This window comes from Mycobacterium sp. P2_H7, from assembly GCF_056403275.1.
The window spans coordinates 55,010-111,235 of record NZ_JBFUFU010000004.1 but is presented as its reverse complement, the minus strand read 5'-3'; the positions used below and the strand labels follow the sequence as shown (position 1 = coordinate 111,235).

The window sequence follows — 56,226 nt, the reverse complement described above, 5'->3', positions numbered from 1 at the left end:
CCAGAGTGGCAGTGGACCGCGAGGTGGTCTCGGCGCCGGCCGGCAACAGGTTCCGCATGAAACCGTAGATCTGCTCGTCGGACATCCTGATGCCGTTGACCTCCGCCGAGGCGAGGATCGAGACCATATCGTCCTGCGGGGACCTGCGCTTCTCAGTGAGGATGCCGACGAAGTACTCCTTCATCTCCGCAGAAGCTGCCAACGCCGTGTCCATGTCGGCCCGAAAGCCGAGCATGTCGATCGCGAGCCGGTGGAACCAGAGCACGTCGGAGTCGGGGAGCCCGAGAAGGGCGGCGATCACCCGTACCGGAATCGGCATGAACACAGCGTCGACGATGTCGGCATGCTTGGAGTCCTTGAACCTGGCGATCGTGCTGTCAACCAGCGGACCGACGAGTTCGGAATCCCAGCGCTTCATCGACGACCGTGCGAACGCGAACTCGTGCAGTTTGCGGTAGACCGCGTGCTCGGGCTCCTGCATCTCCAGGATCGTCGGGCCCTGGAGCGGTCGCACGACATCCTCGTAGCACCGCGTGCTGAAGGTGGTGTTGTCGGTGAATACCGCCTTCACGGCGTCGAACGAGTAGGCCGTGAATGTCTGTGGACCACCACCCACATTGCCGATCATGCCCATCTCGGGCCAGCCGACATGCACCGCCGATTTCGCGCGCAATTCCTTGAGCAACGGATATGGCGTGGCGTCACCGTTTCCTCCCATACCCACGTTGAACCTGTCCTGAGCATCACGAATGCTCTGTTCCAGTTCCTCCACAGTTGCGTGTTGGGCCACCTGACCACTCCTTCACTACCGCAGCGACGGTTTCAACATCCAGACTGTCGGTTGTCAACGTACATGATGTAGGTTGATCCGCACCAGGCACCGACGACCGTCGAAAGCACAACCAGGAGTGTTCGATTGGCAACACGAGTAGTTCAGTGGGCGACCGGAGCTGTCGGACGTGCGGCACTGCGGGAGATCGTCGAGAACCCAGGTTTCCAACTCACCGGCGTTCTGGTCTACGACCCGGCCAAGGACGGAGTGGACGCGGGCACGCTCTGCGGTCTGCCGGCGACCACCGGTATCTCCGCGACCAGCGACAAAGAGCGGATCACAGCACTGAGACCCGATGTGGTGGTGCACACCGCCAGCAAGGCTCACGCGGTCGAGACCAATGCCGAGGACATCTGCGGCTTGCTCGCAGCGGGCATCAACGTCATCTCGACGACGTCGTACAACCATCTGCCTACCTGCGGTGCGGACGTTGAGGCCGCATTCGCCGCGGCGTGCCGCAGCGGAGACTCCCGTTTCCACGCGGCAGGTGAGAATCCCGGATTCATGTTCGAACGTCTTGTTGCAACAGTCACCGGCTTGAGCAAGACCATCGATAGGATCGATCTCTACGAAGCCACCGACGTGTCGTCCGTCGACAGCCTGCCGATGCTGGTCGACTTGATGGGTATGGGCCGGCCACCTGAAGATGTCAGCATCGACTCGCCGATCATCAAGAAACTGGACATGGCGTACCGGCAAGCGCTCAACGGCACGGCAGACGTGTTGGGCCTCGAACTGGAGCGGATCGACGTGTCGGTGGACGCGACGACGCTACCGCACGACATCGAAGTCGCAGCCGGCACCATTAAGGGGGGAACCGTTGTCGGTCAACGATTCTCATGGATCGGTCATTGGTCTGGCCGGCCGCTGCTGGCAATCCACGAGGAGTGGATACTGACACGGAACTTGCCCCAATGGGGATTGCGCCCTCTAGAGCCCGGCCAGAAGGCTCCGTTGATCCGCGCGGTGATCGACGGTAATCCGAGTTTCGAGCTGCAACTCGACGTGGGAGGAGAAAATGCCACCCCGGGCGGGATACCGACCATGCCGGGTCATCTGATGATCGCGATGAGCGCGGTCCGTGCCATCCCGTATGTACTGGCCCGACCCCCCGGGATAGTGACCGCGCCGGTGTTCGGCGCCATCCAGTTAGCCTGACGCCACTCCGACAGCGCGGGCGATGTTCTCACTGGGAGCAGCATGAAAGACGTGCGCGGTGCCGTCGGGAACCACCCGGCGGGCCACCAGATAGTCAGACCCCAGCCAACCCTGCCGGATGTAACGGCCGAAGCGCAGAAACGTACCCGGCGCCCCGCTTGCCGACGGAATCAACTTGACCTGCTCGATCCCGTTCTTGACACCTTCGCCGGTCAGCGGGCGGGCCGCCTCCAGTCCACGAACGATCACCGTTGCCGCATCATGCGCCAGCCCTGGCATTGAATGACCGGGGCGCCGAGCATATTTGGCGTGAAACCTGTCCAGAAACCGTTGACCGACTGCGTTGCGTTCGTCATAGCTATCCAAACCTATCCAGCCGCGCAGGTGGCGCATCCATTCATCACTGACATGCGCCATCTCGAAGGCCGTGGTGGTGTAGCGTGGCGGATCCCAGCCGGCGGCCAACAAAGCGTCGGAGAACCCCCACAGGCCATGCCCGAAGCCGACATGCACCAGCGCATCGGGATCGGTGACACGCAACTGTTCCACCGCGGCCGCCTTGTCTGCCTCCACCTGCGGTATCGCCACAGTCGCGACGACAGTGAGGCCGGCTGCGGCGTAGGCCTTTTGGGAGAACGCCAGGTATTCCTTTCCGATCAGCGAGTTTTCGTAGGCGATGGCGATCCGCGAGCGACCGTCGCCGATCAGCACCGCGGCCAGCATGACCGGCTCCTCTGCCATCGAGCCGTTGTTCAGCGCAAAACACCACTCACCGAGTGCGCCCTCGGAGCCCGACAGCGTGATGATCGGAGTACGCGCCGTGGCATCGACATGAGGGCGAAGCGGTACCACGTTGTCCGACACCCATGGCCCGAAGATCGCCAAGCAACCTTCGGCAACCAGTTCGTCAAAAGCGTTCTCAACGGCGTGGTAGGTACCGTTGGGCAGGCCCACGACATTTCGTTGGACGATCTCGACCGGCCGATCAATGAGCCCCTCCGCCAGCGCCTCCTCCATCACCAGAGTCAACGCGGCGAGAGTGTCGTTATCGGTATCCCCCGATGTCGGATAATCGTTGAGCAGACCCACTTTGATCGGCGCGACCAAACCATATGCGCGAACATCCTCGTCAGCCATACGGTCAACATACATCACGAATGTTGATAGGATCGCCGGCATGGCACAGCGTGGAGGCACCGACGATGAACGCCGAGAACGGGGCGACCAGACCCGGCGCAACCTCATTGACGCTGGCCGCGTGCTGTTTGTCGAGAATGGCTATTTCAACACCAGCATCGGTGATCTCGTCACGCTGTCGGGTGTGGGTACCCGCGGGGCGTTCTATCACCATTTCAAGGACAAATCGGAGCTGTTCCGGGCAGTGTTCGTGGAAGTGGAACGGGACCTGACGCTTCGCTCCTTGGCATCACCGCCGCCGGGCGCCGATCCCTGGGAGCGACTGAGCGCAGGACTGCATGGCTTCCTGGCCGCAGCGGTCGAACCCGAGGTGCAGCGCGTCATGCTCATTGATGGCCCGGTGGTTCTGGGGTGGCAGTTACTTCGTGAGATCCAGGAAGAGAACAGCATCGCCCTCATAGACGAGACGGTTCGCGCGGCCATCACCGAGGGCAATATCGACGACCAACCCGTCACCGAGCTGACACACATGCTTGTCTCCGCCGTCGAGGAGGCCGCACTGCTTGTCGCGCACGCACGATTTCCGAACGAGGCACGTGACCGCGCCGCCAAGGTGCTAGACCGCCTACTCCAGACCTTCATGAATAAGGAACGAAAGACGTTGCATAACTGACACTTACAAGATGTACAGTGCGCTTTGATGACTGTGTGTAAATACGCATTTCCATAATCGCATATAGTTGCTTCCACTTGATGATAGTTTCGCTCTCTGAAGCTGAGGAGACCCATGTCGTCCGACCACCACGCCACCCGCATCACGCGGAGCATCGGGGCGAAGCCGCATGCCTGATATTTCCGGACCGCGCGTTGCGGTCGTCGGCGCATCGGCCGGCCTCGGACGTTGCATCGGCATCGGGCTCGCCGCCAAGGGCGCCCGTGTCGCCTTCCTCGCCCGGCGACACGACCGGCTCGTCAACGCCGCGAAAGAAGCGGGCAACGGCGCGGCCGCAGTCATGTGCGATGTCACCGACTCCACTTCCTGCGAGTCCGCCATGACAGAGGTGGCCGAAACCTTCGGCGGCTTGGATGCGATCGTCTATACCACCGGGATGGGTATTCTCGCCCCGCTCAAGGACATTCGGGCCGATCAGTGGGCGCAGCTGTTCGCGACCAACGTCACCGGCGCGTCTCTGACCACCGCCGCAGCGGCACCGTACCTGGCCGAATCAAACGGATCCGCTGTGTACTTGTCCTCGCTCAGCGCGTCATACACCAGCCCCTGGCCGTTATTGGGAGCCTACGCGGTGACCAAAGCAGCCCTCGACAAGCTCGTGGAATCCTGGCGTATCGAGCACCCCAACATCGGATTCACCCGACTGGCAGTGGGCGACAGCTTCGGCGGTGAGGGCGACTCGCAAACCGAGTTCAATAAGAACTGGGACCCCGAAGCCCTCGAGAAGGCGATCCGACTCTGGATGGAACGCGGTGAGATGCAAGGGGGCCTCGTCGACGCCGGCCACCTGGCTGACGTCGTTCACTCGGTACTCATCTGCGGCAACAGCAGTTTCATCCCGTACCTGACGCTGGCGCCCCGCCCGTCCGCGGCGGTCAACGAACTCCGACATTGGTAAGGACAAGACACGATGGCCCACGAATCTCGGCTACTCATCGACGGGAAACTCGTCGACTCAGAAACAGGACGCCAATTCGACAACATCAATCCGGCCACTGAACAAGTACTTGGCTCGACTGCGGACGGCACCCGCGCCGACATGGAGCGCGCCGTCGCAGCGGCCCGTCATGCTTTCGACCACACCGACTGGTCACGCAACCCGGAACTCCGGGCGGCAGGCCTGCGTCAGCTGCAGGCTGCTCTGGAATCCGAACGCGAGGAACTGCGCGGTGAACTCGTCGCCGAGGTCGGTTGTCCCGTGCTGAGCACCTACGGCCCGCAACTCGACGTGCCGCTGGGCGAGGCGCTCACCTGGCCCGCCGACATGATCGGCCAATACCCCTGGCAGCGAACCCTTCCCGACAAAGACGCGTTCGGCATGGGAATGGCCACCCGTGAGGTGTGGAAAGAGCCCGTCGGTGTTGTCGGTGTCATCACCCCGTGGAACTTCCCGCTGGAGATCATCCTCAACAAGATCGGCCCCATCCTGGCGATGGGCAACACCATGGTGCTCAAGCCCGCCCCGGACACCCCGTGGAACGCCACCCGCATCGGACGGCTGGTCGCCGAGCACACGGACATCCCAGCAGGCGTTCTCAACGTCGTGCCGTCATCAGACCATCTTGTCGGTGAAGTGCTGTCGACGTCCCCGCTGGTGGACATGGTGGCCTTCACCGGTTCGACGGCCACTGGTCGGCGCATCATGGCTGCGGCATCCGAGACCGTCAAGCAGACTTTTCTCGAACTCGGCGGCAAGTCCGTGTACCTGGTGCTCGATGACGAGAGCATCGAAAAAGCTGTCGGAGGGGCTGCTTTCATCAGCATGCACGCTGGGCAAGGATGCGCGTTCCCGACACGGCTGCTGGTGCCGCGAACCAGTTACGACAAGGCCGTCGAAATCGTCAAGACCGCGATCGAGAAGCACAAGTACGGCGATCCGACCGACAGCTCGGTACTGCAGGGGCCCCTGGTCTCCAAGCGACAGCACGAGCGAGTACTGGGGTATATCGAAAAAGGCAAGCAGGAGGGGGCCCGAGTCGTCACCGGCGGCAGGGTGCCCAAACACCTGACCACGGGTTACTTCGTGGAGCCGACGATATTCGCCGACGTCGACAACTCGATGACCATTGCACAGGAAGAGATCTTCGGGCCTGTGCTGTCAGTCATCGCATTCGACGGTGACGACGAAGCCGTGCAGGTCGCCAATGACTCCATCTACGGCCTGTCCGGTGTCGTCCACGCCGCGGACCTGGAGCGGGCCAAAGCCGTATCCGCACGTATCCGAACCGGAACACTCGGCATCAACGGCGGCGTCTGGTACGGCGCAGACGCGCCATTCGGCGGCTACAAACAGTCCGGTACCGGAAGGCAATGCGGCACCGAGGGTTTGGATATGTTCACGGAGACCAAGACGGTGGGATGGCCCGCATCATGAAATCCAAAGCAGCGGTACTGCGTGGCGTCGGGATCGACTGGGAAGTCACCGAGGTCGAACTCGACCCGCCCCGCGCGGGCGAGGTACTCGTCAAGATGGCTTATGCGGGTGTATGTCACAGCGACGAACATTTCTACAGCGGCGACAGCGTACCCAGCGCAGACATGGAAGAAATGATGCGAGCCGCCGGGGTGGCCGTGCCCGAGTGGTTCCCCATGCTCGGCGGCCACGAAGGTTCGGGCATCGTCGAAGAGGTCGGACCGGGCGTCACAGCGCTCAAACCCGGTGACCACGTGGCCGTCTCGTTCTTTCCGGCATGCGGCAGCTGTCGATTCTGCGTCACCGGACACACGTACCTTTGCGACGTGGGCGCCGATATCTACAGCAAGGATATGACCACCGACCACACCCGGCGTCGCCATCTCGGCGACGAGGACCTGATGGCCATGATGCAGGTCGGTACGTTTTCCGAGTACGTGGTTGCCTCCGAGCGGTCGCTGGTCAAGATCCACGACTGGATCTCGCTGGAGGCCGCGTCACTAGTGTCTTGCGGTGTCACAACGGGGTTCGGGTCAGGATCGGTTGCGGCAGGCACCGAGGTAGGCGACACGGTCGTCGTCATCGGAGTCGGTGGAATAGGCATGAACGCCGTCCAGGGCGCCAAGGCTGCCGGCGCCAAGTACGTCGTCGCTGTCGATCCGAATGAGTTCAAACGCGATGTGGCACCGACATTCGGTGCCACCCACACCGCAATCGACGCCGGAGCGGCGCTGGACCTGGTGAAAGAACTCACCTGGGGCGTCATGGCTGACCGGGTAGTTCTGACCCCCGGCGTGGTACCCACGGATCTGATCATGGTGGCGATGATGTTGCTGCGTAAGGGCGGTACCTGTGTGTTGACCGGGATGGCGAAAGTGACAGACATGATGGTGCCGCTCATCTTGCCTGACATGGTCAGCTCGTGTAAGACCCTCAAGGGTGTGTTGTATGGGGAGATGAACCCCCGGGAAGCGATGCCGAGATTGCTGTCAATGTACGAGGCGGGCACGCTGAAACTCGATGAACTCGTCACGCAAAAATACAAGCTCGACGACATCAACGAGGCGATGCGGGACCTGCGCGCGGGCAGAAACATCCGCGGTGTCATCCAGTTCGAATGAGTTATCTGTCAACGTTGTGCCCCTTCCGATTCTAGTAGCGCCAGTTCCTGGTGATTTAGCCACTCGAATGGTGGCCGATCCGATACGGCCCGTCAAATGCCCGCTCGCGCACCGAAGACAAACGCAGACAGGTTAAACGAGGTCGGCATCTTTGACCGAAGCCAACGGCGACACTCCCGGACTGTGAACTTCTCTCTTCGGCAATAGTCGAGGGTCAGGCCGTGAAAAAAGTCCACGCGCACGTTGCCAAGATCCGCGGGCACCTCACGCAGCATCCCGACGCGCTCCTCGACGCCGAAACGGCAATCCTTGCTGGGATTGACCACCACACTGGCCACCAGATAATCGAACATGTACACGGCCCGCTCGATGATGTCGAGATGGACATTGGTCACCGGGTCGAACGAACCCGGGTAAACCGCAGTTCTCATGCAGGTGAAGGCTATCGGAGTACCGCACGGGGCTACTCGCGGCGATCTGGTCAGCAACGTCAACGCTCGGGACTGCCCCCGCTTTAGTTGACTCGCTGATGCGCCCTGGGCTCGGTGGTGTCGCCATACTTGGTTTCAGGCCACGGGTTGGGCGGATTGGTGTAGCAGTTCGAACTCTATCGGAGTGCGCATGCCGAGAGCAGAATGGCGGCGTTGGCGGTTGTGGAAGATCTCCAGGTAGTCGAAGATGGCGTTGGCAAGCTCGATTCTCGTCTTCCAGCGTTTGCGGTTGAGTAGCTCGGTTTGCATTCTGCCCCAGAATGATTCGATCATCGCGTTGTCGTAGCAGTCACCGATCGAACCCATCGACGGCACCAGTCCTGAGCGCTTGGCGCGGTCGGTGAAGGCCCAGGAGGTGAATTGACTAGGTTCAACCGGTCGAAGCAACACCCTGAGATTTGGGGGTGTTCGATGGTTCGTCGGCAGCAAGCAGCAGATCGCGCTTTTCGTCGTGCGATGAAGTCTCCAGGGGCACCGCCGCATCAGCGCGAGACCGAGCGGCTGTTTTGGATCGAGATCGCCAAGGGGTCGTTGCCGGCGGTCGCTGCCCTCGCTGTCGGCGCGTCGCAGCCGGTCGGGCAGCGGTGGTTCCATAACGCTGGCGGTATGCCACCGTTCGATCTGACGCCATTGTCGGGGCGCTACCTGTCGTTTCGTGAGCGCGAGGAGATCGCGCTGCTGCGGGTCCAAGGCGCTGGGGTGCGCCAGATCGCTCGAGCGATTGGTCGAGATCCCTCCACGGTCTCGCGTGAGCTGCGCCGCAACGCTGCCACTCGCGGATACACATCCGAGTACCGCGCGTCGGTTGCGCAGTGGAAGGCCGAGCTGACGGCCAAGCGCCCGAAACCGGCAAAACTGGTCACCAATCCGAGGCTGCATGCCTATGTCCAACAACGGTTGTCGGGTCAGATCAGCAGACCCGACGGTTCGATCGTGGCCGGGCCGCAACCGCCTCGGTGGACCGGCATTAACAAGCCACACCGCAAGGACCGAGCGTGGGTGCAAGCATGGGGTTCGGAACAGATTGCCAACCGGATCAGACTCGACTTCCCCGATGATGAGTCCATGCGTATCAGCCACGAGGCGATCTATCAGTCGCTCTACATTGAAGGCCGCGGCGCGCTCAAGCGCGAGCTGGTCTGGTGCCTGCGCACCGGGCGCGCGCTGCGCGCGCCACGGGAGCGTTCCCGCCGCAAGGCCTGGGCGCACGTCATACCGGAGACGCTGATCAGCGAACGCCCCGCAGAAGTGGCTGACCGCGCGGTTCCTGGGCACTGGGAAGGCGATCTCCTGATCGGACTGGAGCGCTCAGCCATCGGCACCGTTGTCGAACGCACCACGCGATTCACCATGCTCGTCCACCTGCCCCGCGAGCAAGGTTGCCGGCACAAGCACACGATTAAGAACGGCCCAGCCCTGGCTGGCTACGGCGCGATCACCATGAAAAACACACTCGCCGAGACGATGTCGACTCTGCCTGATCAACTGACTCGCTCGCTGACCTGGGACCGCGGCAAGGAGATGTCCGCGCACGCCCAGTTCAAAGTCGAGACCGGCATCCCTGTCTTCTTCGCCGACCCGCAATCACCCTCGCAACGCGGCACCAACGAGAACACCAATGGTCTTTTACGGCAGTACTTTCCGAAGGGAACCGACCTATCCCGATGGGCCGCAGAAGACATCGAAGCCGTTGCTCACGCACTCAACACCAGACCCCGCAAGACACTCGGCTGGAAGACGCCCGCGGAGGCCTTCAACGACCAGCTAGCCTTGCTCCAGCAAGCCGGTGTTGCGACAACCGATTGAATCCGCCTTGCACGCCGTGGTCGGAGTGGATGATCCCACCGGACTGTGGTTCACGGTTGGCGATGGCCATGCTGAGCGCGTTGGTGACCAGCGCCGCGGTCTGACTCGAATCGATCGACCAGCCGACCACCCGCCTGCAGAACGTGTCCAACACCACGGCGCAGTACACCTTGCCCTCATAGGTGCGATGCTCGGTGATATCAGTGACCCACAACCGATTTGGAGCGTCACGAGTAAACATCCGCTCGACCAGATCAGTCGCCGTAGGAGTCTCGTGACGGGGCCGGGGACGACGGGTACCTGGCAAGCCCTTGATGGTCGCGCGGGCCATCAGCATCTCCACCTGGTTGGCCGACCTGCAGACCCAACCCAAGGGTCAGTTCGGCATGAACCCGGCGGGCACCGTAGGTGCCCCGTGAGGCTGTATGCACGGCACGGATCTGCTCGGTCAGCCAGGCGTGGCGAAGCGCTCGTTGCGATAGAGCCCGCGATCGCCATGCGTAGTAGCCAGAGTCGGTCACGTCTAACAGCCGGCACGCGACCTGCACCGGAAGTCCTTCTGCGGCCATCGTGGCTATGGCCGCGTACCGCCTTTTGGGTCGTTCGGCTCCCTGAGCAGCTCACGGGCCCTCTTGAGGATGGCGACCTCAGTCTCCAGCTCGCGGATGCGTCTATTGGCCGCACTGAGCTGGGCCAGTTCGGCGCGGTTGAGCCCGGGAAGCTGGCCGGTGTCGATCAGCTCCTGTTTGCGCCAGCCGTAGATCGCCTGGTCACTAATATTCAGATCGGCGGCGATCTGCGCGATCGGGCGCCCGGCGGCGACAAGGTCGACGGAACTCTTCGGGATAACGCTTGGGCACGGACACGGCTCCTTCGGCGGATGTCGTGACCAGAAGTCAAGCAAACCGACTCCATGCAACCCAGGGCACATCAGAATCAACCAAACCGGGGGCAGTCCCACTCGTGATCCTTGCCCGGCCGGAGGCCTCGGCGCCGCGCCCGTGGAGGAGCCGCATGGGATGCCGGTTCCAATTACTGCCAGCACCTTCGGCATCGAGGGTCTGAGACACGCAACGTGAGACGAGATCTATGTGATTAAGAGTCAAGTCAACATCGCGCGACGTCGAATGTTCCGACCGTCGCGCCAACTTCTCGAACATCGACCATACAATAGAAGCCGCCATGTATGGTCTGTTGTCATGAGCGGCGTCACCTTCGACCTGTCCTCCGTCTTCGGCACCGTGGCCGGAGCCGTCCCCGACCAGACGTTCCTGGTGTGGCGCGACCGCCGCTACACCTACGCCGAGTTCGACACCCGGGTCGACGGATTCGCGCACTTCCTGGCATCGGCCGGGCTGGGCGCGCACACCGAACGCGCCGCGCTGCCGGGGCACCAGTCCGGGCAGGACCACCTGGGCATCTACCTGCGCAACGGCAACCAGTACCTGGAGTCGATGATCGGCAGCTACCGCGCCCGGGTCGCCCCGTACAACGTCAGCTTCCGCTACGTCGAGGAAGAGCTGGTCTACCTGCTCAACGACTCCAAGGCACGCGCACTGGTCTACAACGCCGAATTCGCGCCGCGGGTGGCCGCCATCTGCGACCGCGCCCCGCACCTGCAGGTCCTCATCCAGGTCGCCGACGAGTCGGGCCACGAACTGTTGCCCGGTGCGGTCGACTACGAGGCCGCGATCGGCACGCCGGCCCCGGCGGGCGGCCTGCCCAACGCCTCCGGCGACGACCTCTACATCCTCTACACCGGCGGCACCACCGGGATGCCCAAGGGCGTGCTGTGGCGCCAGCACGACATCTTCCTGTCCTCGATGGGCGGGCGCCCGTTCGGCAGCGATCAGGCGCTGGCCTCCTACGAGGAACTCGCCGAGAAGGCACGCACCGCGGGCGGCGCCCTGGCGATGCTGATGATCCCGCCCTTCATGCACGGCGCCGCGCAGTGGGCCGCTTACAACGCCATCACGATGGGCGGCAAGCTCGTCATCCCCGACGATGTCGAACGGCTGCGCCCCGCCGACGTGCTGCGGCTGGCCGAACGCGAACGGGTGCTGACCATCCCCGTGGTGGGCGATGCCGTGGCACGTCCGCTCATCGAGGAGATCGAGACCGGCGACTACGACCTGTCCGGCCTGTTCACCATCACCAACGGCGGCGCGGCTCTGTCACCGACAGTGCGGGACCGGATCCTCAAGGCCTTGCCGCACATCATGTTGCTCGACGCCGTCGGCGCCTCGGAGTCCGGTGCGCAGATGAGCACGTACTCGACGGCCGGCGAACCGACGCCGGCTGCGACGTTCACCGCTCAATCCGACACCGCCGTCGTCGCAGAGGATTTCAGCCGCGTGCTGGCGCCCGGCGAGGGTGGCGGCTGGCTGGCCCGCCGCGACCTGATTCCCCTGGGCTACCTGGGCGACGCGGAGAAGTCCGCCCGCACCTTCCCCACCATCGACGGGGTGCGCTGGTCGGTACCCGGCGACCGCGCGAACATGTTGGCGGACGGCAGGATCGAACTCCTCGGCCGCGACTCGGTGACCGTCAACTCCGGCGGCGAGAAGATCTTCGTCGAAGAGGTCGAGCGGGCGATCGCCGCGCACCCGAGCGTGTACGACGTCGTGGTGGTGGGCCGGCCCTCCGAACGCTGGGGCCAGGAAGTCGTGGCGGTGGTGCAGCTGGCCGACGGCGCCTCGGCCTCCGACGAGGAACTCGCCGAGGTGTGTGGACGCTCGGTGGCCCGGTACAAGATTCCGAAGGCCTTCATCCGGGAGACCAAGATCCTGCGGTCACCGGCGGGCAAGGCCGACTACCGCTGGGCCAAATCCGTGGCCACCGGTGTGGTCGCCGCAGGCACCTAGGTCCGGCGGGAGCGGAACACCTCGACGGGCCGCAGTTGCGAGGGATCCAGGCCCGCCGCCGCGAGCGCCTGCGCCTTGAAGGCGCGTGCGGCCGAACTGAGCACATACCGGACCGGCTCCAAGCCCGTCAGCCGGTCGGCGTCCCACACCATGACCTCCGCGCCACCCCGGGTCAGCGCCGCCTGCACCTGCACGCCGAGCCCACCCGCGACCGCCAGCGCCACCGGCTCCTCACGACGCTCACCGATCCGCAGCCCCAGGATGTGCAGCGCTCGCAGATCGCCGTCCTCGGTCAACGTCACCTGGACGTCCCACCCGGCCATCACCCGGTCGCACAGCCAGCCACCCGCGGAGCGCACCACGTCGGCGGCGTCGACGCCGATCACGTCGAGCTGGTATTTCGTCATCCGGTCCGCCCCCGGATACACCGCAGATTGCGCGCCCATGGATGCGAGTATGCCATCCCGTAAGCATTACAGTATGGCGCTACCCTAAAGCAGGTGATTGCGCCCCAGTTCGGCGATGCCACCGACGCCCATCAGGGTCAGCGTCTGGCGCATCTCCGCCGCGAGGATCCCCAGCACCGCACCGACTCCCGCCGCACCGTCGACCGCCAGACCATAGAGGTAGGGCCGGCCGATCAACACGGCATCGACGCCCAGCGCCAGCGCCGTGACGATGTCGCTGCCCGTCCGGACACCGCCGTCGAGCAGAATCGTGACGCGATCACCGACCGCGTCCGCCACTGCGGGCAGCGCATCGAGCGACGCGGGCGCGCCATTGAGTTGGCGTCCACCGTGATTGGACACCACCACACCGTCGGCACCGATGTCGACAGCCCGGGCCGCGTCGGCGGGATCCAGGATGCCCTTCACCACGAAGGGCCCGTCCCAGCGCCGCCGTAGATCGGCGACGTCGGCCCAGGTGAGGTCCGGCCGCATCTGGCGCTGTTGGACCCCCACGCCGTCGACGGCCCCCGCAGCGCCGCGGACGGCAGTGACGTTGCGCATCGTCATCCGCTGATGCCGCAGCAGGCCGAACCACCAGCGCGGCCGCAGCGCGGCGTCGGCCACCCGCCGCGGCGTCAGGATCGGCGGATGGCCCATCCCGGTCCGTCGCTCTCCGGTGCGATTGCCCTGCACCGGCACGTCGACGGTGACCACCAGGGTGCGATATCCCGAATCGCGGGCCCGGTCCAGCATCGAGTCCATGAACCCGGCGCGCTCGCCCCAGGGGTACAGCTGGAACCAGTGGTCGCGGTCGGTGCCGTCCGCGACCTCTTCGATGGAGTACGACGACGCGGTGCTCAGCGCCAGTCGCGCACCCGCCCGCTCCGCCGCGCGAGCCGCACCGAGTTCGCCCGACCAGTGCGCAAGGCCGGTCAAACCGGTCGGGGCGAGCACCACGGGCATGTCGAGTCGCTCACCGAACAGTTCGGTGCCGATATCGGCGTGCGCGTGACCGGCCAGCACCCGTTGCCGCAGTGACCATTTCGTGAAGGCGGCGCGGTTGGCACGCAGCGTCCGCTCATCCTCGGCGCCCCCGTCCAGATAGGCCCACACCATCCTGGGCAGCGCACGGCGCGCCGCAGCACGGTAGTCCTCGACGCTCACGAGCGGTGTGGACGTGCGCAGCCGGTACTGGAAAGCGGTCATTTGATGGCGATGGGCGTCACCGGGGACCCGACCGCATGGGTGATCCGCAGCGGTGGGGCCACCAGCATAAAACTCCACCGGCCGTCGCCCGCGCAGTCGGCGGCCAATTCCTCGAGGTCGAGAATCTCGGCCAGCGGCATGCCCATGTCCCGGATCAGCACGCAATGCAGCGGCACGATCGAGCCCGGCCCACTGCCCGGCTCACTCGGCAACACCTCGATGGCCCAGTTGTCCGAGCCCACCGCCGCCACCGACCGGTCGCCCAGCCAGCGCGCACAGTCCATGCTCAACCCCGGTTCCGTGCTCATCCAGCCGTCGGCCCCGTCTGCGAGAAGCTTTGCCCGCCAACCGGTCCGGAAGAACAGGAAGTCGGCCTCCCCCACCGTGACACCCTGCGCCCGTTCGGCGGCCTCCAGGTCGGCCGGGGTGATCGCGTAGCCACCGTCCAGCCAGGGCACGCCGTGCAACCGGGCGATGTCCAACAGCACGCCCCGGCCGACCAGTTTGTCGGCCATCACCTCAACACCGAGTTTGCGGGCACCGAACCGGGCGTTGACCTCGTCGGTCGGGTAGTCGTTGTACATCCGGTCGTCGTAGGCGACGTGCGCCAAACTGTCCCACTGGGTTCCGGACTGCAGCGGCATGATGATCCAGTCGTCGGACACCTGGACCCCGTGCGGCTCGGACCAGTCGTGGGGCGCCATCGACATCAGGTGCACCGGATTGATCCGGCCTCCGATGCCGCTCTGCGGTCCGCTCTTGCCCACCGGAATGCTCAGCTGGAAAACCCGGCCGGTGCGAACCTCCGCGGCGGCCGCCTGGATGTGCGCGGGCGTGATGAAGTTCAAGGTGCCGAGCTGATCCTCGGGGCCCCAGCGGCCCCAGTTCGACAATTCGGCGCCGAGGTCCCTGAAATTCACCGTCATGCGTTACAGAATCGCATACTATTGTCAACCTGGGTGGCAGGTTGCCGAACCCGGCGGGAGGTCGTTCGTGACGCAGGCACCGGACCTCGACTTCGACGTCGCCGATCCTGGGTTCGTCCGCGAACCGTGGCACATCTACCAGCAGATCCGGGATCTCGGCGGGGTGGTGTTCAACCGTCGCATCAATCGGTGGATGGTGGCCGGATTCGAGGACGTACGCACAATCCTCACCACGCCAACGGTATTCGGCTCCGAACGTGGCCAGGACGAGCAGGCCGGCGTGTTCGGCGGGCCCACGATGGAGTTCTACGACGGCCGCCACCACGACGACATCCGCAACATCTGGTCCGACGACTTCCGGCCACGGACGCTCGCGGCGCTACGCCCGATGATCGCCGACGTCGTGCGCCGCCGGTTGACCCCCGTGCTGGACCGGCTGGCCGCCGGCGAGGCCGTCGAGGTGGTCACCGAGTTGACCCGAGGCATCCCGACCGAGGTGATCGCGCACATGCTCGGCATCGAGCCGGACATGGTCGACCGGTTCAGCGCGTGGAGTGACGCCATGGGCGCGTCGGCCGAGGGATACACCAATCCGGGCGAGCGCGGCGCACGGCTGATCGCCGTCGGCGAGCAGGCCACCGCGGAACTCAACGACTACATCCGGACGCAGATCGACCGGCGCCGCTGCCCGTCCTTCGCCGGCACCGACCTGATCACCACCATGGTGCGCGACGACTACGCCTGCCGGCACATGACCGAGCAGGAGATCGTGGCCAGCAATACGCAGTTGGTATTCGCAGGCAATGAGACGACGGCCAAACTGCTGGCCCAGATCGTGGTGACCCTGGCGGCCCACCCGGATCAGCGCCGGGCGATCGCCGAGGATCCGTTGTTGATCCCGGCCGCGGTCGAGGAGGTGCACCGCCACGAGACGGTCAGCCATTCGGTGTTCCGCGACGCCATCGGTGCGGACGCCCGCGTCGGCGGCATCGGCGTTCCGGACGGCCGCCGACTCACCCTGCTCCTGGGGGCGGCCAACCGCGATCCGCAGCGCTGGGAGCACCCGGAACGGTTCGACGTGTTCCGGAAGAAGCTGCCGCACTTGGGCTTCGCCTTCGGGATGCACAGCTGCCTCGGCATGAACCTGGCCCGGCTGGAGGGCCAGGTGTTCCTGGAGGAACTCCTGACGGCGCTGCCCGAATGGCGGGTGCACGGTCCGGTCGGTTACGGGATGAACTACGCGGTGCGGGGTCCCGCCGAGGTCATCATCTCGACGGCTCGAAGTGCCGCCTGATCCCGGTCAGCATCGAGGTGTGCGCGGCGACGGCCTGCCGCACGGTGTATCCGGCCAGCGGTGCCGGCGCGGTGATGTGCAGGCGTTCGGTCAGCGTGGTGCCGTCGGCCCCACCCTCGAACGACACCCGGCCGAACAGGCGCACACCGGGGAACTGGCGCGCCTCGGTCAGCACATCACCGGTCGTGGGGACGTACAGTTCGGCCGTGTAGGTCGCACGTAACACGGTGCGGCCCAACGGGATCCGGTCCTGCACCCGATAGACCTGCAGGTAGCCGCCGCCGGGGGTGTCGCGGCGCCGGACAGGCCGCACGGACACCACCAGTGGGTGCACCACCTTGATGTTGACGAGGTCGGCGTAGAAGGCCCGCACCACCGCCGGTTCGGCGGGTATCAACTCGGACAAGGTGTGGTCGGTGCCGTCGGTCCAGGCCATCGGTTGCTAACCCAGGACGGCGGTCAGGTAGGTGATGTCGCCGAACGCGGACAGGCCCTCGATCGGCGGCTGCAGCCCGTACATCGCATACAGCTCGGAGCTCTTGTGCAGGTTCACCGTCCAGCCGCGGTCGCCGAGAAACACTGCGGACTCGGTGCGCTCACCGGCGTAGAACAGCTCGGTGATGTCGATCTCGGTCGCGGCGCCGAATCCGTCGATTCCTTTGCCCTGCCACTGTTCCTGCGCGGCCCGCATCTGCTCGCCGATCTTGGTGAGCTCGTCGGCAGTGATGGTCCCGGTATTCTCGGCCGCGATCCGGCTACCCGGTGCACTCAACGCGGTGACATTTTCCAGCAGCCGGTCCTGGGCGTCGGCCGGCAGGTAGATGAGCAGACCCTCGGCGATCCACGCGGTCGGCAGGGCCGGGTCGAAGCCGTTGGCCCGCAACGCTGCCGGCCAGTCGTCGCGCAGGTCGATACCGATGGGACGGTGCGCGATGGCCGGCACGGCCCCCTGGTCGGCGAGTACCCCGGTCTTGAATTCGATGACCTGCGGCTGGTCCAGTTCGAACACCGTCGTGCCTGCCGGCCAGCGCAGCCGGTAGGCACGCGCGTCCAGGCCCGAGGCGAAGATGACGGCCTGCCGGATGCCGGCCGCGGTGGCGTCGGCGAAGAAATCGTCGAGGTACTTGGTGCGCGCGGCGATCCCGTCCGACATCCGGTGCACGTCGAACGGCGCGCCGTCGGTGTCGATCTCACCACGCGCGTAGCGGGTGAAGTCCTCCAAGCCGACCGCGGCGACCAGCGGTTCGGCGTAGGGGTCATAGATCAGAGGGCGCGGTCCACGGGTGGCCATCGCGCGTTGCATGGCCACCACCGTGGCCGTCGCGCCGACGCTAGAGGCCAGATCCCAAGTGTCGTTGTCTGTGCGTGCCATAGTTAGACACACTACGCTTCAGTGCGTCACTCCACGGGTGGCCCGACGCTCGACCTCACCAGTTGCAGGAACGTGCCGTAGAGGTCCTCGCCGTCCAGGTGGCTGGCCAGCGTGATCCCGTCATTGGTAGCCAGCAGCACCCTGGCCAGCGGCTCGGCCGGGATCCGCAAGGTCTACCAAGGCGCGCAACACCTTTCGTGATGTAGTCGGCCAATGACCGGATGGTCTCCAGCCGCTGGGCGGCCACGCGTTCACTGGCCGCGGGGTTGCGCAGCAGGAACAGGGTGAACTCGTAGTTCAGGGCTGTCCCGGGCCTTCACCCCCCGCAAGATCAATGCCCTGGAGCCGAAGGTCCGGGAGTTCACTGGGAGGTCGACCTCGACGCGGCGGTGTTCTCGTCCTCGTCGGTGGTACGCGGTTGGGACAGCATGCCGGCGCGGATCTGAATCCTGCCATCTGCCCGGTACGGGCTCACGGCGGGTGCTAATGTTCGCGGCGGATCGCAGGCCCAAAACCGGAGGTCGAGATGGCAGCTGAACATGACTGGACCAAACCGGCGGCAGTCGCCATTCCCCCGGAGGGCTACTTCGAGGAGGAGCGCGGGCGTTACGGGCCGGTTTATCCCCGTACCCCGGCCTGCCACGGATTCTCCATCATCGCCAAGGTGAAAGAGGGCCGCGAAGACGTGGTCCGCGCGTACGGCAAGACCATCGAAGAGACCATCAAGGCCAGCCCGGAGGCGTTGGCGCCGCTGAAGTTGCACTATCTGCGGTGGAATCTGTTCGATGTCGGTTCCGGCCTGCACTTCCAGTACATGGGCATCTTCGACACCGATTTCGACAAGTACACCGAGGACGCGGTGCAGCTGTTCAGCGCCACCGGTATCACCACGGTGTTCACCAATCTCGAAGGGTTCCCGGAGGACTGGAAAGAGAACCCGGAGGCGTTCATCAAGTTCGTCCGCGACCATCAGGTGCCCAGCTTCCTGGAGTACGGCGAATACCCGTACGTGACGGCCGATGAGATCAAGAAGGCCTTGAAGCTCAAGGCCGCCTTCTCCACCATGCTCGATCAGATGCAGTGAGCGACAACCCGCTCGCAGCGGTACAGGCCTATCTGGCCGCGTTCAACGCCGGCGATGTCGACGCCATGACGGCCGCCTTCGTTCCGGACGGTTCGATCCTCGACGGCATGGCCCCGCACCTGTGGATGGGCCCCACCGCCGCGGCAGACTGGTACCGCGATGTACTCACCGAGGGTGTTCATCTGAACGCCTCCGGGTATCACGTGACGCTGGGCGCACCACTGCACAATGACGTCACCGGTGACAGCGCGTACGTGGTGGCGCCCGCCACCATGACGTTCGACCTCAACGGAACGACCGCCACCCAGACCGGCGCGGTGTTCACCGTGGCGCTGCGCAGGCTCGCCATCGGTTGGCGTGTGGCGGCCTGGGCATGGGCGAAGGGCTCACCCCTCAACTGATGGAGAACCCGGTGCTCGAGTTCGACGATATCCAGCACATCCTGCTCACTCGCACCCCGGCGATCACGGGGCGCTACGAGTTCCTGACCTTCGATACAGCGGCAGGAGGACGGGCCTGGCTGTCAGAGCTGGTGGATCTCGTGCAGTCGGCCGCCGATGCCGTGTCGACCATGGAGGAGTCGGATCGCTGGATCACCCTGGCGTTCACGTGGAACGGTTTGCGCGCCCTCGGTGTGGACGACAAGTCCCTGGCCACCTTCCCCGACGCGTTCCGCGAGGGAATGGTCTCGCGGGCAAAGATTCTCGGCGACACCGGACCGAACTCCCCCGAGCACTGGGTGGGCGGGCTCGCCGGGGACGACCTCCATGCCATCGCCATCCTGTTCTCCCGCAACGACGAGCAGAACGCCCGATCGCTCGCGGCACACGACGATCTACTCGCCAGAACCGACGGTGTGCGCAGCCTGTCGCATCTCGATCTGAACGCGACACCGCCGTTCAACTACGCCCACGACCACTTCGGTTTCCGTGACCGGCTGTCGCAACCGGTGATGAAGGGCTCGGGTGAGCAACCGACTCCCGGCTCGGGTGACCCGCTGGAGCCCGGCGAATTCATCCTCGGCTACCCCGACGAGAACGGACCGGTGGGCGATCTGCCCAAGCCGGATGTGTTGTCCCGCAACGGGAGCTACATGGCCTACCGGCGGCTGGAAGAGCATGTCGCGGTGTTCCGGGACTACCTGCGGGAGAACTCGCAGACACCCGACGACGAGGAACTGCTCGCGGCCAAGTTCATGGGCCGCTGGCGCAGCGGCGCCCCGCTGGTGCTGGCGCCGGACAGGGACGACCCCGAGTTGGGCGCCGATCCCATGCGCAACAACGACTTCAACTACAAAGACGACGATCCCTTCGGCTACGCGTGCCCGCTGGGCTCGCACGCCCGCCGGCTGAATCCCCGCGACACCGCGCATTACATGAACCGGCGCCGGATGATCCGCCGCGGCGCCACCTACGGCCCGGCTCTGCCGGACGGCGCACCCGACGACGGGGTGGATCGCGGTATCGCGGCGTTCATCATCTGCGCGGACCTGGTGCGCCAGTTCGAGTTCGCGCAGAACGTCTGGATCAACGACAAGTCGTTCCACGAACTCGGCAATGAGCACGACCCCATCTGCGGCACCCAGGACGGCACCCTCGACTACACCGTCCCGAAGCGGCCGATCCGCAAGGTGCACAAGGGCATACCCGCGTTCACGACACTCACGGGTGGCGCATACTTCTTCATGCCCGGCATCTCGGCCATGCGATACCTGGCCGCACTCGACAGCGAGGACAAGTCATGAGCGCGCCACGCACCTACAACCAGACCCACCGGGCCCGTCCGCATGACGGGCGGCGGCGGATCAGCATCTACTGGACGTGGAGCTATCCCTGGGAGTCGCAACGGGATCCGGCCGAGCTGTACAACCGGTTCTCCACCATCACCGAGGTGCGCAACGCGGCGTGGCCCGCCTACGAGAAACCCGAGTACGACGCGGCGAGCTTTCTCCAGGGCATCGCGGGCACCTTGGAACTGTTCCACCGCTCCACACTGGACTTTCAGGCACTGGCCGAAGAATCCACCGGGCATCAGGTGGCGGTATTCCAGCGCATCGACCAGGCCGGTTACAAGCTCGAAATCGATGAGCGGATCCTCGCCGACACCGACACCTTGATGGTGTTCGGCCTCGACCACCTGCTCGGCCAGGAAGACGCCACCGCCGCAGAGGTCGCCGCGATCACCGAATGGCTGAAGCGCGAAGGCACCTGCCTGCTGCTCGCACCCCACCACGATGTGGGCTTCACCGACGACGTCGCGCAACGCCAAATGGAATACGCACACCACGGCGATCCCCTGGTGCCCCGTCAGCAGCGGTTCAGCGCATACACCAGGTCCCTGATGACGGCGCTCGACGTGCCCGTGCACAACATCTGGGGACTGCGCCCGGCGGTCGTCGAGGGCACGAAGGACATCGCCCCGCTCACCGGATTCCCCGATCTGGACGCCGCGGGCCTGCTGGCCGACGTCACCACCTTCAACTTTCACCCCCACCTCCCGCACTACGAACTGACGAGGCCGGCGGGAGACGACCTACGGGTGCTCGGGCGCCAGGTGGTCGATCCGCACCGCCCGCACCCGTACACCGCGGCGGGCAACACCGAATTCAACGCGCTGGTCTGGATGCCGCCGACGACCACCCGCGCGGGTGACATCGTGTTGATCGACTCCACGCATTTCACCACCCTGTTCGGTGGCACCGACAGCCTGCGGAATCTGTGGCGAAACCTCGCCACCATGCGCTGAGTGGAACTCGGCTCTCGCCCTACGGGAGGGGCGCAGGTGCCGGCGCGGGAACGGGTGCCGGCGCGGGCGGCGGGAACAACGAATTGATCGCGGCCTGAACAGGATCCACCGGCGGGGGCGGTGCGGCCTCGGCGGGCGGCGCCACGACCGGCTGCTCGGGTGCGGGCGCGGCAGGCACGGCCGCAGGCGGGGTGACCGGCGCGGCCGGGACTGCCGCCGGAGCCGGGCCGGGCAGTGGACCGGGAGCCTGCTCGACGAGCGCGGGAGGCGCTTCGGGCGCGGGAGTGGGCACCGCAGCGGGGGCCGGGGGCAGCTGCTCGGGCACCGGAATGACGGCGATGGGCGCCGGGATCCCGGCCTGCAGCGGGATGATCGGCTCGGAATACACGGGCGGCGGGGCGGCGGCAGGCTCGGAGGCCGGCTGCTCGGGCACGGCCATTTCGCGGGCCGGGGCAGCAGGCGCCGGTGCGGGAGTGGAGCCGACAATCTGTGACGTTCCCGCCGCGGGGCTGACGGGCTGGTTGGCTTGCCGCTCGGAGGTGACCAGTGGGTCGGGCGCGTCCGGCCCACTGAACTGAGACCCGACCGCCAGCAGCGCGATCACCGCGGTGACGGCGGCGGCACCGGCCATCGTCGCAAGCCGCGCCGGCGAGGCATCCCGGGCCCAGCTGCGCAGCCGATGAACGGTGCCCCCCGTTGCGGCAGCAGGCACCGAGTCGGTCGCCACGGCGCGGGCCGCGTCGTAGGCCGGGGTGAAACGCGTTGTCGGCAGATCGGCCGGCAGCTCACCCGTCTCGCTGTGGGAGTCGTCCGGTTCCGGGTCGCTCGGTTCGTCGTCGAGCAGGACGGAGAGATCGGCCTCGGTGAGCGTCACGGCGCGCGCCGCGGCGGTGCGGGTGGCACTGTCGCCGGGCGTCGACGTCGTGCTCTCCAGCCGCACCGAGCGCACGTCGCCGTAGCCGGACTCCTTGAGGGTGGCGATCAACTGCACCGCTTGCGCGGCCGTGTCCTCACTGCTGGTGACGCCGATCGATTCGATCTCGTGGCCGGTTGCGGCAGCGATGGACTGTGCGCCGCGGACTGCCGCCAGCGCGCGGGTGTGCAGGTCATCGACGTTAGAGACGCTGAACGCGTCGTCGTCGAGGGTGGGCGATTCGGGTGCTGCGCCGTCGACCAGAACCCAGCCGACACCGGCTGCGGTCACTGATAGACCCAGTACCGTTTTCACCCCTGGCCCAACTCCTGTCACGTCATTCACACCGGCCAACCGTCAATCGCGCCGAGCCTAGTTTGCTCGCTTCGGCATGGCATCTCGACGAAAAGCCCGAATTGATGTCGTAATGCGACCATCCGCTTCGTACAAGACTGCGTTACCTGCGGGTTGTGTACCCGGGATGCCGTCCCGCAACCACCCGAGATCGGATCCATCCGTCACCGGATGTTCACCGACCGGTCACCGGTCTGTTGCGTCAGCTGCCGAAGCCCGCCTTGCGCAGCGCATCAGCCATCGAACCGGCGGCCGGCCGGGCCTCCTGACGGCCCTGGCTCCCCCGGTTGGGGTTGCGGCGCTCACCGCCTTCGCGGCGCGGACCGGCGTTTCCGCGCTCGGGCCGCTTACCCTGCCCGGCCTGCGGATTGTCGTTGAGCCGCAGCGTCAGCCCGATGCGCTGGCGTTCGACATCGACCTCGAGAACCTTCACCCGGACCACCTGACCGGACTTGACCACTTCGTGCGGGTCGGAGATGAACCGGTCGGACAGCGCCGACACGTGCACCAACCCGTCCTGGTGCACGCCGACATCGACGAATGCGCCGAACGCGGCGACGTTGGTCACCACGCCTTCCAGGACCATGCCCACCTTGAGATCGCCCACCTTCTCGACCCCGGCGGCGAACGTGGCGGTCGAGAATGCGGGCCGCGGATCCCGGCCGGGCTTCTCCAGCTCGGCCAGGATGTCGGTCACCGTCGGGATCCCGAAGCGGTCATCGGCGAACTCGGCCGGCTTGAGCGACCGCAGCGACCGCGCGTCGCCGATCAGCTCACCGAGGGTGACACCGGCGCGATCCAGGATGCGCCGCACCACCGGGTAGGACTCGGGGTGTACACCGGACGCGTCCAGCGGGTCGTCTCCACCGGTGATCCGCAGGAAGCCCGCGCATTGTTCGAAAGCCTTGGGACCCAGACGCGGAACCTCGAGCAGCGCCTTGCGATTGGCGAAGGCGCCGACCTTCTCCCGGTGCGCGACGATGGACTCGGCGAGCGATTCGGTCACCCCGGACACCCGGGACAGCAGTGGCACCGACGCGGTGTTGAGGTCCACCCCGACGGCGTTCACCGCGTCCTCCACGACGACGTCCAGGCTGCGGGCCAGGGTGCCGGGGGTGATGTCGTGCTGGTACTGCCCGACACCGATCGACTTGGGGTCGATCTTCACGAGTTCGGCCAGGGGGTCCTGCAACCGGCGCGCGATGGAGACCGCGCCGCGGATGGTGACGTCGAGGTCAGGCAGTTCGTGGCTGGCGTACGCCGAGGCCGAATACACCGATGCGCCGGCCTCGCTGACCATGGCCTTGGTGGGCGCCGGGGCTCCCGCGGAACGAATATCGGCGATCAGTTCGGTTGCCAGAGCGTCGGTTTCGCGGGAGGCGGTCCCGTTCCCGATGGCGATGAGCTGCACGCCGTGACGGGCCACCAGCGCGGCCAGGGTGGCCTTGGCGGTGTCCCACTGCTTCTGCGGCTGGTGCGGGAAGATGGCGCAGCTGTCGACCACCTTGCCGGTGTCGTCCACCACGGCGACCTTCACCCCGGTCCGGAAGCCAGGGTCCAGCCCCAGGGTGGTGCGGGTGCCGGCGGGCGCCGCCAGCAGCAGGTCCTTGAGGTTGCGCGCGAATACGGTCGTCGCTTCCTCTTCGGCCCGCTGCCGCAACTTGATTCGGGCATCGACGGACGCCGAGATCATCAGTTTGGTCCGCCACGCAAGGCGCACCGTCGCGGTCAGCCAGGGCGTGGCCGGACCTGTCGCGGTCATGTCGATGCCGAGCGACTGCGCGACCCTGGCCTGGTAGACCTCGTCCTCGCCGGCGTCGAAGGTCAGGGCAAGCGCTTCTTCCTTCTCGCCGCGCAGCACCGCGAGCACCCGGTGCGAGGGCATCTTCTCCAGCGGCTCGGCGAACTCGAAGTAATCGCGAAACTTCTGTGCGGCAGCATTTTTCGCGGCATCGTCGGACCACGGGCGAGTCTTCAGCGTGCCGTCCGCCCAGAATTTCGCGCGGACCTCACCCACCAGTTCGGCGTCCTCGGCGGCCCGCTCGATGAGGATGTGCCGGGCCCCGTCCAGCGCGGCGGCGGCGTCGGCGACGCCCTCACCGAGGAACGCGGCGGCCGCGTCCTCGGGGACCACCGCCGGGTCGGTCAGCAGACGGTCGGCCAGCGGCTCCAGGCCGGCTTCCCGGGCGATCTGGGCCTTGGTGCGCCGCTTCTGCTTGTACGGCAGGTAGATGTCCTCGACCCGGGCCTTGGTGTCGGCGGCGAGCAGCGCGGCCTTCAGCGCGTCGGTCAGCTTGCCCTGTTCCTCGATGGAGGCCAGCACGGCCGTCCGCCGCTGATCCAGCTCCCGCAGGTACTGCAGGCGTTCCTCCAGGTTGCGAAGCTGCTCGTCGTCCAGGCTTCCGGTGACCTCTTTGCGGTAACGGGCGATGAACGGCACCGTCGCCCCCTCGTCGAGCAACGCCACGGCGGCTGCCACCTGGCCTTCCGCCACGGCCAGTTCCTCAGCGAGACGGGTGTTTACAGACTTGACGATGTGTACGGCGCTCTGACTCACCCGGTGGACCCTACCGAACGGCTGCGACAGGTTCCGGCAGCCCGGGCCGGACTCGGGCCGCGAGCCTGGCTGTGGCGGCCGCCACCAGGAAGGCGGCCAGCGCGGCGAAGCCCTCGACACCGCTGAGTCCGAACTTCGCCATCAGCAACAGCGCGACACCCGCCACACAGACCAGCACCCCGGCCGCCACCGAACGTCCGCCGGTGGCGCCGGCATGGCCGTCCCACCACGGCAGTGGGCGGTGCTCCAGCGGGGAGAGCAGCGTGAACAGGATGACCATGACGACGGCGAAGACCACGGCACGCAACGCCAGCATTCCGACGAAACCCTGCGCATGCACGTCATAGGCATCGAGTCCGACGGCGTGCAGGCCGAACATGGCCACCGCGATGGCCGGAATATGCCACAGATAGAGCGTCATCGCTCCCCCGTTGCCCGTCGCGACGACGGCCCACACCCGGGGGCGCTGCGCCCAGCGCCGGATCGGTCCCGCGGCGGCGACGAACACCAGCGACATCCACATGCAGTGCAGGGCCAGCACCGTGGTCGGGGGCGACACGTTGGAGACCCGCTCGGTGCCGGTGACCACCAGGGACGCGTCATAGGGTCCGACCGCGACCAGCAGCACCTGGCCGGCGAACGCGACGACCGCCGTCACCAACGCCCCGACCGGGCGGATCAGCCCGCGGGCGTACGCCACGCCGATGACGACCGGAATGAGCCAGACGGTGATGAAATTGGCCAACCCGGCCTCGTCGGTGCCGAGCGCGAAGCGCAAAACGTCGAAGGCGCACGTGGCGACGAACAGGCCGACCAGCACGGAAGCGAACCCGCCGAGCGTGCGCAGCCTGGTCAGCACGGGGACGAAGCCGAGGACCACCAGATAGACCCCCAGGAACCACAGCAGCGCCACGCATTCACGGCCCAACCCCGCTGCGGATTCCGCTCCTAGGACGGCGCGCGCCACGAGCAGCGCCAGCGTCCAGAACGCGAGATACCAGAACACCGGGCGACACAACCGCTGCGCCCGGGTGAACAGCCATGTCCCCCAAGTATTTCGGCCCGGATGCCAGGCGTGGTACCCAGCAGCGCCGCCGGCCAGGAAGAACAGTGGCATCACCTGTACCACCCAGGTGACCGGTGCCAGCCAGGGCAGTTCGCCCAGGATGTTGCCGATCCGCAGACCGCTGGTGTCGATGGTGGCCAGCAGCAGTGCGCAATGCCCGAACATCACCACCACCAGGGCGGCGAGCCGGGCGACATCGACGGCACGGTCACGGCCCGCCAGGGCCGTGGTGTTGTGCGTGTTCACGGGTTCGGTGAGCGCCATAGGGTCAGCCTGCCCGACATCTTGCGCCCGGGGATGAGTAGGACTACCCGATGTGGTCAGGGCGAGCGAAAACGGGAGGAAATCTAGGGCAGCGAGGCGATCAGCGGTGTGTCGGCCCCGACGCGCCCCAATTCGGCGGCACCGCCGGGAGCCCCCAGCGGCTGATCCCGGCCGGCCAGCACATCGCCGAAGAACGCGGCGTTGTCGGCCAAGTGCGGCTGCTGGTCCTCGGGCAGGTCGGTTTCGTAATAGATGGCGTCGACCTCGCAGGCGATCCGGCAGGCACCGCAGTCGACGCACTCGTCGGGGTTGATGTACATGGTGCGGGCGCCCTCGTAGATGCAGTCCACGGGGCACTCGGCGACACACGACTTGTGCCTGACGTCCACACAGGCGCTTCCGATCACGTAGGTCATGTCCGAAACGCTACGGAGCGGACACCGGAGATTCGCCTGCCGCAGGCAATCTCCTCGAAGGACCAAAGTCCCTAGCTCGCGCCCTGCGACCCGTTCCCCGCCGGGCGACGACGGGTGGCGCCCCACAGGCCGACGCCGATGCCGACGATCGCGCCGCCCAGCCCGATCACCTGTTGCCCCCGCGTCAGTTCGCTGTGCACGGGCAGGCCGCCGAGCAGGTCGGCGGCGTCGGCACCGCCGGAGGCCAGGAACCATCCGCGGGTGTCGCGGCCACGCAGCCCGGCGGTCAACAGCAGTCCGCCGATCAGTGCGTCGCGGTAGCCCATGGACCGCAGCAGCAGTCGAGCCGACGGACCCGGAGCGTTGGGCTCACCCCATAGTTTGTTGGCGCGCAGGGGGTCAACGAGGAAGGACACCCCTGAGGCGAGGCGGATGCCGCCGGCGACCAGCGCGGCACGATCGGTGCGGGACACGGCGCGCCCTCAGACCAGGATCGCGTTGTCAGGCACCAGGAACGGCTCGGGGTCGGTGTGGCTGGGCCCGACCACCCCGGCGCCGGTCAGCAGACCGATCAGGTTGCCCAGCACGTTGGTCGTCTGGAACAGCACGTCGGCCACGAACTGCACCGGCAGCACGGCGATCTGGGCGATCGTGCTGATCAGGAAGATGCCCTGATTGGCCACGGCCTGCAGCTCCGCGACGATCTGGTCGGTGAACTGGTTCAGGAAGTATGGGATCGAGGCGAAGATGGTGCGCACGCTCAGGCGCACCTGGGTGCCGAGGTCCGGGTAGCCGATATCGGCGATCGCGTCCTTGAGTGCGTCCGTCACCCCGTCGGTAGGAACGACGCCGGGGCCGTGCGAGGTCAGCGGCACCCCGTCGAAGTCGTTGGACAGCGGCGCACCGAACAGACTCAGGATCGTCGGGGTGACATCGGCGATCGAGTACTGCAGGTTGACTTTCCCATTGCCGAAGTCGGGTCCGTCGGCGACGACGAATGTCGTTGTCTCGGTGGGCGTCTGGAATCCGTGGCCGAATCCCAGCTGCGGCTGGTGGCCGTGGTCGGTGACCACCAGCACGGTCCAGTCCTCCCCGGTTGCATCCTCGCGGTCGGCGACGGCCTTCAGGATCAATCGGAGATTCTCGTCGGTCCGGGTCAGCGCGTCGGTGTACTGGGTGGACGCACCGCCGTGCGCGTGGCCGGCCTCGTCGACCTGGACCAGGTAGCTGAACAGGAAGTTCGGCACGTCTTCATATCCGGCATCGACGCCCAGGATCGATTTGACGGTCTCGTTGGCCACCTCGGTATCGGTCTGCGACCAGTTGGTGTCGCCCGGGACCCGCGGGATCAGCACGGACTGGTCCGCACCATAGGTGCCTGCGCTGGAGATGTCGGTGATCACGTCCCAGTCGGCGATGGACTTGGTGACGGTGCTCCGGTTCCAGGCTTCCAACCGGTCGAACACGGTGTGCCAGACGTTGTACACCTGCGGGTTGAAGATGTTGTTGATCACGCCGCTCTTGGTGTCCCACACGCCGGTCAGCATCGTGGTCCAGGACGGGTTGGAGATGGTGGTGTGGCCCTGAATGCTCGACGCACCAGAGGTGCTGGTGTCCAACAGGTCCAGGAAGTTCTCGTTGTTGCCCCCGTCGACGTTGTTCAGCAGCCGGCCCAGGCTGGTGCCGTCGACGCCGATGACCAACACGTGCTGCGTCGGGGCGGCGGTGATCTGCGCGACGGCGTCGCCCGCGCTGGTGCTCATGTTGCGGCTGCGGGAGGTCATCGTGATGGCGGTGGCACTGCTCAGACCTGCCGGGGTGGCCGGCACGGCAGGCAGTGGCAGCGGCAACGGGTCGGGATCGGGCGCCGGGGTGACGGGTGCGGCGACGTCCAGTGTGGGCGCCGACGTGACGGCCGGTTCGACGACCTTGACCTCGACCGGCGCGCCGACACTCGCGGTGGCGACCGCGGGCGTTGGGGCTGGGTCTTCGGGCTTGGCTGCCGGTACGTCCAGCGACACCTTCTTGCGGGTGGACGGGGTCGGGGCGGCCACCGCTGCAGTGCCCGATTCCGTTGTCTTGCGGACCTTTTCACCGGGTGTGCGACTCTTTTTCGGCGTGCCGACAGCGGCGTCCCCCCGCGTGGTGCTCCGCGTCTTCGGCGGGGAATCCGTTGGCGTGGCCGTGCTCTCGGTCGTGGTGTCCGGCGTGTCCGCGTCGGTCTTGGGAGCGGACGCCGCGGTTCCACCGCCGGCACTGTGACCGGTATCGCCGCCCGGTGAGTCTCCGCTGGCGCTGTTCGCGCCGGGATCGGTGGTGTCCGCCCACGCCTGCGCGGTCGCCGCTGCCGATCCGGCACCGGCGATGACGCCCGCCATCGCGACACCGAGGCATACCTGTTTGACCGTCTTCACAAGACTTCTCCGATCCGATATTCGAGACTGGAGGCTACGCGGCGCTGACAGACATCACACAGTTTTGGGCGATCCGCAGCCGAGGTCGCCCAGCGTGCCGCCACACCATGAACCAGAGATGGCGAACATCCAATGTTTGCCGGGCGCACTGATTACAGTGCTGTTCGTGGGCGTGAAGCTACGGACAGGCGGCCGGCCCAGATGGGCCGGGCGGTGGCTCGCGCTCGCGGCGTCCCTGACGGTGTCCGCGGCCATGGTGTATGCCCAGAACACCACGCCCGCACCGGATACCGGCTCCGCGGGTGAGAACAGCCCGACAACGGTGGCGGCCGCACCGTCCCCGACGGTCACCACCACCCAGGCCGAGTTACTGGCGGCCAGTGCCCCGCCCGAGGAAGCCCGGGTGTTCGACTACCCCTTGGCAGCCGGTATCGCCCCGGAGAGCGGGCTGCAGGTCAAGACCATCTGGGTGGCCCGCGCCATCAGCATGATGTTCCCGGAGATCAAGACCATCGGCGGATTCCGGCAGGATCCACTCAAATGGCACCCCAACGGGCTGGCCATCGACGTGATGATCCCGAACTACCATTCCGACGCCGGCATCGAACTCGGCAACCAGATCGCCGGATACGCACTGGCGAACGCCGAGCGGTGGGGTGTGCTGCACGTGATCTGGCGGCAGGGCTTTTATCCCGGTATCGGCGCACCGAGCTGGACCGCGGACTACGGCAATGAGACGGCCAACCACTTCGACCATGTGCACATCGCCACCGACGGCGGCGGCTACCCGACCGGACGCGAGACCTATTACCTGGGGTCGATGCAGCGCTAGCGGCGCGCCCGCAACCGCGTGACGCACAATCGAGCGATGCACTCGTCAGCGCTTCGCGATCGCGCTGCGCGTTTCATCGTGGATTCCGACCCGGGCAGGCTGCGGCTGCGCAGCGCAGCGGGCACGACGCTGTCGCTGGTGCTGGCCATCATCGCGCTGCTGGCATTCACCCGGTTCACCCATCAGCCGATCACCATCGCCATGCTCGGCGCCATCGTCGCCATGCAGTCGTCGGTGGCGGTGAAGGACAAGCACCAACACGACCGCGTCATCACCACTCTGCTGTTGCCGTTCCCCGCGGTGGGCGCGGTGACGCTGGCCGCGATCCTGGCCCCCTTCGATTGGGTGGCCGACGTCGGGTTCATCGCCGTGCTGTTCGCCGCGGTGTGGGTGCGCCGGTTCGGACCGCGCGGCAACGCGCTGGGAATGGTCGCGTTCATGTCCTACTTCTTCGCGTTGTTCATCCATGCCACGCCCGCGCAGATTCCGATCCTCGCCGCGGCCATCGGCGTTGGCATCGCCGCAACGCTGTCGGTGCGAATGCTCGTCTTCCCCGACCGTCCGCGCGCCGAGGTTCTGCACCTGGTGCGGGCACTACGCGGCGTCTCGATCACCGTGCTGGACGCGGTGACCAAGGACCGCAAGAAGCATGACGTGCTCGCGGTGCGGCGCAGGCTGGACCGGCTCGGCGAAACCGGCTTGATGATCGATGACTGGCTGGACCGGCATGACGCCGCGCAGACGCTCAGCGTCACCAGCGACGAACTGGCCGTGCGCGTGTTCGACGCGCAGATCTCGGTGGAGCAGCTGGCGGGTCTGCTCTGGGGGCTGGATTCGGCGGGAGACTGGACCGGGGGCCTGGTCGACGCGATCATCGCCCTGCGAATGTGCTTGCAGGACAAACCGTCCGAGGAAGAACTCCGCGCGGCCCGCAAGAGCGCCGCCGCGGCGGCGGACCGGGCCGAGATGTCCGCCCCCGCCGGTATCGCCACGGCCGTCGCGTACCGGGCCGTGCAGGCGCACCTCGCCATTCATCACATCACCACCAACGCCCTGGGGGTCGCGACCACCGATGAGCCGGACCCCGACACAGCGACGGACGAGGAGTCTTCGGGCCTGGATCCCAGCACCAAAGCTGCGGTTCAGGTGGCCGTCGCCACCAGCGCCGCCACCCTTCTCGGCGAGCTGATCTCGCCCGATCGGTCGTACTGGGCTGTGCTGACGGCTTTCCTGGTGTTCACGGGCGTCTCGACTCGTGGCGAGATCCTCACCCGGGTGGGCCACCGCATCGTCGGGACCATCGCCGGTGTGGTGGCGGGCGTGCTGCTGGCCACGCTCATCGGGCAGAACCCACCCGCGCAGATCATCGTGCTGGTGTTCTGCGTGTTCTGCGCGTTCTATCTGGTCACCATCGCCTACGCGTGGCTGACGTTCTTCGTGACCGTCGTGCTCGCGATGTTGTACGGGCTGCTCGGCAACTTCAGCGTCCAGGTCCTCGAGTTGCGCATCGCCGAGACAGCGGCCGGCGGCGCGGTCGGGATCGCCTCGGCGTACTTCGTCTTCAGCACCGGCACCCGGGCGACGTTCGTCGAGAAGGCGAACGACTACTTCGATCGCCTGACCGAGGTGATCGATGCCGGTATCGAGTCCGTGCTCGTCCCCGGCCGCGAGACCGACCTGGTGTCCGAGACCCGCAGCCTCGACAACGCCCTGCAGGAAGTCGTGAAAACCGGCAAGCCGCTGCAGATGGGGCCCGCGGTGCGGAGTCGGCGCGGCGTGCAGCGTCTGGTCCGTGGCCTACAGGCCGGCAACCGCTCGGCGCACGCCTTGGCCCGCGCCGGAGTCAATGCCGCGCGCGCGGATCCCGCGAGCGCACCGCCCGAGGCGACCGCCATCGCACTGCGCAAGGCGGCCGATCACGTGTGTGCCACCGTCGCGGGGGTCAAGCAGATGGTCGCGGGCGAGGATACCGAGTCACCGGAAAAACCCACCACGGCAATGCTTTTAGAGGTGATGACGACCTCGGACATTCCGCCCGGACCCGTCCGCGCGGCGGTGCGGGCGCTCAACAACCTGGACCGGACGCTGACCGAGGTGACCAGCAGGGTCTGATTCGGCTATTCGTCGCCGACGGTCTCCAGTCGTTCGGCCACCCGGGTGAGCGCATCGTGGAAGACGTCGATCTTTTCTTCGCGCTTCTCGTTGGCGGGCTGCGCCGCACCGCGAGCGCCCTCGGCCTCTACCCGGGCGGCACCCTGACGACGCAACAGGCTGAAATTCTTCTCCCGCGCCTGCCGCAGCCGGCTCTGCAATTCCTTGAGCGCCTTCGCGTCCATGCGCGCCAGCGCTTCGGGATGGCTCTCGGCGATCAGTGATTCTTCCTGCGGGGTCAGGTTCACGTGGGTGCTCACCGTTGATTCATAGCGCGAGCGTGCGTCGTCGGTGCGGTGAATCGCCAGGCGTTCATGTTGGTTCCTCGGCGTGCCGGACCGGGATCGGCCGCCCGACGCGGGATGATACCCATGTGGCTGTTGATGCAGATGTGACTGGCAGTTCCGATGAGCCGACGACCGCGGACGCGGCCGATGCCAAAGCCGACGCACCTGCGCGGCAGCGAACCTGGTCGACGCCCAAGTCTCCGGTGACTCGACAGCACGCCGATCAGGTGGGGCGGATCGCGGTGAAAGCCGGCAAGAGCGGCGCCACGTTCATCGCCGGCGTCGCTCACTACGCCGCCGACGTCATGCGCCACCTCGTCCGCGCCATCGCGGCGGTGCCGTCCACGGTGCGCGTGCTGGCCCTGGCCGGCATCCTCATGCTCCTGGGCATCGTCGGGGCGATCACGCTGCCGAATTCGTTCGGCCTGGCCTGCATGGTCGTGGTGATACCGGTCAGCTCGATCGCCCTGGGAGCGCTGGGGCACCGCTGGTTCATCGGAGAAGGTGCCGCCGGCCCGCAGAGCGCGCCCACGGAAGTTCCGGCGACCGAACTGCAGCGGTCGGTCGAATACGTCGACAAGAAGCTCACGTTCGCGCTCAACGCCTTCGGCGCCGAGCGCCACCAGCACGCCATGATCGCACTGTTCCAGGCCAAGACGGCCGTCGAACTCACGCTCGGCACCGAGCACGACGAATCGAGCCACATCGACGCACTGCTGTCGGTCGACGACCACAACGCACGGCCGCGTATCCGCGCCGGTTCGGCCGCGAAATCGCTGTTGCGAGAGAGCAATTCCCTGGCGGCGTCGTGAACGAGGACGCCCTCTGCGGTCAGGTCGCCTTCGTCGAGGACGACTACACCCTCGTCATCAATCGCGGCGCGCAGGCGGGCGTGACCGCGGGCATGGTCTTCGCGGTGCACTCCGAGTCCGATCAGATGATCACCGACCCCGAATCGGGCCGGGAATTGGGCAGACTCACCCGCGAGAAGCTCCAAGTGCGTGTGTTCGACGTGCAACCGCTGTTCGCCCGCGCGCACACATTCGCGCGCACGGACGACTTCTACGGCCTGTTCGCGGCGACGGCCGTTGTCACCGTCGACGTCGGCGACAGCGTAGAACTGGTGCGCAGCGAATCCGCCGCCCGCCGGGCGACGTCCGGATAGCCATCGCAGCCACAGGGGCCCGATGGCCCGGGCCGGCGCTGATTTCCGCCGGGGCCGGTTTCTTAGTCGTCGAGGCCATCGTGGCGACCGCGTGGGACTCACCGGCATACTCCTACGCCCGCAACTACATCAGCGAGCTGGAGATCGGGCATTCGCCGTACGACGTCGTGATGAGCGTGGCGTTCGTGCTCAACGGCGTGTTGACGGCGACCGCGGCGATCGCCCTGTCGCGACGGGAGCCCGCGGGACCGTTGCGCGTCGCACTGATGGTGCTGTCGGTGACATACGGCCTGGGGATGGTGCTTGCGGGCGTATTTCACGGTGATACGGCACGAACCGTGCACAGCATCGGCGCCGGGATGTGCATCCCCGCCGGGAACCTCTTGCTGTTTGCAGCGGCGTGGCTGGCGCGCAGGCACCGGCGAAGCATCGTGGCCGTCGGCGTATTGACGGCCGCGGGGTTGGTCGGCGCGACCGGGACGGTCCTCATGCTCACGGTCACGGTGCCCGATCACGCGGGCGCGCTGGAGCGCATGGCGGCCTACCCGAACCTTCTCGGTCAGATTTTCATCGGGATCGCCGTCACCCTCGGTCGAGATCGATTCTCACACTACAGAATCCCTCGATCACCTTTGTAGAGGTTGACACCAAGAGTCGAACGTGTGTTCTAATTGTCGGATGACGACGACCATGGACACTCCGGTGGCGGCCCCGTTGGCTGCCGACCCCGACTCCCCCGCACCTGCCGTCGAAAAGCCAAGGGCGGCAGCCAAAAAGGCGACCGGCCGGAAGACCAAGACGCTCGAGTTGACCCTCACGGTCACCGGTACCGCCGACGGCGAATGGCGCGCCGAACTCAAGCAGGGCACCTCCTACCTGGCCCGCGATCTCGCGGTCGCCGCCGCCGCGGTCTCCCGCGCTGCCAGGGAACTGCACGAGGATCTGTCGACCCCGATCGACGCCGTGATCGAAGAGGCGCGCTCCCAGCAGGCCGCCAAGGTCGCCACCCTGGAGGCCGAACTGGAAGCCGCCCGCAGGGCTCTCGCCGACCTGGACTGACCCGATTTGCTGCGACGGCCGCCAGCAATGCAGCCGACCGATCGGTTCGGAGTGCAGGACGAAATCGAGTACCGCACTACTCAGTTCGGTATCAAAGAGCAGCCAAACAATCGGCGTGTGACAATCACCGACGCAGCTCCGCTCACCAGTGCCGGCATCACACATCCGATGGTCCGGGGCACGGCGGATTTCAAGGCGGCGATGGCGGCCGCGGACAAACTGATCATCGACGGTGGGTGGTCCGGCGAGGCGATTCAGGCCCGCGTCACCGCCGCCTGCGATGCCCTCGCCGAGCAGGTGCGCGTGCATCTGCGGGCAGGTGCCCCGCACGCCGACACGCTCGGCTCCTACGTTCACGGCGAGGCGTATCCCTACCTGGGGTTGAGCACGCTGATCGATCGCTCGTACACCAAACCCCGCGGCTATGCCGGCGACTTCTTGACCTTGCAGATGGTGTACGACGACGAACCGGACGGGGTACGCCGGCTGGGTCCGTACATCGACCGCTGGTTTCTCGGGATCCCGGCCTCGTGCGCGGTCAAGAATCGCAGGCAGTTGTTGCGCGACCTCATCGTCGATACCGCACGAGTGGCCGACGACCGGACGATCGCGATCACCAGTCTGGCGTGCGGACCCGCTCGCGAGATCTTCGACATCTTCGCCGAGACCGGCCACCCCGAGATCGACGCCACCTGTCTGGACATCGATGATCAGGCATTGGCATACGCCCAAGGCATCGCGGCCGATGCCGGCGTCACCGGCCGCGTGTCGTTCGTGCAGGCCAACGCCGTCAAACTGGCGCTCGGACGGGACACACTGACCTTGGGCCCGCAGGATCTGGTCTATTCGATCGGCTTGATCGACTACCTGGCCGATCACCTCGTGGTCAGGCTGCTCGACTGGATCTACCAGTGCCTGCGGCCCGGCGGAACGGCACTTCTCGGCAATTTCGACGTCGACAATCCGGATCGGGCGTTCATGGATCACCTGTTGGACTGGAAACTGATCCATCGCTCACCGCAGAACCTGGTGGACCTGTTCGCACAATCGGAGTTCGGCCACGCGCCCGTCCAGATCCGGCGCGAAGGCACGGGCATCAACCTGTTCGCGTCGGCCCGTCGACCGGATCACCGCTGAGCTGAGGCTACTTCCGGCGCCGGGCGGATTCGATGAGCGTCAGGCGTTCCTTGAACAGGGCTTCGAGTTCTTCGATCGAGCGGCGTTCGAGCACCATGTCCCAGTGGGTCCGAACGGGCTTGCCTTTCTTGGCAATCGGGGCTTCGCCGTTGACCAGGACACCTTCCAGCCCGTTGCGGCAGGGCCAGGTGGCGGGCGTATCGGCGTCGTCGGCGAACGGGATGTCGAATTCCTTGCCGTCCGGGGTGCGGTAGCGCACGATCTGACGGGCCGGAAGCGCGAAGTTGCGGTCCGTCTCGTAGCTGATGGCACCGAGGCGACTGCCCTTCAAACGACGGTCGACCATGTCAGCGTTCGCGGATGCGGTAAGCCGAACTCGATAAAAGTGAATGCACGACAAGCCCTTTCGGGACTGTAGGGGGTATCCAGAAGGAACCGCTACGCCCCTGTAGACGCGTTGTCAGCCAGTCATGCCCGTTATCCGGAGGTTCTGATCCGGAGTCTAGCGCACCTGCAGGCCCATACCAGGGACTTGTCTGGAGTGGGATAGCTTGGACAGCACATGGCAGGAGGCCGATGGTGGTAGCAGAAACGGCCCGAGCCGACATTCTCGGTAGCCGCATCGAGGTGAGCGTGACGGCGAAGTTCGAGAACCTCGCCGCGCTGCGAAACATGGCGGCGACGGTGGCGGTGTTCGAATGCCTCGACGGTGACGCCGTCGCTGACCTGCGCATCGCAGTGGATGAGGTGTGTACCTGGTTGATCCGCATCGCGAATCCGGACTCGACGCTGGTGATGCACATCGACCCGCAACACGACCGCTTCGTCGTCGCCGCATCGGTCACCTACGACGGTCCCTCCCCGGAGGACGTCCTGCGCGGCAGCTTCAGCTGGCATGTGCTGACGTCACTGGCCCAGGAGGTCAGCACCTTCACGACCGGCGACGGCCAGGTCCTCGGAATATCTCTTGTCGCAAAGCAATCGAGTCTGCAGCTTTGAGTTCGGAATATTCAGACGTCACAGACATGTTCCGAGAACTCCGCCGCCATCCGGAGGCTTCGGAAGCATTTGCGCGGCAACGCGAAACCATAGTCAAGCGGTGTCTTCCCCTGGCCGACAACGTTGCCCGCCGCTACAACGGGCGCGGTGAACCGCTGCAGGATCTGACCCAGGTGGCGCGGCTCGGTTTGATGAAGGCCGTCAACAGGTTTGACGAGGAAGCCGGTTCCGACTTCATCTCCTACGCGGTACCGACCATCATGGGCGAGGTCCGCAGACATTTCCGCGACCATGCGTGGGCCATGAACGTGCCGCGCCGGCTCAAGGAGTTGCACCTGAGGTTGGGTGCGGCCAGCGCTGAACTGTCGCAGCGGCTGGGCCGGGCGCCGACGGCGAGCGAGTTGGCCGCCGAATTGGGGATGGACCGCGATGAGGTCATCGAGGGTCTCGTCGCAGGTAGTTCGTACACCACGAAGTCCATCGACAGCGGCGGTGGCGGCGACGATGGCGACTTCTCCATCGCGGACCGCATCGGCGACGACGACCCCATGTACGAGCAGGTCGAGGCGCGCGCCACGCTGCGTCCGTTGCTGGCCAAACTGCCCGAGCGGGATCGGGCGATCCTGGTGATGCGCTTCTTCGACAATCTCACGCAGTCCCAGATCGCCGAGCGCATTGGAGTGTCCCAGATGCAGGTCTCGCGTCTGCTCGCCAAGTCCCTCGCGCAGCTTCGCGACCTGACGCAGTAGCGGACACAGCGGCTGCTTGTGGCAGCGCCTGAGTGGGTAATCACCTGCTCATGACGGACGTGAGCACATCCGCGGAGCCGGGCTGCCCGAAACGGATGGAGTTCGGGCCCTGCGGGGGTGTGCATCCCGATGCCGGATGCGAGATGCGTCCGGGGCCTTGTGCGTTCACCGAAGTGGTGCCGTGGACGGGGCTCGAGGTGGGCCCCCCGACGTTACGTGCTCCCCTGGTACTGACCGATTTCAGTTGCGCGCCGTTCGATGTCCACGATGTCAGGGCGACGGCCGCGGTTCTCGCCCCGTCGTGTGACGCGGTGCTGGTCGGCGAGCATCAGAACAAGCCGGACTTCCCGCCGACGCAGATGGGGTCGCTGCTGCTCGACTCCGGGGTGCAGCCGTGGATCACCTTGTCCTGCCGCGATCGCAACCGGGTGGTGTTGGAGCAGGAGCTCCGTGGGCTGGGCAGCCTGGGCATCCGGACGGTGTTCTGCGTGACGGGTGACGGCCGGGGTTATGACGTCCGGCCGGAGGTGACGCAGACGTTCGACCTCGACGGCCCGCGGCTGGTCGCACTGGCCGCCTCACTGGGCATGGTGCCGGGAGTGCCCGAAACCCCTACCGCACCACCGATTTCCGGACGGCCCGCCCGCCTGGTACACAAGCAGCGGGCCGGCGCGCAGCTTGCGGTGCTCAATCACGTCCCCTCCCCCACGACCATCTCCGGGTTCATGATGGCGGCCCGGGCTGGCGGCCTGACAATGCCCGTGGTCGCGGCCGTCGCGGTGTTCACCGACCCCGTGTCCGCCGCGGTTCTCCAAGGCCTGCCGGGCCTCGAGCTCGACCCGGACATCACCGAAAGTGTGCTGTCCGCGGCAGATCCGATCGAGGCAGGGATCGACGCGGCAGTAGCCGAAGCCCGCGCCCTGCTGGCCATCGACGGTGTCGAAGGCGTCAACGTGTCGGGCCTGGCATCCGCCTCGGGTCCGCGTGTCGGCGCCGAGATCAAAGCCGAAGTGGGGCGCCGCATCCGGGTGGAGTCGTCGTGAGTGAGGCCCTCAGCGCCGAGTTCGACACAGTGGCGGACTGGACCGCGCGGACAGCCGTCGACCTCGGAACGGATTTCTACATCCCGGCGGCCTGCCGGGGCAGCGGTAGCCCCGCCGCCTTGGATTGGCTGATCGAAAGAATGGCGCTGACCTCGGCAGATCTCCTGCTCGATTGTGGTGCCGGCGTCGGGGGCCCGGCCGCCTACGTCGCCGAGGCGAAGGGCGTCCGCACGGTGCTGGTCGAACCCGAGGAAGGCGCTTGCCGGGCGGCACGCACACTGTTCGACCATGACGTGGTCCAGGGCGTGGGCACGGCCCTACCGATTCCCGATGCGACGTTCGACGCGGCGTGGGCCTTGGGCGTGCTGTGCACGACAACTCACCAAGGCACGCTGCTCGGCGAATTGAGACGCATCATCCGCACTTCGGGACGGGTCGGCCTGCTCGTTTTCGTGGCCGAGGCCACGATCGATCCCGACTACGTCGAGGACAATCACTTTCCGACGGCCGACGAATTGGCTCGGCTGCTGGTGAATTCGTCGCTGACGGTCGAACACCGGTTGCGCACCTCGGATCTGCCTGCCATCCCGGCGATCTGGACCGAGCGTGTCGAGAAAGTGGATCAGGCTCTCGCGCAGCGCTACGGACACACACCGACATGGCAGCTCGCCGACCGGCAGAGCACTCGAATCGGCAAGCTCCTGGCGGACGGCGATCTGTACGGGGAGCTGTTGGTGCTGCGCACTCAGGGCGATCCCGGCAGCGCTCGCTGAGGAACGCCGGGCGTGGCGAGACGGCCGGCCAGCCATGGTAGCGCGGTACTGAAAGCAGTTGCTGCGGAATCGAAATCGTGCGCTCCGCCGTAGCCGACCACCGAACACTCGACACCGTGCCCGCTGAGCAGCAGGCACAGTTTGCGCGCGTTGTCGGCGTGCTCCTCGGAGTAGGGCACCCACTCGTCGATGTCGCCCGGCGCCGGTGGGGCGCCGCCCGCCGGCCGGTGCTCTGAGGGAATGGTGTCCGAGACGCCGAGCCACGCTGCCATCCCGGGGAACTGGCCGTGTTCCTCGATGACGGTCTTGGGGTCGAAGGCAGCCCATGCCTTTTCGTCGCCACCGAACATTCGGGCGACGGTCTGACGTTTCGTCCCCATGTTGGGTCCGAGCTGCCCGTCGAGGTCGACGAACGCGCTGAACTTGTCCGGGTGCATCACGGCGGTCATCAATGCGCAGGTGCCTCCCGAGGACCATCCCACCAATCCCCACTGAGCGGGATCGGTGCTCACCCCGAACGTGGCGCTGATGTAGGGGATCACGTCCTTGACCAAGTGATCTGAGGCCTGCCCCCGTGGGCCGTTGACGCATTCGGTGTCGTTGCTGAAACTGCCCGTGGTGTCCGGGAACACGAACACCGGCGCATTGCCGCGGTGTGCGGCCGCGAACCGGTCCAGCGTCTGCACCGCATGGGCGGACACCGGCCAGTCCGAAGGCTGGCTGAACTCGCCGCCCAGCATCATCACCACCGGCAGTCGCGGTGGCGGATCGGACGCGAACCAGGCCGGCGGCAGATACACCAACTCCGGGCGGTGGTCGAAACCCGACGCGTCACTCGGGATGTCGAGCCACACCATGGTGCCTTCCGCCGGCCGGGCCTGCTCACGGACCATCTGCGCCAACGCCGTTTCGTCGATCCAGTCGTCGGGCTGGGCGCCGCTGAGCTGCCGCCACAACGCCGCAGTGGTGGGAAAGTAGCCAGTGGCGGCGTTGAGCGCGAATGCCGCCGTCAGGGCAGACAGCGCCACCGCGAGTACCGACACCGCTCGGCGCCACCTGTGCACATCCGTCCACCCGAATATCGCGACGGCGACGGCGAATCCGGTCGCGGCGACCCAGAACACCGACTGCCAGGACGCGGCCCGGTCGGTCCACCCCTCGAACTGGACGAACAGTCGCACCGCGGCTGCCAACGCGAAACCCACCATCAGCGCCGCGGGAATCCAGTGCACGTTCCAGTGCCGGCTGCGGCGCCCGACCGCGTACACCACCGCCGCGGCGGTGAGAATCTGGATCAAGACCGGCAGCCACCCACTGGTCAGGGAAACGCCGGACGACTTGGCGACCGAGGGCGTCGAACCCGAGGCATCGTCGTCGGAGCGGTCGACCGCTCCCGTCGGCGCCTCGGCCACCGGCGGTGGTCTGCCCGCGAGAAAAGTGCCGCAGTCGTTGGCCGAAGGTTGCTCGTGCAACCGGTCGATGAGCCAACCGGACGCGGCGACAGGGTCGATCTCGCGGTGCCCCTGATCGGGCCAGTACGCGATCTGGACGACATCGCCCATCTGGCATGCCCGGCTCAGGGCACGCTCGGTCCATGCCGCCGGAAGCACCGGATCGCGGCCGCCGTAGATCACGTACATCGGCGCCGCCGTGGGCCCCTGCGGCAGGTTTGTCTTCTGCAGATAGCCCTTCAGCGCCGCCAAGGCCTCCGGGCTGGACGGTCGCAGGTCGTCAGCCGGTACCTGCGCAGCCGCCTCCAACCGGGCGGGACCTTGACAGGACAGCAAGGTGTCCCACTTCGTCTGGGCAGATCCGCGGCGATAGTCGTCGAGGTCCACGTCGTATTGATGCTCGCTCTTCATGGCGGCCAGGTAGGCGACGTAGACCAGCTTCTGCTCCGGTGACAGCGTCCCGGCCATCGCGGCGTCGGCCAGTCCTTCGAAGTCCGCCAGCGGTGACAAGCTCGCGGTGGCGACGAGGTCCAGACCCGATCCGTAGTTCTCCACCAGTTCGTTGGCCGCCCACGCGGCCTGTCCACCTTCGAAGCTGCCCAGGGCCGCCCACGATGTCGAGGTCGGCACCGAAACCAGCTCTTTGGCCGCGCGGATCCCGTCGATGGTCACGTATCCGGCCGTGGTGGAATCCGCATACGTGATAGGTGGTGGCGCCGTCCCGGACGCCCAGGCCTTGGTAATCGGGCACGAACACGACATACCCGGCCTGCAGGAGCGCCGCCGCGGCCGTCGCGCTGCCCAGCAAGTTCGGTGAATGCGATGCCGCACAATCATTTCCGGTACCGATAACCTGGGGAGCCACCGCCACGAGGGGGAATCCGCCTGCGGGCGGGCTGCCTTTCGGCACGAACACCGATCCGGTCACGTGCGTGTTGTCGTCATCGATACCGGACCGGGAGCGATAGGTCATCACCCGCGACCAGGATGATGCGTCCACCAGAGCCGGGTCGAGTTCGGCGGTCGCTGTGTCGGTGACGACCGTGCCCGCGCCGGGTTCGGCGGGCTGGCTGCCGGCACCGTCAGGGGACCGCGAGCAGCCTGCCACGATCAGGAAAAGTGTGGCCAACGCCGCCAGCGCCGCACCGGCTCGGCCCAGTCGATACGCGGCGATACCCCGGGCCATGACGGGGACTATACCGCCGGTCCTCGACACCATTCCGGCTTCCGCGCGATCATCGGCAACGATGATCTGTTGGCAGCCAACGGATTGAGTTTCGATCCGCCCCACGCGGGTACCACCCTGCACCAGGGTGCGGCGCCTGCGTGTGGTGTCCGCGCCTGTCTTCCTTTTCGCGCGGATCCGACAGCAGGTCACATGATCGGTTATTACATTCATCATCAGGGTTATGGGCACCTGGCCAGGGCCAAGGCCATATCGGCGCACATCAATCAGCCGGTGACGGCGCTGACATCCCTCGAATTGCCAACCTCACCACCGTTTTCTCGGGTCGTCACACTTCCGCGTGACGACCAGGGCACCCACCCACCCGACTCCACCGCATACGGCGCCGTGCACTGGGCACCGCACCACGACGCGGGGTTGCGCGACCGGATGACGGCCATTGCCGAGTGGGTGAGCACCGCACGACCGGACGCCTGTGTCGTCGACGTGTCCGTGGAGGTCGCTACCTTCTTGCGGCTGTTGGGCGTACCGGTCATCGTGGTGGCGCTGCCCGGTGAACGGACGGATGCACCGCACGCTCTGGTGCATCAGCTGGCCGACCACATCATCGCGGCGTGGCCCGAACCGCTCAACACACCGGCCTGGCTGCATCCACATCGCCACAAGACCAGCTACGTCGGCGGCATCTCGCGATTTGACGGCCGCAGCCTCTGCGCTTCCCGCACAGCACAATCCGATCACACCGGCGTCGTGGTGCTCAACGGGCGGGGAGGGCGCCGAGAGCACGACGCTGCGACTCTGCCGGTGATGCCCGGCAGCAACTGGCAGGCGATCGGCGGCAAAACCGCTTCGTGGGAGGACGATCCGTGGGATCAGATCTGCAGTGCCGACGTGGTCGTCAGTTTTGCCGGGCAGGGCAGCATCGCTGATCTCGCGGTCGCCGGGCGTCCTGCCGTCGTCATTCCCCAACCGCGCGCCTTCGACGAGCAGCACGCCACCGCGGCGGTGCTGGAGCGGCACGGACTGGCGATCATCGAGCAGCAGTGGCCGACCGACACCGCGTGGCCGCAGATCCTGGCCCGGGCGCGGCGACTCGACACCACCGCCTGGACCCGATGGCAGACCCGAGGGGCAGCCGCGCGCGCCGCCGAGGCCGTCGAGCGGACCGCGCATCGTTGTGGGATTCGGAGCGGCGTGCGATGAGAACGTCCGTCATCACCATCGCGCACGGCCGCCACCGACACCTTCGCCGTCAGTCGGAGGGGCTGCAGATGAGCACCGTGACACCGGATCTGCGTGTCGTGGTCGCGATGGACGACCCGCAGGTGCCCGCCAACCTGGACGACGACACCATCGTCGTCGACTATCCGTGCGAGCCGCCGTGGCCCCTGGCCCGGGCCCGCAACCTGGGCGCCGATGCCGCACTGTCCGCGGGCGCGCAGTTGCTGATCTTCCTCGACGTGGACTGCATACCGTCGGTGCAGCTGATCGCGCGCTATCAGGACATCGCACAGCAACGGCACCACGCCGATGCACTGCTCTGCGGGCCCGTCACCTATCTGGATCCACCCCCGCGCGGTGGCTACGACCTGGCCTCGCTGCCCGGTCTGGTCGCGCCGCACCCAGCGCGGCCCATGCCGGCTGACAGTGAAGTCATTGCCACACAAGACTATTCACTGTTCTGGTCGTTGTCGTTCGCGTTGACAGCGCACACATGGAGGCAGATCGGCGGCTTCCACGAGGAGTATCGCGGGTACGGCGGCGAAGACACCGACTTCGCCCTACGTGCGGCCGCGGCGGAAGTGCCGATGCGATGGGTGGGCGGGGCGAATGCCTTTCACCAGCATCACCCCGTGCAGAAACCGCCCGTGGAGCACCTCGACGACATCCTGCGCAATGCCGCGATCTTTCACCGCCGATGGGGCCGGTGGCCGATGCAGGGCTGGCTCGACGCATTCCAGGAGCAAGGCCTCATCGTCCGCGACCAGTCGGGTACACCGGCGATAGCCGGGGCCACTGTTCAGCGGCCGTAGCGAACGGGATGACCGTCGCTGACCGAGATCGGTTGCAACGTGGGGATCTCCGCCGCAGCCATCGGTGTCCCGCAGAAGTAGCCCTGCATCACATCACAGTTCAAATCCGCCAGCCGGGCGGCGGTTTCGGCGTTCTCCACGCCCTCGGCCACACAGACCACACCCAAGGTGTGCGACAGGTCGATCATCGCGGCGACGATGGCCTCGGCCCGCGCATCCCCGATCATCGGCGCCACCAGATGCCGATCCAGTTTGATCTCATCCACCGGCAGCCTGCGTAGATAGTTCAAACCCGCGAACCCGCTGCCGAAGTCGTCGATCGAGACGCGAATGCCCGTGCGACGCAGCCGATGGAGTACCTCATGGACGGAGTGCTCGTTGGCGAGCAGCAGGTCCTCGGTGATCTCGATGGTCAGGCGACCCTCGCCGATACCGCCCGCGGCCAACGCCATGGCAAGCTGATCGGGCAGCTCGAGGTCACCCAACAACGGCGGAAACAGGTTGATGGCGAAGGGTCTGTCGAAACCGTCGTCGCGCCACCGAGTCACGTCGTCCACCGTCATCCGCAGCACTTCGTCGGTGAGCGCCCCCATCAAGTCGTTGTGCCGTGCCATCGGCAGGAATTCGTCGGGACTCAGCAGACCGCGCTGCGGGTGCTGCCAGCGCACCAGCGCCTCCACGCCGACGACCCCTCCCGTCGCCACCGAGAACTGCGGCTGATATGACACGCACAGCTCGCCGTTCTCCAGGGCGTGCCGCAGCTGCGCGGTGAACTGCGTAGTGGCCGAACGATGTTTGCGCGGGATCACCAGCTTCGGAGCCGATGGGTCCACCTCGACCCGCTCCAGCTCGTGACTGAATGCGCGGACGCCCCCGCCGCTACGCTTGGCCGAGTACATCGCCGTGTCCGCCTGTTTGACGACGGTGTCGGCGTCGACACACCCCTTTCCCCGAGTCGGGGCGACGCCGACGCTGGCACGTATCAGCACCACGTGCCCATCCGCGGGCAGAGCCTCGTCGAAGCTGTCGAAGATGCGGTGCGCCACGTACATCGGATCCTCGGCGCCGTCCTCGAGGAGGATCGCGAATTCGTCACCACCCAGCCGCGCAACGGTGTCACCGGGGCGCACACAGGACACCAGTCGGTCGGCCACCGCACGCAACAGCCGGTCCCCCGCGACGTGGCCGAGCGAGTCGTTCACCGACTTGAAGTTGTCGAGGTCGATCGAGAGCAGCGTGACGGTGCGTGGTGACCGCTCATGCAGGGCCAGCGCATGATTGAGCCGGTCATGGAACAGTGCGCGGTTCGCCAACCCCGTCAGCGGATCCCGCAGCGCCTGATCGGACACGGTCTGCAACAGCCGCCTGTTCTCGTCGGCCGCGACGAACTGCCGCCCCGCAACGGCCGCCACGACCGACAGGGAGGCGGCGAGCAGTGGGACCGACGCACGGCTGTTCACCATGCAGATCGTGGCCACAGCCAACGGTACATACGGCATCCAGACCGCGAAACGCGTTGGGGCCGCCATGGTTCCGAACGCCCGCTGATCGTGGTGGACGGCGCCGCCCAACGCCGACAAACCCAGCACGAGCAGGCTCGTCACCCACACGACGTCGACGAGTCCACCGTTGACGTAGCTGCCACGGGCATCGAGCACGGCGAAGGCGCCGTCCGCCACCGTCATGATCGCGACGGCCACCGTGAAGGTCGCGAGAATCGCACGCTGGCCCGCGCGCGCGGTCGACAGGATCAGCAGCGCCACCGTGAGCAGGACCAGATCGGCGACCGGGTAGGCCAGCGACACCGCGAACGCGACGCTATGGATGTCGTAACCACGGAACACCTCACCCAGGCCGGCCGTCCAGAAGATGACGAACAGCGACCCGGCCACGATCACCCCGTCACACACGAGCCGGAGCTGAAAATGCGGACCGCCGCCGGCGGGCAGTAGGACCAGCGCCAGGCAAGCCCCCACATAGAACAGCAGGTAACCGACATCGGCCAGGGAGGGGAACGGTGCGATGTGCAACACCAATTCGAACAGAGCCCACACACTGTCGCCGAACACCCAGCACCCCAGTGCGGCGGCGAGCAGGCCCCAGGCGCGCCGCAGCCGGCCCGCGCTGCGTCGGCACGCCAGCACCGCACAGGAGAAGGCGAAACCGCCGGCCACGATCGCGCCCAGGTCGCTGACCACGCCCACCACCGGTGGACCTCCCCATCCCCGCAGCAACCACGTCGCGAACACGACTGCATAGCTGGTGGCCGCGAGGCCGACCGACAACAACGCTGACCGAGACATCGACCCCCCGACTGAACTCAACTGCATTTCAGCAATGTCGCATGCGCGTTTCACCACATGCTACGTGAATCCAGCAAATAAATACAGACAAATTGACCAGGAAAGAACTAGACCTCCACGCGCAGGCCCCGGGCTCGAGCACCGTGCGGACCGCTTTTGCTGAGCGACTACCGCAACCAAACCGCTACCCGAGCCCCCGCTGGTGGCCGATGAGGCAGGATGCGGCATCAGCACCGATAGACTGCGTGCAGTGTCTTTGAGGCAGTACAACCTTTCGGAAAGAGCAACGATGAGCAGTCAGCACCATTCGGCCACCAATGAGTCGGAGGCCGTTTCCCGCTGCGCCGTCACCGAGGAGCGTGTCGGTGACGTCAGCGTGATCGCGGTATCGGGAACCGTCGACATGCTCACGGTGCCCCAGCTCGAAGGGGCCATCGACGCGGTCGTGGCCAAACAGCCGTCTGCACTCGTCGTGGATCTGTCCGCGGTGGACTTCCTGGCTTCTGCCGGGATGGGTCTACTCGCGGCCACCCACAACACCCTCTCGCCCGGTTCGCGATTCGCGGTGGTCGCTGACGGCCCTGCCACCAGCCGGCCCCTGAAGCTCGTGGGCATCGCCGACATCATCGACCTGCACGCCACCCGGGACGAGGCACTTGCCGCAGTGACGAAATGACCGACCGACCGCCCGGCGTGCAGGGCCGGTGCCGATGACCGACGCCGGGTTCGGCGCCAGCTTCTCCCGGCTCGGCGTCGCCGCGACGCCCGAGCAGGCGGCGCTACTGCGCGCCGACCTCTCGCTCTGGTTGGGGCGATGTTTCACGCTCGACGCGACCGGCACCAACGACGTGTTGCTCGCCGTCAACGAGGCACTGGCCAACGCCGCCGAGTTCGCCTACCTCGGCATCCCCTACGCCGGCGTCATGCATCTGCGCGCCGCCTACCTTCCGCCGGCCACCCTCGCGGTGACCGTATCGGATGAAGGGCGTTGGCACGCTCGTGATCCCGCGGTGGCGCGCGACATCTCCCGCGGTCGCGGTCTCACCCTGATGCGTGCACTGACCGACCGCGCCGAGGTGGACGCCACACCGGCGGGCACCGAGGTGCGTCTGCAGTGGGACCACATCGTCAGAAGTGCGGAAGCTTGACCACCTGAACGAAGAACTCGTCGATCTGCCGGACCGCACTCAGGAACTGGTCCAGGTCAACGGGTTTGGTCACGTAGGCGTTCGCGTGCAACTTGTAACTGCGCAGGATGTCTTCCTCGGCTGACGATGTCGTGAGCACCACCACCGGGATGGCGCACAGGTCAGGGTCGGCCTTGATCTTCTCCAGCACCTGCCGTCCGTTGTACTTCGGCAGGTTGAGGTCCAGCAGGATCAGATCCGGTCTCGGGGCGCCGGTATACCTGCCCCGCCGGTACAGGAAGTCCAGACCTTCCTCGCCGTCGTGTGCCACGTGCAGCGTGTTGTTTATCTTGTTGTGCTCGAAGGCTTCTCGGGTGATCAGCTCATCCCCCGGGTCATCCTCGACCAGCAGGATGTCGATGGCGCTGCTGTTGGGCAACGACGTCATCAGCAATCTCCTTCCGGTGTGACAGATCGCTGTACCCGGATAACCGCGATGTCATCGGTCAAACCACCCTGCGGCTGTGCCCGCGCAGCGACCTGAGAGATCACCGCGTCGACGAATTCGGGTCCGGGATAGTCGGCGACCGTGCGGGCAAGGGAGAGCAATCCCTCTTCGCCCAGACGTTGCGCACCGCGGCCGGCGTGCCCTTCGAACAAGCCGTCGGTGAGCAGGACCAGCCCGTAGCCCTGGTCGAGTACGAATCGGTTGACCGGCCACTCCCGAGCACCCAGACCCAGCGCCGGCCCGGCGGGCGGCTCCAGCCATTCGACGGCGCCGCCGCCGTGCAGCAACAGACCGGGGTGGCCCGCCCGGACCACGTCGAAGCCACCGTTCACGGGATCCAGGGCCACGCTGCACAGTGTGGCGAACGTCCCCCGCCCGGGTCGCTCGGTCGTCAGCAGCCGGTCCAACTGGCGCATGCGGTCATTGCCCCGCAGCCCGGCGAACGTCAGGGAACGCCACCCGATACGCAGCGCCACTCCCAGCGCCGCTTCGTCGGGGCCGTGACCCGAAACGTCACCGATCATCACGTGCACCGTGCCGTCGGGCGTCTGCACCACGTCGTAGAAGTCCCCGCCGAGCAGCGCATCACGGCGCGTGGGAAGCGACCTGGTCACCAGGTCGACCCCGGGCTTGTCGAACAACAACGGCGAGGGCAACAGACCACGTTCCAGCCGCGCATTCTCCAGAGCCCGCAATTGGCTGGCACGCAAATCCACCGAGGTCAGCTCGGCGCGCTTGCGCTCGATGGCATACAACACCGCGCGGCGCAGCATCTCCGGATCGACCAGGCCCTTGACCAGGTAATCCTGCGCTCCCGACGCGACCGCTGACACCCCGAAATGCTCATCGCTGAGACCGGTGAGCACGATGATCGGAATGCCCGGGTCCAGCCTGCCGACGCGATGCAGCGCGTCGATGCCGTCGGCATCCGGGAGGTTCAGGTCCAGCAGCACGCAGTCCGGCCGGTGCGCAAGCAGCGACAGCTCGGCGTCGGCAATGGTCCGCGACCAGATGCAGTCGATATCGGCGGCAGTGTCGGCGATCAGTTCCTCGACGAGCAGCGCATCCGCGCGGTCGTCCTCTACCAGAAGCACGGTCATTTTCCGGGCGGGCAGGCCGATCCCCGCCTCGGCACGGTGAGGCTCGCGCGGCGAGTTCACGGGACGGCCATCGCGTTCACGTCCTTCGGCTGCGAGGGTCACCCTGGTCGTGCTGACCGGCTAGTTCAGTGACAATACGACGATACTCAGTCGCGACCGTTTCTTCCTGGAAGTCGGGACGAGCTCGTGTCCCGGGATGTGCGCGCAATGTGCAGTCCGTAAAGCGAATGACGACCCACCCTGTGGCCGCACCGATGGCTACGATGTATCGGCCCTTGCCCACTGCATCGTCATCGGAGGAACTCATGACTGCCCAACCGGAACCCGCGGCCTGCTCCGCTGCACCGGGATCAGGTTGCACCGTCGAGTCTCACCAGATCGGCACGGTCACCGTCCTGGCGGTCGCCGGAACGGTGGACACCCTGACCGCGCCGTCCCTGCAGGCCGCGGTCACCACCGCCGCGGAGGCGTCACCGGCGGCACTCATCATCGACCTGTCCGCGGTAGATTTCCTGGCCTCCGTCGGCATGGGCCTTCTCGTCACCGCCCACGCCGAGCTGACCCCGGCGATCCGGTTCGCGGTGGTGGCCGACGGGCCGGCCACCAGCCGGCCCCTCAAACTTGTCGGTGTCGCCGACGTCGTGCAGTTGTTTGCCACGCGTGAAGAAGCCCTCACCGCCGTCACGGCTTAAAACTCGCCCTACCGGGGTACTGCCCTAGCTGTTATGGCATACCAAGCTCAGTCCGGCGCAGTCTTTTCCAGGCCCGGCATCGTCGCGTCCCTCGTGAATGCCGCGCAGATCCGCGACGAGCTGTCGGGGTGGCTGAGCGCCCACCTGTCGTTGGATGCGGTGAAAAGCAGTGATGTGCTGCTCGCGGTCAACGAGGCTCTGGCCAATGCGTCCGAGTTCGCGTACTGCCACGCCCCGCACCCCGGGGTCATGCACACGCACGCCGAGTACGACCCGCAACTGGCCTCGCTCACCGTCACCGTGGCCGACGAAGGCGCGTGGCGCCTCAAGGACGCCACCGCCCAGGACGTGGCGCGCGGCCGAGGCGTCGCGCTGATGCACGCACTCACCGACCGGGCCGTCATCGACGCCACCCCCGCCGGGACCCGCGTACGCCTGCAGTGGGACCACATCCGGGCCCACCAGAGCCGAGACACCCCCTCCCGGTCGATGAGCCGCTGAATCTCACTCGCGTTCAGGCAGGGAATGCTGTGCCATCAAGGTCGGCGGCCTCACAGATCAACCGGATCCGCTCGCTCGGCAATCCGGGCCAGCCGCCACAAGCACTCACGGTTGCGTGGGGCGACGGCGAGCAACTGCACCTTGTCCGGGATCCACCTCCACGGACTGTCGACCGCCACCTCACTCATGGTGACCCGGCAGCCACCGGCGGGAAGGTCCTGAAGTGTCAACGTGATCCGGGCCTGAGCCGCGGGGCGCACCTTCGCCAACAACACCAATTCGTCGCCGTGGGTGCTGTCTTCGACGACCGTCTCGTCGTCGAGCACGGCGGGCCAGGTACCGATGGAATGCAGGATGCGTGTACCCGGCGCCGGCCAGTCGGGGCTCACCCCACGAATCCGGCTGTTACCGACGACCCATCCGGCATAGCTCCAGCCGTCGGCAAGAACGTCCCACACGCGCGCCCGCTGGGCGGTGATATCGCGGGTCACTGTCATGAGAACGGAAGTACCCCTGGCGATTGGCTCCAAACGCCGCGTTTCGCGCCCCGCCCACGGGGTAGCTCTTTGACGTGAAAGCAGTCACCTGGCAAGGCAAACGCGATGTCCGTGTCGAGACCGTCCCCGATCCCGAAATCCAGCAACCCACCGATGCGATCATCGAGATCACCTCGACCAACATCTGCGGGTCCGACCTGCATTTGTACGAAGTGCTCGGGGCATTCATGAATCCCGGCGACATTCTGGGCCACGAGCCGATGGGGATCGTGGCCGAGGTGGGCAGCGCGGTGACCAACCTGGCCGTCGGCGACCGCGTCGTCATACCTTTCCAGATCTCGTGCGGGCACTGCTTCATGTGCGACCGCCAGCTCTACACCCAGTGCGAGACAACGCAAGTGCGCGACCAGGGCATGGGCGCGGCATTGTTCGGCTATTCGGAGCTATACGGCCAGGTGCCGGGCGGACAGGCCGAGCTGCTGCGCGTGCCCCAAGCTCAATTCACCCATATCAAGGTGCCCGACGGTCCCCCCGATTCGCGCTTCGTCTACCTCTCCGATGTGCTGCCCACCGCATGGCAGGCGGTCGCGTATGCGAACATTCCCGACGGCGGCAGCGTCACCGTCCTGGGATTGGGGCCCATCGGAGACATGGCAGCCCGCATCGCCGCGCACCTCGGTTACCAGGTCATCGCCGTGGATCTGGTGCCGGAACGCTTGGCGCGGGCCAATTCTCGTGGATTGCAGACCGTCGACCTCAACGGCATCGACGGTTCGCTCGGGGACGTCATCCGCGATATGACCGGAGGCCGCGGCACCGACTCGGTGATCGACGCGGTCGGGATGGAAGCGCATGGATCGCCGATCGCCAGGTTCGCCCAGCAGTTGACCGGCGTGCTACCCGACGCGCTGGCCAAACCGATGATTCAGAAGGCCGGCGTCGACCGACTCGCTGCGCTCTACGACGCCATCGACGTGGTACGCCGCGGCGGGACGATCTCGTTGATCGGGGTGTACGGCGGTATGGCTGACCCGCTTCCGATGCTGACCCTGTTCGACAAGCAGGTTCAACTGCGGATGGGGCAGGCGAACGTCAAGAAGTGGGTCGACGACATCATGCCGCTGCTCACCGACGCCGACCCCCTCGGGGTGGACGGTTTCGCGACCCACACGATGCCATTGGCCGAGGCACCCCACGCCTACGACATCTTCCAGAAGAAGCACGACGGTGCCGTGAAGATCGTGCTGCAACCCTGATTTCAGGCCGGCTGGTCGGGGGCGTCACGGCCCCGCCGGCTCCGCATGTAGGCGCGTTCCCGCAGCTCCGTCAACCACTGCGGACCCAACTGGATGCCGGCACGGGTATTGCGGGTGGGGTCGAAGGACACGTCGTGGTTTTCGTCGGTGGGAATTCGGGTGACCAGGGTGAGCTTGGCCAACGGCTCGAAAGGTGCTGCGCCCTTGGCTTGTTCGATGTCGAACACGATGGCGCCGACACCGAGCGCCTGGTCGACGGCCGCCACGGACAACACGCCGGGCACGGCAGAACTCAGATGCGCCTTCAGCCACCACGACTCACCGTTCCAGCGCAGCGGCATCAGGGTGGACAGCGTAGTGTCCGTCCACGATGTCGTCGGCAGCAGGGTGAAACGGGCCACCGGTCCCGCTCCTGTCGAGGCCATCAGCACGTCCCACGGGCGGGTATCCGGCGGTGCGGGCGGCATCCGCCATGCCAGGCCGATCAGGTCGGGCAACCCTGCCGGTGTTCCGACCGCCTTCGACACCCGGGCGATCACGTCGGTCGACTCGATGGGTAGGCCCCGGGTTGGTGGCGCGGTGCGCTCGATGTGCCCGTCGGCAAGGACCCCCACGGGATGAAATATCCGGCGCTGACGGACCGCCGACCCGATCTGCAGCGGCAACGCGATGATGTCTGAAGCTTTCACGCGCAGGGAATACCCCCTACCTTACTGACGAACCGTGAGGTTTGGCGTGGCCGGGGCGAGGGAACAAATACCCGCCGCCCGCGTCAGCGGTACGGCGAGCGCCTGGGAGGCTACCTTGACGATCATCACCGACGGCTCCACGTCACCTACCGCCACGGCGCTGGCGAAGGCAGATGTTTATCTGCCGCAAGAGGATTCACATCTGCTGGTCGACACCATGCTGTGGCACCGGCCCCCGCGGGGCCTGCGGGTCGCCGACCTCTGCACCGGTTCCGGCGTCGTCGCGCTGGCGGCCGCCGCTGCCGGCGCCCATACCGTGCATGCGTTCGACCTGTCGGCCGCCGCCGTCGCGTGGGCGCAGACCCGTGCCGCGGCAGCCGGAGCGGCGATCGACATTTTCCACGCGTCGTGGACGCACGCCCTCTCGAGAGGTCCCTACGACCTCGTGGTGTGCAATCCGCCCTACGTACCGCGCCCGCATGACAACGCCGATCGATCGGCGTTACCCGTGCCCGAGTTGGCCGTGAACGCCGGGTACGACGGGCGTCAGATTCTCGATCCCCTCTGCGCCACCGCCCCATCGTTGTTGACCGTCGGCGGGACGCTTTTGGTGGTTCAGTCGGAATTCGCCGACGTCAACGCCACCCTCAACCTCCTGACCGAAAAGGGATTGTCCGCCGATGTCGTCGCAGAAAAGCACATTCCGTTCGGGCCGGTGCTCGCCACGAGGGCCAGGTGGTTGGAAGACACCGGTCGGCTGGCCGTCGGTAGGCGCATCGAGAAACTCGCCGTGATCGCCGCCACGAGACGCACCTGACGTTTCGATCGATCATTGCTGGGTACTACGACACCGGCACGCACGCTCTTCAGACCGCAGGAGCAGTTCCACAGCCCCCATGGCGAGCGTTCGCCGACGCACATTCTGGATTGGACCGATATGGCCTCCTCGCGCAAAGCACCCGTCCCCCGTGTATCTCGTTCCCGCCCAAAGAATGACGCCGAATCACCCGTGTCCGATACTGCGCGGACCGATCAGCCCCAGACGTCGGATCTGACCACCGCGCAGGGCGTGCGGCTACCTGACACCGATCATTCGTTGAAGGCGGGCGCCCGCGGTCCCAGCCTCCTGGAGGATTTCCATCTGCGGGAGAAGATCACCCACTTCGACCATGAGCGCATCCCCGAGCGCGTCGTGCACGCCCGAGGCGCGGCTGCGCACGGTGTCTTCGAGTCCTACGGCACCGCAGGGGCCTACACCCGGGCCGCCTTCCTCGGACGCAAAGGCACCAAGACGGACGTCTTTTGCCGCTTCTCCACCGTGCTCGGATCCCGGGGTTCGGCCGACACCGTCCGTGACACCCGCGGCTTCGCGGTCAAGTTCTACACCTCCGAAGGCAACTTCGATCTCGTCGGCAACAACATCCCGGTGTTCTTCATCCAGGACGGCATCAAGTTCCCCGACGTCATCCATGCCGGCAAACCTCATCCCGATCTGGAGATCCCGCAGGCGCAATCGGCTCATGACACGTTCTGGGACTTCGTTTCTCTGCACACCGAAGCCACTCATCACGTGCTGTGGAACATGAGCGATCGCGGCATCCCGCGGTCCTTCCGCACCATGGAGGGCTTCGGCGTCCACACCTTCCGATTGACCAACCGCAAGGGTGCCACCAGCCTGGTGAAGTTCCACTGGAAGCCGGTCGCCGGCGTGCATTCCCTGGTGTGGGAGGAAGCTCAGATCGCCGCCGGTTGCGATCCCGACTTCCATCGCCGTGACATGGCGGAATCCATTGCGGCCGGTGCCTTTTTCGAATATGAACTCGGGATCCAGGTGATCGCCGACGACGGCACCGACACCTATGAGGGCATCGATCTGCTCGATCCCACCAAAATGGTTCCCGAGGAACTCGTGCCGGTGCAGCTGATCGGCAAGCTCACCCTCAATCGCAATCCCACGAACTACTTCGCCGAAACCGAACAGGTCGCCTTTCACACCGGCAACTTCGTGCCCGGCATCGAACCGACGAACGATCCGCTCATGCAGGCCCGTCTGTTCTCCTACCTCGACACACAGCTGACCCGCCTCGGTGGTCCCAACTTCACCCAGTTGCCCATCAATCGGCCGCATTGCCCGGTCAACGACATGCTGCGCGACGGGATGCATCAGACCGAGATCCACCGCGGACTGGCCCCGTATCGCCCCAACAGCATCGACGGTGGCCGGCCCGACGTCGTCAGCGGCGCCGACGGCGGCTACGTGCCCAGCCCGCGGCACGTGGAGGGCCCGGTGCAGCGCGCCGCACCGTTGTCATTCGCGGACCATTTCACTCAGTCCGCCGCGTTCTATCGCAGCCTGACCGCAACCGAACAGGCGCACATCGTCGAGGCATTCACATTCGAACTGGGCAAGTGCTTCCATCAGCCGGTCAAGGAACGGCAGCTCGGTGTGCTCGCACAGGTCGACGCCGATCTGTGCGAGCGGGTGGCCGCCGGGCTCGGCTTACCCGCGCCCACGGGAAACCCGCCCACCGACGTGACGTTGTCCCCGGCCCTGTCCCAGATCTACCGCGAGCCCGGCCCCATCACCGGACGCAAGGTCGGCATCATCGCCGACGCCGGATCCGATCTGGCCGGCGTGGCGAAGTTGATTGCCGCACTTGATGGAGTGGGAGTCGTCGGGTTGGTGACAGCCCCGGTCGGCGGGCAGCTCAAGTCCGGGCGCCGCACCGTGGTGGTCGAGCGCACCCTGCTGACCACCCGCTCGATCGAGTTCGACGCCGTGGTGGTGGCCGCAGGTACGGCGCGAACCGGCGATCTCAAGTTGAAGACCTTGTTGCAGGAAGCTTTTCGGCACTTCAAGGCGATCGCGGCTTGGGGCGACGGAGCGGAGGTTCTGCACGACGCCGGTATCGGTGCCGACGCTGCCGGTGTCGTCGTGGCGGACGGAGTCGACAAGGCGTTCGTTGCGCAGCTGCAGACCGCGCTGGGCCTGCACCGCGCCTGGGACCGGGATGTCGAACTGCCGGCCGACCCCGCCACGAAGGCGCAGAGGCCCAAGAAGCGTGCCCCTGCC

57 protein-coding genes and 2 pseudogenes (2 of these 59 only partly in view) are annotated in these 56,226 nt (G+C 66.4%); 32 read left to right on the top strand and 27 right to left on the bottom strand.

Annotation, left to right across the window (positions count from 1 at the left end; genetic code table 11):
- A protein-coding gene (locus tag AC1DY7_RS04910; RefSeq protein ID WP_477492706.1) for a cytochrome P450 crosses the window boundary here: on the bottom strand, positions 1-718 show its 5' portion. It extends 449 nt beyond the left edge of the window; 718 of the gene's 1,167 nt are visible here — the first part of the coding sequence; the start codon lies at positions 716-718; its stop codon lies beyond the left edge, outside the window.
- 198 nt (positions 719-916) lie between these two features.
- Between AC1DY7_RS04910 and AC1DY7_RS04905 the strand changes: the two genes are divergently transcribed.
- Complete coding sequence (locus AC1DY7_RS04905; protein ID WP_477492535.1) at positions 917-1,990, top strand: NAD(P)H-dependent amine dehydrogenase family protein; 1,074 nt, start codon at positions 917-919, stop codon at positions 1,988-1,990.
- Here the strand turns inward: AC1DY7_RS04905 and AC1DY7_RS04900 are convergent.
- Positions 1,982-3,127 carry an ABC transporter substrate-binding protein gene (locus tag AC1DY7_RS04900; RefSeq protein WP_477492534.1) on the bottom strand — a complete coding sequence of 382 codons (1,146 nt, stop codon included), beginning with the start codon at positions 3,125-3,127 and terminating at the stop codon, positions 1,982-1,984. The two genes, AC1DY7_RS04905 and AC1DY7_RS04900, sit on opposite strands and share 9 nt — an antisense overlap.
- Positions 3,128-3,167: 40 nt before the next feature.
- Between AC1DY7_RS04900 and AC1DY7_RS04895 the strand changes: the two genes are divergently transcribed.
- The 4 genes from AC1DY7_RS04895 (at position 3,168) to AC1DY7_RS04880 (ending at position 7,394) form a co-directional block, all read left to right on the top strand.
- A complete protein-coding gene (locus AC1DY7_RS04895) occupies positions 3,168-3,800 on the top strand; it encodes a TetR/AcrR family transcriptional regulator (RefSeq protein WP_477492533.1) in 633 nt (210 codons plus the stop codon).
- 169 nt (positions 3,801-3,969) lie between these two features.
- Positions 3,970-4,758, top strand: a complete 789-nt coding sequence (locus AC1DY7_RS04890; protein WP_477492532.1) for an SDR family oxidoreductase — start codon at positions 3,970-3,972, stop codon at positions 4,756-4,758.
- Positions 4,759-4,770: 12 nt separating this feature from the next.
- Positions 4,771-6,234 (top strand): aldehyde dehydrogenase family protein, encoded by a 1,464-nt coding sequence (locus AC1DY7_RS04885; RefSeq protein ID WP_477492531.1) that lies wholly within the window; start codon positions 4,771-4,773, stop codon positions 6,232-6,234.
- Complete coding sequence (locus tag AC1DY7_RS04880) at positions 6,231-7,394, top strand: NDMA-dependent alcohol dehydrogenase (RefSeq protein WP_477492530.1); 1,164 nt, start codon at positions 6,231-6,233, stop codon at positions 7,392-7,394. The genes AC1DY7_RS04885 and AC1DY7_RS04880 overlap by 4 nt, the downstream gene beginning before the upstream one ends.
- Before the next feature lie 92 nt (positions 7,395-7,486).
- Here AC1DY7_RS04880 and AC1DY7_RS04875 read toward each other — a convergent pair whose 3' ends face one another.
- Both AC1DY7_RS04875 and AC1DY7_RS04870 read right to left on the bottom strand, forming a co-directional pair.
- A complete protein-coding gene (locus AC1DY7_RS04875; RefSeq protein WP_477492529.1) occupies positions 7,487-7,825 on the bottom strand; it encodes an adenylyltransferase/cytidyltransferase family protein in 339 nt (112 codons plus the stop codon).
- 135 nt (positions 7,826-7,960) lie between these two features.
- Positions 7,961-8,248, bottom strand: a pseudogene (locus AC1DY7_RS04870) (transposase); the annotation flags it as partial.
- A gap of 48 nt (positions 8,249-8,296) precedes the next feature.
- Here AC1DY7_RS04870 and AC1DY7_RS04865 point away from each other — a divergent pair.
- Positions 8,297-9,691, top strand: a complete 1,395-nt coding sequence (locus tag AC1DY7_RS04865) for an IS30 family transposase (RefSeq protein WP_477492528.1) — start codon at positions 8,297-8,299, stop codon at positions 9,689-9,691.
- Here AC1DY7_RS04865 and AC1DY7_RS04860 read toward each other — a convergent pair.
- From AC1DY7_RS04860 to AC1DY7_RS04850, 3 genes are read right to left on the bottom strand one after another with little or no spacing between them, the layout of a single operon-like run.
- Positions 9,639-10,022, bottom strand: coding sequence for a DDE-type integrase/transposase/recombinase (locus AC1DY7_RS04860; RefSeq protein WP_477492527.1), 384 nt, complete (start codon positions 10,020-10,022; stop codon positions 9,639-9,641). The genes AC1DY7_RS04865 and AC1DY7_RS04860 overlap by 53 nt on opposite strands.
- On the bottom strand, positions 9,946-10,260 hold the full coding sequence (locus AC1DY7_RS04855) for an IS3 family transposase (protein WP_477492526.1): 315 nt from the start codon (positions 10,258-10,260) through the stop codon (positions 9,946-9,948). Before AC1DY7_RS04855 ends, AC1DY7_RS04860 begins: the two co-directional genes overlap by 77 nt.
- A gap of 5 nt (positions 10,261-10,265) precedes the next feature.
- On the bottom strand, positions 10,266-10,595 hold the full coding sequence (locus AC1DY7_RS04850; protein WP_477492525.1) for a transposase: 330 nt from the start codon (positions 10,593-10,595) through the stop codon (positions 10,266-10,268).
- Positions 10,596-10,890: 295 nt separating this feature from the next.
- Here AC1DY7_RS04850 and AC1DY7_RS04845 point away from each other — a divergent pair, with 295 nt between their 5' ends.
- Positions 10,891-12,555 (top strand): acyl-CoA synthetase, encoded by a 1,665-nt coding sequence (locus AC1DY7_RS04845; RefSeq protein ID WP_477492524.1) that lies wholly within the window; start codon positions 10,891-10,893, stop codon positions 12,553-12,555.
- Here the strand turns inward: AC1DY7_RS04845 and AC1DY7_RS04840 are convergent.
- From AC1DY7_RS04840 to AC1DY7_RS04830, 3 genes are read right to left on the bottom strand one after another with little or no spacing between them, the layout of a single operon-like run.
- Positions 12,552-13,001, bottom strand: a complete 450-nt coding sequence (locus AC1DY7_RS04840; protein WP_477492523.1) for a hypothetical protein — start codon at positions 12,999-13,001, stop codon at positions 12,552-12,554. The genes AC1DY7_RS04845 and AC1DY7_RS04840 overlap by 4 nt on opposite strands.
- Before the next feature lie 45 nt (positions 13,002-13,046).
- The gene (locus AC1DY7_RS04835) at positions 13,047-14,210 is read right to left on the bottom strand and encodes an alpha-hydroxy acid oxidase (protein ID WP_477492522.1); all 1,164 of its coding nucleotides are present in this window, start codon (positions 14,208-14,210) and stop codon (positions 13,047-13,049) included.
- Positions 14,207-15,136 (bottom strand): cyclase family protein, encoded by a 930-nt coding sequence (locus AC1DY7_RS04830; RefSeq protein WP_477492521.1) that lies wholly within the window; start codon positions 15,134-15,136, stop codon positions 14,207-14,209. The genes AC1DY7_RS04835 and AC1DY7_RS04830 overlap by 4 nt, the downstream gene beginning before the upstream one ends.
- Positions 15,137-15,203: 67 nt before the next feature.
- Here AC1DY7_RS04830 and AC1DY7_RS04825 point away from each other — a divergent pair, with 67 nt between their 5' ends.
- A complete protein-coding gene (locus AC1DY7_RS04825) occupies positions 15,204-16,430 on the top strand; it encodes a cytochrome P450 (protein WP_477492520.1) in 1,227 nt (408 codons plus the stop codon).
- Here the strand turns inward: AC1DY7_RS04825 and AC1DY7_RS04820 are convergent.
- The 3 genes and pseudogenes from AC1DY7_RS04820 to AC1DY7_RS04810 all read right to left on the bottom strand — a co-directional run.
- Entirely contained in the window at positions 16,402-16,866 is a 465-nt protein-coding gene (locus AC1DY7_RS04820; protein ID WP_477492519.1) for an SRPBCC family protein, read from the bottom strand. The genes AC1DY7_RS04825 and AC1DY7_RS04820 overlap by 29 nt on opposite strands.
- A 6-nt stretch (positions 16,867-16,872) precedes the next feature.
- Complete coding sequence (locus AC1DY7_RS04815) at positions 16,873-17,802, bottom strand: class I SAM-dependent methyltransferase (RefSeq protein WP_477492518.1); 930 nt, start codon at positions 17,800-17,802, stop codon at positions 16,873-16,875.
- 26 nt (positions 17,803-17,828) lie between these two features.
- Positions 17,829-18,106, bottom strand: a pseudogene (locus AC1DY7_RS04810) (TetR/AcrR family transcriptional regulator); the annotation flags it as partial.
- Between the two features lie 222 nt (positions 18,107-18,328).
- On the opposite strand from AC1DY7_RS04810, the gene AC1DY7_RS04805 reads away from it, so the two are divergent.
- The 4 genes from AC1DY7_RS04805 to AC1DY7_RS04790 are packed head-to-tail and all read left to right on the top strand — an operon-like array spanning position 18,329 to position 21,631.
- A complete protein-coding gene (locus AC1DY7_RS04805) occupies positions 18,329-18,886 on the top strand; it encodes a hypothetical protein (RefSeq protein WP_477492517.1) in 558 nt (185 codons plus the stop codon).
- Positions 18,883-19,287: a nuclear transport factor 2 family protein gene (locus AC1DY7_RS04800; RefSeq protein ID WP_477492516.1), complete on the top strand. Its 405-nt coding sequence runs from the start codon at positions 18,883-18,885 to the stop codon at positions 19,285-19,287. The genes AC1DY7_RS04805 and AC1DY7_RS04800 overlap by 4 nt, the downstream gene beginning before the upstream one ends.
- 11 nt (positions 19,288-19,298) lie before the next feature.
- Positions 19,299-20,630, top strand: a complete 1,332-nt coding sequence (locus AC1DY7_RS04795; RefSeq protein WP_477492705.1) for a Dyp-type peroxidase — start codon at positions 19,299-19,301, stop codon at positions 20,628-20,630.
- Positions 20,627-21,631, top strand: coding sequence for a hypothetical protein (locus tag AC1DY7_RS04790; RefSeq protein WP_477492515.1), 1,005 nt, complete (start codon positions 20,627-20,629; stop codon positions 21,629-21,631). The genes AC1DY7_RS04795 and AC1DY7_RS04790 overlap by 4 nt, the downstream gene beginning before the upstream one ends.
- 19 nt (positions 21,632-21,650) lie before the next feature.
- Here AC1DY7_RS04790 and AC1DY7_RS04785 read toward each other — a convergent pair whose 3' ends face one another.
- The 6 genes from AC1DY7_RS04785 to AC1DY7_RS04760 form a co-directional block, all read right to left on the bottom strand.
- On the bottom strand, positions 21,651-22,859 hold the full coding sequence (locus tag AC1DY7_RS04785) for a DUF7159 family protein (protein ID WP_477492514.1): 1,209 nt from the start codon (positions 22,857-22,859) through the stop codon (positions 21,651-21,653).
- A gap of 241 nt (positions 22,860-23,100) precedes the next feature.
- Positions 23,101-25,455 (bottom strand): Tex family protein, encoded by a 2,355-nt coding sequence (locus AC1DY7_RS04780; RefSeq protein WP_477492513.1) that lies wholly within the window; start codon positions 25,453-25,455, stop codon positions 23,101-23,103.
- Positions 25,456-25,465: 10 nt separating this feature from the next.
- A complete protein-coding gene (locus AC1DY7_RS04775) occupies positions 25,466-26,785 on the bottom strand; it encodes an acyltransferase family protein (protein WP_477492512.1) in 1,320 nt (439 codons plus the stop codon).
- A gap of 83 nt (positions 26,786-26,868) precedes the next feature.
- Positions 26,869-27,201, bottom strand: coding sequence for a ferredoxin (gene fdxA, locus AC1DY7_RS04770; RefSeq protein WP_477492511.1), 333 nt, complete (start codon positions 27,199-27,201; stop codon positions 26,869-26,871).
- A 71-nt stretch (positions 27,202-27,272) separates the two neighbouring features.
- Positions 27,273-27,674, bottom strand: coding sequence for a DUF4267 domain-containing protein (locus tag AC1DY7_RS04765; protein ID WP_477492510.1), 402 nt, complete (start codon positions 27,672-27,674; stop codon positions 27,273-27,275).
- A 9-nt stretch (positions 27,675-27,683) separates the two neighbouring features.
- Positions 27,684-29,615 carry an alkaline phosphatase family protein gene (locus AC1DY7_RS04760; protein ID WP_477492509.1) on the bottom strand — a complete coding sequence of 644 codons (1,932 nt, stop codon included), beginning with the start codon at positions 29,613-29,615 and terminating at the stop codon, positions 27,684-27,686.
- 166 nt (positions 29,616-29,781) lie between these two features.
- On the opposite strand from AC1DY7_RS04760, the gene AC1DY7_RS04755 reads away from it, so the two are divergent.
- Entirely contained in the window at positions 29,782-30,447 is a 666-nt protein-coding gene (locus tag AC1DY7_RS04755) for a VldE C-terminal domain-containing protein (RefSeq protein ID WP_477492508.1), read from the top strand.
- A 36-nt stretch (positions 30,448-30,483) separates the two neighbouring features.
- Complete coding sequence (locus tag AC1DY7_RS04750) at positions 30,484-32,559, top strand: FUSC family protein (protein WP_477492507.1); 2,076 nt, start codon at positions 30,484-30,486, stop codon at positions 32,557-32,559.
- Positions 32,560-32,564: 5 nt separating this feature from the next.
- Here AC1DY7_RS04750 and AC1DY7_RS04745 read toward each other — a convergent pair whose 3' ends face one another.
- Positions 32,565-32,858, bottom strand: a complete 294-nt coding sequence (locus AC1DY7_RS04745) for a hypothetical protein (protein WP_477492506.1) — start codon at positions 32,856-32,858, stop codon at positions 32,565-32,567.
- Between the two features lie 113 nt (positions 32,859-32,971).
- Here AC1DY7_RS04745 and AC1DY7_RS04740 point away from each other — a divergent pair, with 113 nt between their 5' ends.
- The 5 genes from AC1DY7_RS04740 to AC1DY7_RS04720 all read left to right on the top strand — a co-directional run bounded on the left by AC1DY7_RS04740 (position 32,972) and on the right by AC1DY7_RS04720 (position 36,246).
- Positions 32,972-33,697 carry a hypothetical protein gene (locus AC1DY7_RS04740; RefSeq protein WP_477492505.1) on the top strand — a complete coding sequence of 242 codons (726 nt, stop codon included), beginning with the start codon at positions 32,972-32,974 and terminating at the stop codon, positions 33,695-33,697.
- Positions 33,694-34,050, top strand: a complete 357-nt coding sequence (locus AC1DY7_RS04735; RefSeq protein ID WP_477492504.1) for a hypothetical protein — start codon at positions 33,694-33,696, stop codon at positions 34,048-34,050. The genes AC1DY7_RS04740 and AC1DY7_RS04735 overlap by 4 nt, the downstream gene beginning before the upstream one ends.
- Positions 34,020-34,688, top strand: a complete 669-nt coding sequence (locus tag AC1DY7_RS04730; RefSeq protein ID WP_477492704.1) for a DUF998 domain-containing protein — start codon at positions 34,020-34,022, stop codon at positions 34,686-34,688. Before AC1DY7_RS04735 ends, AC1DY7_RS04730 begins: the two co-directional genes overlap by 31 nt.
- 40 nt (positions 34,689-34,728) lie before the next feature.
- A complete protein-coding gene (locus AC1DY7_RS04725) occupies positions 34,729-35,109 on the top strand; it encodes a DUF6319 family protein (protein WP_477492503.1) in 381 nt (126 codons plus the stop codon).
- A 117-nt stretch (positions 35,110-35,226) separates the two neighbouring features.
- Positions 35,227-36,246 carry an SAM-dependent methyltransferase gene (locus AC1DY7_RS04720; protein ID WP_477492502.1) on the top strand — a complete coding sequence of 340 codons (1,020 nt, stop codon included), beginning with the start codon at positions 35,227-35,229 and terminating at the stop codon, positions 36,244-36,246.
- Positions 36,247-36,253: 7 nt separating this feature from the next.
- Here AC1DY7_RS04720 and AC1DY7_RS04715 read toward each other — a convergent pair whose 3' ends face one another.
- The gene (locus AC1DY7_RS04715; protein ID WP_477492501.1) at positions 36,254-36,592 is read right to left on the bottom strand and encodes an RNA polymerase-binding protein RbpA; all 339 of its coding nucleotides are present in this window, start codon (positions 36,590-36,592) and stop codon (positions 36,254-36,256) included.
- Between the two features lie 230 nt (positions 36,593-36,822).
- Between AC1DY7_RS04715 and AC1DY7_RS04710 the strand changes: the two genes are divergently transcribed.
- The 4 genes from AC1DY7_RS04710 to AC1DY7_RS04695 are packed head-to-tail and all read left to right on the top strand — an operon-like array spanning position 36,823 to position 39,810.
- On the top strand, positions 36,823-37,245 hold the full coding sequence (locus AC1DY7_RS04710; RefSeq protein WP_477492500.1) for an anti-sigma factor: 423 nt from the start codon (positions 36,823-36,825) through the stop codon (positions 37,243-37,245).
- Positions 37,209-37,994: a SigB/SigF/SigG family RNA polymerase sigma factor gene (locus AC1DY7_RS04705; RefSeq protein ID WP_477492703.1), complete on the top strand. Its 786-nt coding sequence runs from the start codon at positions 37,209-37,211 to the stop codon at positions 37,992-37,994. The genes AC1DY7_RS04710 and AC1DY7_RS04705 overlap by 37 nt, the downstream gene beginning before the upstream one ends.
- 50 nt (positions 37,995-38,044) lie before the next feature.
- Entirely contained in the window at positions 38,045-39,037 is a 993-nt protein-coding gene (locus AC1DY7_RS04700) for a methylenetetrahydrofolate reductase (RefSeq protein ID WP_477492499.1), read from the top strand.
- The gene (locus AC1DY7_RS04695; RefSeq protein WP_477492498.1) at positions 39,034-39,810 is read left to right on the top strand and encodes a class I SAM-dependent methyltransferase; all 777 of its coding nucleotides are present in this window, start codon (positions 39,034-39,036) and stop codon (positions 39,808-39,810) included. The genes AC1DY7_RS04700 and AC1DY7_RS04695 overlap by 4 nt, the downstream gene beginning before the upstream one ends.
- Here the strand turns inward: AC1DY7_RS04695 and AC1DY7_RS04690 are convergent.
- Positions 39,783-41,933, bottom strand: a complete 2,151-nt coding sequence (locus tag AC1DY7_RS04690) for an alpha/beta hydrolase (RefSeq protein WP_477492497.1) — start codon at positions 41,931-41,933, stop codon at positions 39,783-39,785. The genes AC1DY7_RS04695 and AC1DY7_RS04690 overlap by 28 nt on opposite strands.
- Positions 41,934-42,639: 706 nt before the next feature.
- Here AC1DY7_RS04690 and AC1DY7_RS04685 point away from each other — a divergent pair.
- Positions 42,640-43,650 carry a glycosyltransferase gene (locus AC1DY7_RS04685; RefSeq protein WP_477492496.1) on the top strand — a complete coding sequence of 337 codons (1,011 nt, stop codon included), beginning with the start codon at positions 42,640-42,642 and terminating at the stop codon, positions 43,648-43,650.
- Positions 43,647-44,480: a glycosyltransferase family 2 protein gene (locus AC1DY7_RS04680; RefSeq protein WP_477492495.1), complete on the top strand. Its 834-nt coding sequence runs from the start codon at positions 43,647-43,649 to the stop codon at positions 44,478-44,480. Before AC1DY7_RS04685 ends, AC1DY7_RS04680 begins: the two co-directional genes overlap by 4 nt.
- Here AC1DY7_RS04680 and AC1DY7_RS04675 read toward each other — a convergent pair.
- Positions 44,468-46,783: a putative bifunctional diguanylate cyclase/phosphodiesterase gene (locus AC1DY7_RS04675; RefSeq protein ID WP_477492494.1), complete on the bottom strand. Its 2,316-nt coding sequence runs from the start codon at positions 46,781-46,783 to the stop codon at positions 44,468-44,470. The two genes, AC1DY7_RS04680 and AC1DY7_RS04675, sit on opposite strands and share 13 nt — an antisense overlap.
- A 289-nt stretch (positions 46,784-47,072) precedes the next feature.
- Between AC1DY7_RS04675 and AC1DY7_RS04670 the strand changes: the two genes are divergently transcribed.
- Positions 47,073-47,459, top strand: coding sequence for an STAS domain-containing protein (locus tag AC1DY7_RS04670; RefSeq protein ID WP_477492493.1), 387 nt, complete (start codon positions 47,073-47,075; stop codon positions 47,457-47,459).
- Positions 47,460-47,493: 34 nt separating this feature from the next.
- Positions 47,494-47,931 carry an ATP-binding protein gene (locus AC1DY7_RS04665; RefSeq protein WP_477492702.1) on the top strand — a complete coding sequence of 146 codons (438 nt, stop codon included), beginning with the start codon at positions 47,494-47,496 and terminating at the stop codon, positions 47,929-47,931.
- On the opposite strand, the gene AC1DY7_RS04660 is transcribed toward AC1DY7_RS04665, so the two are convergent.
- On the bottom strand, positions 47,912-48,358 hold the full coding sequence (locus AC1DY7_RS04660) for a response regulator (RefSeq protein ID WP_477492492.1): 447 nt from the start codon (positions 48,356-48,358) through the stop codon (positions 47,912-47,914). The two genes, AC1DY7_RS04665 and AC1DY7_RS04660, sit on opposite strands and share 20 nt — an antisense overlap.
- The gene (locus AC1DY7_RS04655) at positions 48,358-49,518 is read right to left on the bottom strand and encodes a PP2C family protein-serine/threonine phosphatase (RefSeq protein WP_477492701.1); all 1,161 of its coding nucleotides are present in this window, start codon (positions 49,516-49,518) and stop codon (positions 48,358-48,360) included. Before AC1DY7_RS04655 ends, AC1DY7_RS04660 begins: the two co-directional genes overlap by 1 nt.
- Positions 49,519-49,823: 305 nt before the next feature.
- On the opposite strand from AC1DY7_RS04655, the gene AC1DY7_RS04650 reads away from it, so the two are divergent.
- Together AC1DY7_RS04650 and AC1DY7_RS04645 are read left to right on the top strand one after the other, a co-directional pair.
- Positions 49,824-50,210 (top strand): STAS domain-containing protein, encoded by a 387-nt coding sequence (locus tag AC1DY7_RS04650; protein WP_477492491.1) that lies wholly within the window; start codon positions 49,824-49,826, stop codon positions 50,208-50,210.
- Positions 50,211-50,243: 33 nt separating this feature from the next.
- The gene (locus AC1DY7_RS04645) at positions 50,244-50,711 is read left to right on the top strand and encodes an ATP-binding protein (RefSeq protein WP_477492490.1); all 468 of its coding nucleotides are present in this window, start codon (positions 50,244-50,246) and stop codon (positions 50,709-50,711) included.
- Between the two features lie 50 nt (positions 50,712-50,761).
- On the opposite strand, the gene AC1DY7_RS04640 is transcribed toward AC1DY7_RS04645, so the two are convergent.
- A complete protein-coding gene (locus AC1DY7_RS04640) occupies positions 50,762-51,208 on the bottom strand; it encodes an SRPBCC family protein (protein WP_477492489.1) in 447 nt (148 codons plus the stop codon).
- Positions 51,209-51,282: 74 nt separating this feature from the next.
- Between AC1DY7_RS04640 and AC1DY7_RS04635 the strand changes: the two genes are divergently transcribed.
- The gene (locus AC1DY7_RS04635; protein ID WP_477492488.1) at positions 51,283-52,464 is read left to right on the top strand and encodes a zinc-dependent alcohol dehydrogenase; all 1,182 of its coding nucleotides are present in this window, start codon (positions 51,283-51,285) and stop codon (positions 52,462-52,464) included.
- 2 nt (positions 52,465-52,466) lie between these two features.
- On the opposite strand, the gene AC1DY7_RS04630 is transcribed toward AC1DY7_RS04635, so the two are convergent.
- Positions 52,467-53,153 carry a phosphodiesterase gene (locus tag AC1DY7_RS04630; protein ID WP_477492487.1) on the bottom strand — a complete coding sequence of 229 codons (687 nt, stop codon included), beginning with the start codon at positions 53,151-53,153 and terminating at the stop codon, positions 52,467-52,469.
- A gap of 115 nt (positions 53,154-53,268) precedes the next feature.
- Between AC1DY7_RS04630 and AC1DY7_RS04625 the strand changes: the two genes are divergently transcribed.
- The gene (locus AC1DY7_RS04625) at positions 53,269-53,970 is read left to right on the top strand and encodes a HemK2/MTQ2 family protein methyltransferase (protein ID WP_477492486.1); all 702 of its coding nucleotides are present in this window, start codon (positions 53,269-53,271) and stop codon (positions 53,968-53,970) included.
- A 120-nt stretch (positions 53,971-54,090) separates the two neighbouring features.
- Positions 54,091-56,226 carry the 5' portion of a catalase gene (locus AC1DY7_RS04620; RefSeq protein WP_477492485.1) on the top strand. It continues 15 nt past the right edge of the window, so the window shows 2,136 of its 2,151 coding nt (coding positions 1-2,136); its start codon is at positions 54,091-54,093; its stop codon lies beyond the right edge, outside the window.

Coding starts and splice junctions, on each gene's coding strand:
- AC1DY7_RS04660 (WP_477492492.1), bottom strand. CDS start 48,358: ATGACGTCGTTGCCCAACAGCAGCGCCATCGACATCCTGCTGGTCGAG.
- AC1DY7_RS04865 (WP_477492528.1), top strand. CDS start 8,297: ATGGTTCGTCGGCAGCAAGCAGCAGATCGCGCTTTTCGTCGTGCGATG.
- AC1DY7_RS04895 (WP_477492533.1), top strand. CDS start 3,168: ATGGCACAGCGTGGAGGCACCGACGATGAACGCCGAGAACGGGGCGAC.
- AC1DY7_RS04670 (WP_477492493.1), top strand. CDS start 47,073: ATGAGCAGTCAGCACCATTCGGCCACCAATGAGTCGGAGGCCGTTTCC.
- AC1DY7_RS04640 (WP_477492489.1), bottom strand. CDS start 51,208: ATGACAGTGACCCGCGATATCACCGCCCAGCGGGCGCGCGTGTGGGAC.
- AC1DY7_RS04855 (WP_477492526.1), bottom strand. CDS start 10,260: ATGGCCGCAGAAGGACTTCCGGTGCAGGTCGCGTGCCGGCTGTTAGAC.
- AC1DY7_RS04885 (WP_477492531.1), top strand. CDS start 4,771: ATGGCCCACGAATCTCGGCTACTCATCGACGGGAAACTCGTCGACTCA.
- AC1DY7_RS04715 (WP_477492501.1), bottom strand. CDS start 36,592: ATGGTCGACCGTCGTTTGAAGGGCAGTCGCCTCGGTGCCATCAGCTAC.
- AC1DY7_RS04880 (WP_477492530.1), top strand. CDS start 6,231: ATGAAATCCAAAGCAGCGGTACTGCGTGGCGTCGGGATCGACTGGGAA.
- AC1DY7_RS04900 (WP_477492534.1), bottom strand. CDS start 3,127: ATGGCTGACGAGGATGTTCGCGCATATGGTTTGGTCGCGCCGATCAAA.
- AC1DY7_RS04815 (WP_477492518.1), bottom strand. CDS start 17,802: ATGGCACGCACAGACAACGACACTTGGGATCTGGCCTCTAGCGTCGGC.
- AC1DY7_RS04830 (WP_477492521.1), bottom strand. CDS start 15,136: ATGACGGTGAATTTCAGGGACCTCGGCGCCGAATTGTCGAACTGGGGC.
- AC1DY7_RS04860 (WP_477492527.1), bottom strand. CDS start 10,022: ATGGCCCGCGCGACCATCAAGGGCTTGCCAGGTACCCGTCGTCCCCGG.
- AC1DY7_RS04845 (WP_477492524.1), top strand. CDS start 10,891: ATGAGCGGCGTCACCTTCGACCTGTCCTCCGTCTTCGGCACCGTGGCC.
- AC1DY7_RS04685 (WP_477492496.1), top strand. CDS start 42,640: ATGATCGGTTATTACATTCATCATCAGGGTTATGGGCACCTGGCCAGG.
- AC1DY7_RS04805 (WP_477492517.1), top strand. CDS start 18,329: ATGGCAGCTGAACATGACTGGACCAAACCGGCGGCAGTCGCCATTCCC.
- AC1DY7_RS04890 (WP_477492532.1), top strand. CDS start 3,970: ATGCCTGATATTTCCGGACCGCGCGTTGCGGTCGTCGGCGCATCGGCC.
- AC1DY7_RS04775 (WP_477492512.1), bottom strand. CDS start 26,785: ATGGCGCTCACCGAACCCGTGAACACGCACAACACCACGGCCCTGGCG.
- AC1DY7_RS04835 (WP_477492522.1), bottom strand. CDS start 14,210: ATGACCGCTTTCCAGTACCGGCTGCGCACGTCCACACCGCTCGTGAGC.
- AC1DY7_RS04645 (WP_477492490.1), top strand. CDS start 50,244: ATGGCATACCAAGCTCAGTCCGGCGCAGTCTTTTCCAGGCCCGGCATC.
- AC1DY7_RS04725 (WP_477492503.1), top strand. CDS start 34,729: ATGACGACGACCATGGACACTCCGGTGGCGGCCCCGTTGGCTGCCGAC.
- AC1DY7_RS04680 (WP_477492495.1), top strand. CDS start 43,647: ATGAGAACGTCCGTCATCACCATCGCGCACGGCCGCCACCGACACCTT.
- AC1DY7_RS04820 (WP_477492519.1), bottom strand. CDS start 16,866: ATGGCCTGGACCGACGGCACCGACCACACCTTGTCCGAGTTGATACCC.
- AC1DY7_RS04650 (WP_477492491.1), top strand. CDS start 49,824: ATGACTGCCCAACCGGAACCCGCGGCCTGCTCCGCTGCACCGGGATCA.
- AC1DY7_RS04840 (WP_477492523.1), bottom strand. CDS start 13,001: ATGGGCGCGCAATCTGCGGTGTATCCGGGGGCGGACCGGATGACGAAA.
- AC1DY7_RS04700 (WP_477492499.1), top strand. CDS start 38,045: ATGACGGACGTGAGCACATCCGCGGAGCCGGGCTGCCCGAAACGGATG.
- AC1DY7_RS04710 (WP_477492500.1), top strand. CDS start 36,823: ATGGTGGTAGCAGAAACGGCCCGAGCCGACATTCTCGGTAGCCGCATC.
- AC1DY7_RS04750 (WP_477492507.1), top strand. CDS start 30,484: ATGCACTCGTCAGCGCTTCGCGATCGCGCTGCGCGTTTCATCGTGGAT.
- AC1DY7_RS04790 (WP_477492515.1), top strand. CDS start 20,627: ATGAGCGCGCCACGCACCTACAACCAGACCCACCGGGCCCGTCCGCAT.
- fdxA (WP_477492511.1), bottom strand. CDS start 27,201: ATGACCTACGTGATCGGAAGCGCCTGTGTGGACGTCAGGCACAAGTCG.
- AC1DY7_RS04665 (WP_477492702.1), top strand. CDS start 47,494: ATGACCGACGCCGGGTTCGGCGCCAGCTTCTCCCGGCTCGGCGTCGCC.
- AC1DY7_RS04675 (WP_477492494.1), bottom strand. CDS start 46,783: ATGTCTCGGTCAGCGTTGTTGTCGGTCGGCCTCGCGGCCACCAGCTAT.
- AC1DY7_RS04875 (WP_477492529.1), bottom strand. CDS start 7,825: ATGAGAACTGCGGTTTACCCGGGTTCGTTCGACCCGGTGACCAATGTC.
- AC1DY7_RS04655 (WP_477492701.1), bottom strand. CDS start 49,518: ATGACCGTGCTTCTGGTAGAGGACGACCGCGCGGATGCGCTGCTCGTC.